Here is a 42,958-nt window from a genome sequence, read left to right as displayed (position 1 = left end):
GGGGAGCAGCTAAACGTGTCGGGCGGGGTTGTGGGACAACAACCCCCGCTTTCCCAGAACGTGCTGTGGGGGAGGGCCAGGCCCGGCTGGGGGAGCCTCCCGCCCGGCCCGGTATGTCGGTTCAGCCGGCGGGCGGGGCCGGTGAGTCCCTTCTGTCGCGCACGGTCATCAGCAGGGTTCGGGGCCGCACAGTGGCCGCGGCGACGGGCCGCACCGTCTGACCGGGAGCGAGTTCCAGCCGCACCCGCCGGGTGATCGTGGCGATGGCGGTGACGAGTTCGGTGAGGGCGAACCGGTCACCGATGCACTTGTGCTTGCCCGCGCCGAAGGGCAGGAACGCGTGCGTGGGCCGGGGCTGGTCGCTGTCCAGCCAGCGGTCGGGGTCGAACCTCAGCGGATCCGGGAAGAGTCCGGGGTCGCGGTGGAGTGCGTGCTGGCAGTAGGCGAGTTCGGTCCCGGCGGGCACGGTCCACGGGCCGAGCCGGGTCTCGGCGACGGTGCGGCGGGTGACGAGCCACCCGGTGTGGTGCAGCCGCAGGGTCTCGTCGACGACCCTCTTCAGGTACGGCAGCCTGCCCAGGTCGTCGAAGGTGACCGGCCGGTCGCCGAGCACCTCGTCGAGTTCGTCCAGCACCCGCGCCTCCACACCGGGATTCCGGGCGAGTTCGTACAGCACCCAGGACAGCACCGAGGCGGTGGTCTCGGTGCCGGCCACGGCCAGGGTGAGGATCTCGGAGGAGATCTGGTGGCCGGTCAGCGGCCGGCCGGTCTCCTCGTCGGTGGTGCGCAGGAGCAGGGAGAGCATGTCGCCGGTGTCGTGGCCGGAGGCCTGGAGGTCGGTGACGGCCCGGTCGATGGTGGCCCGTACGGCGTCGCGTGCCGCGGTGAAGCGGCGGTTGACGGGCAGCGGCAGGCGCTCGATCCAGTCGGGCAGCATGACCCGGGCGCCGACGCCGTTCATCACCACCGAGAGGTCCGCGCGCAGCCGGCGGAAGGTGGTGTCGTCGAGGCTGCCGGAGAACACGGTCTTGGCCAGCATGTTCAGGCTGAGCCCGACCATGGCCTCGCGCACGTCGAGTCTGCGGCCGGGGGCCCAGCCGTCGACGGCGGCCTCGGTCTCGCCGCGCATGGTGTCGACGTAGCGGGCGATCCGGTCGCGGGCGAAGGCGGGTTGGAGCTGGCGTCGTCTGCGGACGTGGACCTGGCCGGCCGCGGTGACGACGGAGTCGCCCAGCAACTGGCCCATCTTCTCGAAGAACCGTCCCTTGTCGAGGCTCGGTCCGAGGTCGGTCAGCATGGCGCGGATGAGGTCGGGGTCCTGGACGACCAGTGTGCGGGTGCCGGGCTGGAGGGTTATCTCGACGAGCGGACCGTAGGAGGTGCGCAGTGAGGCGATGAAGCCGAGGTTGTCGCGCAGGAGCTGTATCGCGTGACCCAGAAGCGGCAGCGAACCCGCTGCCCTGGGTATGGGGGGAGGCGCTACGAGCGTCACGAGGGTGCGTCCCTTCGATTCGATCTTGGGCGCCTCCATGGCTTCCCTGGTCACCGCCCGGAACAATCCGCGCGAGGGCGTGGTGTTCGCCACGGCCCCGCGGGCGCGGTCAGGGTGTGGGCGGGCGGGTGGTGGGGCACATTCCACCTCCGGCCGCCTTTCAACCCACGGACCCGAGAAGGGCCGCGGGCCCCTGCCGGGTCAGCGGAGCAGCAGCTGCACGAGGGCGACGGTGCCGACCGACACGACCAGTATCCGCAGGACGAGCGGGCTGAAGCGGCGACCCACCTTGGCTCCGAGGTAACCGCCGAGGGCCGAGCCGACCGCGATGAGCGCGACGGCGGTCCAGTCGAAGTCCGCGGCGAAGAGGAAGAAGAGCGCGGCGACGGTGTTGACGATGGCGGCCAGGACGTTCTTGGCGGCGTTCAGGCGTTGCAGGGGCTCGTCGAGGAGCATGCCCATCAGGGACAGGTAGATGATCCCCTGGGCGGCGGTGAAGTAGCCGCCGTAGACGCTGGCGAGCGTCAGACCGGTGAACAGGAGCGGGCCGCCGTCACGGCGTGGGGAGGCGCCGGTGCGGGCGCGGCGGCGCTGCACCAGCCTGCCGATCTGGGGCTGGAGGGCCACCAGCACCAGGGCCAGACCCACCAGGACCGGCACGATCGTCTCGAACGCGTCGGCCGGCAGGGCCAGCAGCAGTGTGGCGCCCGCGAGGCCGCCGATCAGGGCCCCGACGCCCAGTTTCAGGATGCGCCGACGCTGGCCGGCCAGCTCCTTGCGGTAGCCGATCGCCCCGCTGACGGAGCCGGGGATGAGGCCGAGCGCGTTGGAGACCGTGGCGGTGACGGGGGACAGCCCCGTGGCCAGCAGCACGGGAAAGGTGATCAGCGTTCCGGAGCCGACGACGCTGTTGATGGCGCCGGCTCCGACGCCCGCGGCGAACACCGCGGCCATGGCCTCCGGCGTCACGCAGTGCCGTCCCGCGCCGGGCCCGGGGTCGACCGGAAGGTGTCTTGTGCATCTTTCACGGGGCCGACTGTACCCACCGCCGAAGTCGAGGTATGTGCCGGTCCCAACCAGTCCTGCTTGGACAGTTCTTGACGGAAATTCACCTGATCACGCGGTGATACGATCACCGCGTTTGCGGAGCGGGCGGATGGGTGAAAGACGGCATCCCCGACTTCAGGGACAGCCCGGGCGGCAACCCCGGTGCGGGCAGTCCACCGGGCCGCCCGCGTAGACGGGAATGCAGCAATCCGGCCGTCAGTCGCCTGAAGAGAGTCTTATGACGGAATACATAGGGAACCCATTGCTCTGGGTCCTTCTCGTCGCCCTCGTCGCCGCCGTCGCGCTCATCAGCCGCCAGCGCAGGGCGGCGCGAGTTCTGCGGCAGCAGGTTCAGGGGCTCAGGGATCATTACACGGAGCTGGAGAACGATTACGGGAAGTCCGTGCGGGCGGCTCAGGAGCGGGCCGAGGACGAGACGAAGACCGTCCTGAAATCGGCCATGCGGACCCTGCAGGGCCTCGCCGCCGAACAGCAGCTGGTGCTCTCCCGGCTGCAGACCAAGTACGGGGACTCGGCCCTGCTCCAGGACCTGCTGGAGATCGACCACACCAACTCGCAGTTCGGCCGGCGCGCCCAGTCCATCGCGGTGCTGTGCGACGGCTGGCTCGGCGGCCGGCGTGACACCGCCTCGGTGTACGACGTGGTGCGCAGCGCCCAGGGCCGGATCCGGCACTTCCGCCGGGTGGAGATCCTCTCCCAGGTCGACTTCGGCATCACCAGCCGGGCCGTCGAACCCGTCGCCCTGGCCCTCGCCGAGCTGTTCGACAACGCCACCAGCTACTCCAGCCCGGACACCGTCGTCGAGATCAACATCCGGACCGTGCCCAAGGGCATCTGCGTCGTCGTCGACGACGCCGGTGTCGGCATGAGCGACGAGGAACGCGCCCGCGCCGACAAACTGCTCGCGACCGAGCGAGCCTCGGGCGTGGCGGGGCTCGGCAATCCACCCCAGTTCGGCTTCGCGGTCATCGGCCTGCTGTGCGAGCGTTTCGGCTTCGAGGTGTCGGTGGACTCCTCCTCCCCCTACGGAGGTGTACGCGCGGTGGTCCTGTTGCCGCACGAACTGCTCACCGCCATGCCGGAGAAGAAGGCACCCGCCCCAGCCGCCCGTGGCGCGTCCCGGCCCGGCCCCGACGGCGGACCGGAGACCGCGCTCACCACGTCCCAGACCGATGACGGTCTGCCCCGGCGGCGCCGCAAGCGCCCGATGGCCATCGTGCCCGGCAGCTCCTCCGCCCCGCGCCAAGCGGGCCGCTCCGACTCCGAGCAGGCACAGATCATGGGTGCCTTCCAGCGGGGCACGCAGACCGGCCGCGTCACCCGGCCGGAGGACACGGACCGGACGAGCAGAACACCTGGTGCAAGCAGAGAAGGACATGAGGACTCGTGAACGACGATCTGTCATGGATGCTCGACAGCGCCCTGGAGATTCCCGGGGCCCTGCACGCGGTCCTGATCTCCGCCGACGGCCTGCTGATGGCCCGGACACAGGACTTCGACAAGGACGACGCGGACCGGGTCGCCGCCGCGATGAGCGGTGTGCAGTCGCTCAGCCGCACCCTCGCCTTCTTCTGTGAGGACCCGCACCAGGCGTGGCGGCAGACCCTGGTCGAGTTCGACGGCGGCTGGGTGTTCCTGATCTCCGCCGGCGAGGGCGCCTACCTCGGCGTCTCCGCCTCCCCTGAGGTCGACATGGCGGACATCACCTTCCGGATGCAGCAGCTCGTCGCCCAGCTCGGCAAGCGGCTGACGACACCGCCGCGCGAGAACCTCGGCACCCGCTCATGACCGGCCGCGACGGCTGGGAGCCGGAGGCCGCCGAATTAGTACGGCCGTACGTCATCACCAAGGGCCGCGGCCTGCCCGACGAGGAGCACCTCTCCCTCATCACCCTGGTCACCGCCTCCGCCGAGGACGCGCGGCGGCCGACCCGGCTGTCCCCCGAGGAGCAGAGCCTGCTGGAACTCTGCTCGGCCGGCTACCTCTCGGTCGCCGAGATCGCCGGACACACCCATTTCCCGCTGGGCGTGGTGCGGATCCTGCTGGCCTCCCTCATGGAAGGCGGCTACGTCATGACCCGCCCGCCGGTGGCCCCCGCGCGCCTGGCCGACAGGGAGATCCTTCAGGAGGTGCTCAATGGGCTCCGCGCCAAGTTTGGATGAGCGGGACTACGTACGCGGCGGGGCGACCCAGACCGCGGTGAAGATCCTCGTCGTCGGGCACTTCGCGGTGGGCAAGACCACCCTCATCGGCTCCATCTCCGAGATCGAGCCGCTGTCCACCGAGGAGACGATGACGCAGGCCGCCGAGGCGGTCGACGACCTCAAGGGGGTCCAGGGCAAGACCACCACCACGGTCGCCATGGACTTCGGCCGCCTCACCATCAGCGACCGCGTCGTGCTCTACCTGTTCGGCACGCCCGGCCAGCAGCGCTTCGTCCAGATGTGGGAGGACATGGCCCGCGGCGCGCTGGGCGCCCTGGTGCTGGTCGACCCCGAGCGGCTGGCCGACTCGTTCCCCGTGATCGACCTCATCGAGCACTACGGACTCGACTACGCCATCGCCGTCAACCACTTCGACGGCGTACCGCTGCGCGACGAGCGGGCGCTGCGCGAGGCACTGGACCTGCTCGACGACACCCCCGTCGTCACCTGCGACGCCCGCGACGAGAAGTCCTCGGCCGCCGCACTGACCACCCTCGTCCGCTACTTGCTGGACCGCACCCGCTAGGAGCTGGGAGCAGACATGAACGCCCACGACACCGCCCCGGTGCCGCCGCCCGGGTGCCCGGCCCACGGCTCAGGCGCCCGGGTGCCGCTGCACGGGCCGGAGTTCGCCGCCGACCCGCAGGCGTACTACGAGTACCTGCGCCACTACGGGGCCGCCGCGCCCGTCGAACTGGCCCCGGGGGTCGAGGCGACGCTGGTCACGGACTACGCGGCGGCACTCCAGCTGTTGCAGGACTCCGGTTCCTTCCGCAAGGACGCGCGTCGCTGGCGGGACTTCAACGAGGGCAAGGTGGGCCCGGACAGCCCCGTCGCGCCGCTGCTCGCCTACCGGCCCAACTGCATGTTCGCCGACGGCGCCGACCATCTGCGCCTGCGCCAGGCGGTCACCGACAGCATGGCGAAGGTGGACACCCGCCGGCTGAGCCGGAGCACCGAGCAGATCTCCGGCTACCTCATCTCCCAGTTCGGCGGCCGCGGCTCGGCCGACCTGCTCGGCGACTACGCCAAGCAGCTGCCGCTGTTCGTGTTCAACGAACTCTTCGGCTGCCCCGCCGACATCGGCGACCGGGTGCTGTTCGGCATCTCCGGCATGTTCGACGGCGTCAACGCCGACAAGGCCACCGCGGTGCTGTTCCAGGCGGTGGGGGAGCTGGTCGCGCTCAAGCGGAGCAAGCCCGGTGACGACGTCACCTCCTGGCTGATGCGGCACGAGGCACGGCTGACCGACGAGGAGATGGTCCACCAGCTCGCCCTGCTGCTGGGCGCGGGCGCCGAGCCGCTGCGCAACCTCATCGGCAACACCCTGCACCGGCTCCTCACCCACGAGCGGTACGCCCGGGAAGGCGGCCTCATCGACGAGGCCCTCGACGACACGCTGTGGGAGAACCCTCCCATGTCGAACTACGCGCCGCACTACCCGGCCGCCGACACGGAACTCGCCGGACAGCGACTTCAGGCGGGCGACCTGGTCCTGGTCAGCTTCGCCGCGGCCAACACCGGCCCGACCCTGAAGGCCTCGCGCCAGGCCGGGAGCAACCGCGCGCACCTGGCCTGGAGCGCGGGCCCGCACGCCTGCCCGTCCAAGGAACCGGCCCGGCACATCACGGTCACCGCAATCGAGCATCTGTTCAACGAACTGCCCGACGTCGAACTCGCCGTCCCCGAGGACAGCCTGACGTGGCGTCCGGGTCCCTTCAACCGGGCCCTGGCCACCCTCCCGGCCCGCTTCACCCCGGTGCGGTCCGGGCGGCGCGGTGACCCGCAGCCGGGCGCCGGGGCGGACCAGGAGAAGGCGGCGAGCCAAACCCGTCCGGCCGAACGCAACGGCATGTGGAGCCAGTTCCTCAACTGGCTCACACGGTGACATGCGCAACACCCTCCCAACCTGCCCCTCCCGCATGAAGGTTCAACGGCACGGGTAGTGAGCAACGCGGCATTCAAGTTGCTTACGAGTAAAAGGAGGTGTCGTGGACCACATATCCACGAACGCCGCTTTCCCGCCGCCGAATCCCCGGATACCCGCCTCCCCAGGCGGGTATCTCGCTGTGCGGCCCCGGCCGGGGACGGGCCGGTGACCGCCGCACCGACGGACACGGGCCTGCGGGGCACACAGACGCTCGGCGCCTTCACCGGCGGCCAGTTGCGAAGACTCGGCGCGGTCGCCGGCCTGTCCGAGGCCGACGTCGAGACGTACGCCCGTGTCCTGACCGACTCGCTGGGCCCGGTGGCCGAGCGGCCGCTGAACCTGCCGCCACCCAGCCGCACCTTCCTGTCCGACGACCACACCCCCGTGGAGTTCTCGCTCTCCTTCCAGCCCGACGCGGCCCCCGCCCTGCGGGTGCTCCTGGACCCGGGCTGCGGCGCAGACAGCCTGGCCCGGGGCGGCCGCGTCGGACTCGAGGCGCTCCGGGCGATGGCCCGGCGCTGGAACTTCACCACCGGACCGCTCGACGACCTCGCGGACCTCTTCCTCCCGCCCTCACCGCAGGGTGCCCTGGCCCTGTGGTGCGCCCTGGAACTGAGACCGGGCGGTGTGCCCAAGGTCAAGGTCTATCTGAACCCGGCCGCGAACGGGGCGGAACGTTCCGCCGGGACGGTGCGCGAGGCTCTGCACCGGCTGGGCCACCGGCAGGCCTTCGACAACCTGCCCCAGGGGAGCGGGTACCCCTTCCTCGCCCTGGACCTGGGGGACTGGGAGCAGCCCCGGGCGAAGGTCTACGTGCGCCACGACGACCTCACGGCCGGCCAGGCCGGGCGGCTGTCCCGCATGTCCCCCGGACCCGGCCCCGCGGCGATCGAGGGATTCTTCCGGACGGCCGCGGGCCTCGGCCCCGACGTGACCGGGCTCAGCGGGCGGCCCGGTCTGTCCTGCCACTCCTTCACCGACACCGCCACCGCCCGGCCGAGCGGTTTCACCCTGCACATCCCGGTCAGGGACTACGCCGGGAACGACGGGGAGGCCCTGGCACGGGCGGCAAGCGTGCTGCGCCACCACGGCATGGACGCCTCGGCGCTGGTCCGTGCCCTGGCCGCGGTCACCGACCGGCGGCCCGAGGACGGCGTGGGGCTGATCGCCTACCTGGCACTGGCCCACCAGCAGGACCGCCCGCCGCGGGTGACGGCCTACCTCTCCTCGGAGGCGTACGCGGTCAGGCCACCGGTCGTGGAGGCCGTCCGCCACCCGGTGGCGGTGCACTAGCGGACCCTCCGGACACCACAGGGCTCCCGGTGAAACACACCGGGAGCCCTGGTCATGGACTGGACGGCCGGGCGCCGGCGCCCGTCGGTACGGCTACACGGGCAGCGACTCCTGGAACTCCGCCAGATAGGGGCCCACGTCGACCTGGATCGAGGCGCCCCGGGTCCGGCCGTAGCGCTGGACGATGCCGGCGAGGTACGTGCCGATCTCCTCGCGCATCTCCTCCGCCGCGGGCAGCTCGGTCTCGCCGTCGATGATCCGCGCCACCCACCGCGCCTGGGCCTCCACCAACCGGGTGATCGCTCCCACGGGACGGACGAGTCCGACGAAGTACAGGCCCGGCCGGCCGGCCGGGACCACCCGTCTGTACAGCTCGACCGAGCCGTCCGCCGCCACCGGGCAACCGGCGGGCAGGAAGGGGAAGGTCATGTGGAAGCCGGTGCAGTACACGACCGCGTCCGCCGCCACCCGGGTGCCGTCGGTGAAGACGACCCGGTCGCCGTCGAAGGAGGCGATCGCGGGCTTCGGAGTCACGGCGCCGTGCCGGATCCGGCTGAGGATCTCGTCCGAGAGGGTCGTGGCGGAGGAGAAGAGCGGATGGTCGGGCTCGGGCAGGCCGTAGTCCGCCAGCCTGCCGCGCGCGACGAGGAGGGCCTCCTCGGCCCACTTGCGCCGCTCAGCGAAGGACATGTCGTTCCACCACGGTGCTTCGGCGATCTCGTCGAGCGACTTCCCGTACAGCTGCTTGGGCACGATGTGCAGCCCCCGGCGCACCGAGAGCACGGTCTCGGCGGCATGCCGGGAGAGGTCCGCCGCGATGTCCACCGCCGAGGCGCCGAGCCCCACCACGACGACGCGCCGGCCTGCGAAGTCGCCGCCGTCGCGGTAGTCGAGGGAGTGCAGAATCGTTCCGGTGAAGAATTCGGAACCCGCCGGGAGCGGGTTCGGCAGAGCGGGGTCCGTGTGGTGGCCCGACGCGACGACCACCTGCTCGAACCGCCTCGACGCCATCGCGCCGTGCGCGTCCCGGCTGACCACCGTCCACATGCCGTCCGCGTCCTGGTCCACGGACACCACCTCGGTCCGCGGTTCGACGTGGTCGCGCAGGCCGGCCCGGTCGGCGAAGTCGCGCAGATAGGCGGCGACCTGGCTGTGCCGGGGGTAGAGCGGATACGAGTCCGGCATCGGGAAGCCGGCGTAACCGGTCAGCTGCTTGGCGGTGTTGAGGTGCAGCGACAGGTACCCGGGGCCCCGCTCATCCGCCTCCGGCTGACGCCAGATCCCGCCGACGTCGGCAGCCCTCTCCAGGCAGACGAACCCGATGCCACGCTCCTTGAGGGCGTGGGCCACCGCCAACCCCGACAGACCTGCACCGATCACACACACACGCACGGGCTTTCCCCCCAGGACGAACTCAACCTCCCCCGATCATGCAGTGACTGCCCATCCGTACCCCTCCGCACACCAGCACGAGAGGTGAACAGACGTGTCGGTGCTCACGTTTCGTCCCTCTGCCGGCCGACGGTCACGCCTGGCGCAGATCCCTCACCCTGCGGAGCTTGCCCAGTGAGCGCTCCAGGGTCTCCGGGTCGACGATCTCCACCTCCACGGTGACGCCCACGCCGTCCTTGACGCCCTGTCGGATCGCCCCGGCGGCGGCCGCGCGCCGCTCGGGACCGGCGTCGGGGCGCGCCTCGACCCGCACGGTCATGTGGTCCATGCGGCCGCGCTCGGTGAGCTGGATCTGGAAGTGCGGCGCGACGCCCGGCGTACGCAGCACGATCTCCTCGATCTGGGTGGGGAAGACGTTCACCCCGCGCAGGATGATCATGTCGTCGCAGCGCCCGGTGACCTTCTGCATCCGGCGGAACGCGGGCCGGGCGGTGCCCGGCAGCAGCCGCGACAGGTCGCGCGTGCGGTACCGGATGACCGGGAGCGCCTCCTTGGTGAGTGAGGTGAAGACGATCTCCCCCTCCTCGCCCTCGGCCAGCACGGCGTCGGTGAGCGGGTCCACCACCTCGGGGTAGAAGTGGTCCTCCCACACGTGCAGCCCGTCCTTGGTCTCGACGCACTCCTGCGCCACACCAGGGCCGATCACCTCGGACAGCCCGTATATGTCGACGGCGTGGATGTCCATGCGCTCCTCGATCTCGCGGCGCATCTCCTCGGTCCACGGCTCGGCACCGAAGATGCCGACCTCCAGGGAGGTGGTGCGCGGATCGACACCCTGGCGCTCGAACTCGTCGAGCAGGGTGAGCATGTAGGACGGGGTGACCATGATGATCTCGGGCCGGAAGTCCTGGATGATCTGCACCTGCCGTGCCGTCATGCCGCCGGAGGCCGGAATCACCGTGCACCCGGCGCGCTCGGCACCGTAGTGCGCGCCGAGGCCTCCGGTGAACAGCCCGTAGCCGTAGGAGATGTGCACCTTGTGGCCGGGACGGCCGCCCGCGGCCCGGATCGAACGGGCGATGACGTCCGCCCACATGGACAGGTCGCCCTCCGTGTAACCGACGACGGTGGCGCGGCCGGTGGTGCCGCTGGAGGCGTGCACGCGCCGCACGTCGGCCATCGGGACGGCGAACATGCCGAAGGGATAGGTGTCCCGCAGGTCGGCCTTGGTGGTGAAGGGGAACCTGGACAGGTCCGCGAGGCTCCGGCAGTCGTCGGGCTGCACACCAGCGGCGTCGAACTTCTTCCGGTACAGCTCCACGTTCTCGTAGGCGTGCCGCAGCGTCGTGCGCAGCCGGTCGAGCTGCAGCTCCCTCAGCTGCTCACGGGACAGCCGCTCGGCGTCGTCCAGCAGGTCGTGGGGGAGGGGATCGCCCCGTCGGGGTGCCGGGGACGCCCCGGTCGTCGGCTCGCTGCTCATCGCGACTCCTTCGTCGTCGTGCCCGGCGTCTCGCGCGCCGTAGTGTCCCGCACGCTGCGGCTGCGTCCGCGGAACTCCGCGATCACTTCTCCGGCGCGCCGCACGGTCACGTCGTAGACGCCGCTGCGGCCGAACCGGGCGCGTTCCTCGGCGCTCGCCACGAGCACGTCGCCCTCGCGGGCCGGCGCGACGAACACGATGTCGGCACCCGCCGCCACGGTCACCGGGCCGTGACTGTTGCACGCGCAGGCGAAGGCGGTGTCGGCGAGCAGGAACAGGTAGCCGCCGTGGGCGATCCCGTGTCCGTTCACCATCGCCGGGGTCACGGTCATACGGAGTACGGCGGTTCCCTCAGCCTGCTCGACCAGCTCGATGCCCAGCCGCCGGGACGCCTCGTCCGCGGAGAACATCACCTCCGTAGGCGTCGGCTCAGCGGCCCGCGACACCTTTCCCACCACGTGGTCCCACCACCTTGTCTCCCGACCGACCATTCGGTTAGCGCATGGCAGGGCCCAGTAATCCAGCCGTGCGGTTGCCCTGTCAAGAGTGTGGTCGGCGAGGGCTCGGGTCTTGCCCGGCACCGGGAAACGCGGCACACTGATACCGAACGAATGGTCGGTTGGGAAGCTGGTGACGATGACCACGACACACGCCGCCGAGGCGCCGCCCCCGGACGGGCTGCGGGAGCACTTCGACGCGACGATCGCGCACGACCAGCGCATCGAACCGCGCGACTGGATGCCGGACGGCTACCGCAAGACGCTGGTCCGGCAGATCGCCCAGCACGCCCACTCGGAGATCATCGGCATGCAGCCGGAGGGCGAGTGGATCACCCGCGCGCCGTCGCTGCGCCGCAAGGCGATCCTGTTCGCCAAGGTCCAGGACGAGGCCGGCCACGGGCTGTACCTGTACTCGGCCGCCGAGACGCTCGGCGCGGACCGCGACGACCTCACCGAGCGGCTGATCGAGGGGCGCCAGAAGTACTCGTCGATCTTCAACTACCCGACCCCGAGCTTCGCCGACGTCGGCGTGATCGGCTGGTTCGTGGACGGCGCCGCGATCTGCAACCAGGTACCGCTGTGCCGCAGCTCTTACGGGCCGTACGCGCGCGCGATGGTGCGCATCTGCAAGGAGGAGTCCTTCCACCAGCGGCAGGGCTACGAACTGCTGATGACCATGATGCGCGGCACCGACGCCCAGCGGGAGATGGTCCAGGACGCGGTGGACCGCTGGTGGTGGCCGTCCCTGATGATGTTCGGCCCGCCCGACGACGCTTCACCCAACTCGGCCCAGTCGATGGCCTGGAAGATCAAGCGGCACAGCAACGACGAACTGCGCCGCCGCTTCGTCGACATGACCGTCCCGCAGGCCGAGAAGCTCGGCGTCACCCTGCCCGACCCTCGGCTGCGCTGGAACGAGGAGACGGGGCACCACGACTTCGGCACCCCCGACTGGGACGAGCTGATGCGCGTCATCAAGGGCGACGGCCCGTGCAACGAGCAGCGGATCCAGCGGCGGAAGACCGCCCACGAGGAGGGCGCCTGGGTGCGCGAGGCGGCCACCGCCCACGCGGCCAAGCATGCGGCCCGCACGGAGAAGGGAGCGGCGGCATGAGCGCCGACAAGCAGGGCTGGCCGCTGTACGAGGTGTTCGTGCGCGGCAAGCGCGGCCTCAACCACGTCCACGTCGGCTCGCTGCACGCCGCCGACGACACCATGGCCCTCACCCACGCCCGCGACCTCTACACCCGGCGGAACGAGGGCGTGAGCATCTGGGTCGTGCGCTCCGAGCACATCGCCGCCTCCACCCGCGACGAGAAGGACCCCTTCTTCGCACCCAGCGCCGACAAGGTCTACCGTCACCCGACCTTCTACGACATCCCCGACGACGTCCCCCACATCTAGGAGCAGGGCATGAGTGACGACCACGTCTACCTGACCCTGGCCGAGGGACACGAGGACGACACCCGCTGGGCCTACGGCACCGGCTTCGAGGACCCGCTGCACGGCGTCGACACCACCGTGCCCGAGGGCGTCGACGCCGGTGAACTGGCCGCGGACTGCGTGGCGCTCGCCGACGACGCCCTGGTCTCGGCGCAGCGGCTCGCCGAGTGGGTCACGCGTGCGCCGGAGCTGGAGGAGGAGGTGGCGCTGGCCAACATCGGCCTCGACCTCCTCGGCCAGGCCCGTCTGCTCTACTCGCGCGCGGGTCAGGTCGACGGCACCGGCCGCGACGAGGACGCCTACGCCTACTTCCGGGATGCCGGCGACTTCCGCAACGTGACGCTGGCCGAACTGCCCGGCGGCGACTTCGCGTTCGCCATCGTGCGGCTCCTGGTCCTCTCCAGCTGGCGCCTGGCCCACTTCCAGCGGCTGGAGGCCCACCCCGACCCGGTCCTCGCGGCGGTCGCGGCGAAGGGCGTCAAGGAGTTGACGTACCACCGGCAGTACGCCGCCGAGTGGGTCGTACGCCTGGGCGACGGCACGGAAGAGTCGCACCGCCGGACGCGCGCGGCGCTGGAGCAGATCGCCCCGTACCTCGGCGAACTGCACACCGCGTACGACGTCCGGGACGCGGTCGCCGACGACCTGCGCCAGGTCACCGAGGCGGCCGGACTGACCCTGCCGGTGTACCGCCCGCTGCCCGGCTCCGGACGAGCCGGCGAGCACACCGAACATCTGGCGCCGCTCCTCGCGGAGTTGCAGGGCGTCGCCCGCGCACACCCGGACGCAACATGGTGAACAGTGGCCTCGCCCCTCTGGACGCCCACCGCGCCCGGCACGTCGCCGAGCAGGTGCCCGACCCCGAGCTGCCCATGCTGACCCTCGCCGACCTCGGCGTGCTGCGCGGCGTCGAGGTGACCGGGGACGGCACGGTGGTCGCGAGCCTCACGCCCACCTACTCGGGATGCCCGGCCATGGCCGAGATGCGGGCGGACGTCGCCACGCGGCTGCGGGACGCCGGGTACGCGCACGTGGAGATCCGCACGGTGTTGAACCCGCCCTGGACCACCGACTGGATCACCGAGGCCGGCCGCCGCAAGCTCGCCGAGCACGGCATCGCCCCGCCCGGCGCCGCGCCCCGCGGCCCGGTCTCCCTCGTCCTGTCGCCCACCCGGCCCGCGGTGCCCTGCCCCCGGTGCGGCTCGGCGGACACCGAGGAGACCTCCCGCTTCGCCGCCACGTCCTGCAAGGCGCTGTGGCGCTGCCGGGCCTGCCGCGAGCCGTTCGAGTACGTCAAGGAGATCTGATGGCCCCGACCGCCCCCGCCTCGGCGACCGCGTCCGCCTCGGCACCACCGGCGCGCACCCGCCGCCGTCCCGCCTTCCACCGCCTGCGCGTCGCCGCCGTCGAGCGGCTGTGCGCGGACGCGGCGGCCGTGAGCTTCGAGATCCCGGACGAACTGGCCGAGGAGTTCGCCTTCGCGCCGGGGCAGTCGCTCACGCTGCGGCGCGAGATCGACGGCCGGGACGAGCGCCGCTCGTACTCGATCTGCGCACCGGCCGGTACGGTGCCGCGCATCGGGGTCCGGGTGGTGCCGGGCGGCGTGTTCTCGTCGTGGCTGGTGAGCGAGGTGCGTCCGGGTGACACCGTCGAGGTGATGGCCCCCACCGGCTTCTTCACGCCCGACCTCACCATGCACGGCCACCACGTGCTGATCGCCGCCGGCTCGGGCATCACGCCCATGGTGTCCATCGCCGAGTCGGTGCTGGCCGCCGACGACCGCTCGACCGTCACCCTGTTCTACGGCAACCGCCGCACCGACACGGTGATGTTCGCCGACGAACTGGCCGACCTGAAGGACCTCCACCCGACCCGCTTCCACCTGGCCCACGTGCTCTCCCGCGAACCCCGCGAGGCGGAGGTGCTCTCCGGCCGCCTGGACGCGGAGCGGCTCTCGGCGCTCGTCGATGCCCTGGTGGACGTGGAGAGCGCGGACCACTGGTGGCTGTGCGGCCCGCAGGGCATGGTCGCCGACGCCCAGCAGGTGCTGACCGGCCTCGGCGTCCCGGCGGACCGCGTCCACCGGGAGCTGTTCTTCGCCGACGACGAGCCCGTGCGGGAGGTCCGCCACGAGGAGGCCGGCCCCGAGGGACCCGTCAGCGAGGTCACCATCACCCTGGACGGCCGCTCCACGACCTCGTCCCTCTCCCGGGAGCGGAGCATCCTCGACGGCGCCCAGCAGACCCGGCCCGATCTGCCCTTCGCCTGCAAGGGCGGCGTCTGCGGCACCTGCCGCGCCCAGGTCACCGACGGCCGGGCCGACATGCGCCGCAACTACGCGCTCGAAGCGGCCGAGGTCGACGCCGGCTACGTCCTGACCTGCCAGTCGTACCCGGTCACGGAGAAGCTGACCGTGGACTACGACAGCTGAGCCGGCCGCACCCTCCGGTGCGCGGGCGAACACTATGAACGCAATGATCGAAGGGGTGGCCCCGGCCTCGGCGGATTCCTAGCATCCGGGCTCGCAGCGCAACTTCGCGCCGAGCACGTACAGGAGCCGCTTCGTGACCACACCTGACGCGTCTACCCGTGTCCCCTGGGCCTCCCACCGCCGACGCCGTCCGGCGGTGGTGGCCGCCGTCCTCACCGCCGTCTTCCTCGGCACGCTCGGCAACGTACCGGCCGCTCACGCGGGGCCCGCCTCGCCCGCGCAGACCGCCTGCCCGCCCGACCTGGCAGGCAAGGCGCGGTGCTACACCGGCCAGGACGCCAACGGCGCCCACTACACGATGGCCGTGCCCGTGGACTGGAACGGGTCCCTCGTCGTGCACGCCCACGGCGGCCCCGACCTCGGTGACGCCTCGGACCCGTCCCGGAGCACCGACGACCTGGCGCGCTGGGCGGTGATGGTCGACGAAGGGTACGCGTGGGCGGGCTCCGCCTACCGCCGCGGTGGCTACGGAGCCCGGATGGCGGCCGCCGACACGGAGAACGTCCGCCGCCTGTTCACCGAGCGGTTCGGCCGGCCGGAGCGGACCTACCTCCACGGCCAGTCCTGGGGCGGCAACGTCGCCGCCAAGGTCGCGGAGACCTACGGCAGGCGGCCCGGCGCCTACGACGGAGTGCTGCTGACCAACGGCGTTCTCGGCGGCGGTTCGCGCGGCTACGACTACCGCGTGGACCTGCGGACCGTCTACCAGTACTACTGCCACAACCACCCACGCCCGACCGAGCCGCAGTACCCGCTGTGGCAGGGGCTGCGCCCGGACTCCACCATGACGACGGCCGGGCTCCGCGCCCGTCTCCAGGAGTGCACCGGGTACGCCTCCGAACCCGGGGACCGGACCGCGCTCCAGCAGCGCAACCTCGACGACATCCTCGCCGTCACCCGCATCCCGGAGCGCACCCTGGAGTCGCATCTCAAATTCGCGACCTTCACGTTCCGGGACATCGTGACGAACCGGCTCGGCGGCCGGAACCCGTGGAGCAACCGGGGTGTGCGGTACTCGGGTTCCCACGACGACAAGGCGCTCAACGCGGGCGTCGAGCGCTTCTCGGCCGACCCCTCCGCACGCCGTGACCTCTCCTACGACAGCGACCTCACCGGCAGGGTGTCCCTCCCCGTCCTCACCTTGCACGCGATCGACGACCCGACGGCCTTCGTGGAGCACGAGGCGGCCTACCGTGCCACACTCCGGGGCGCCGGCCGGGGCGGCAATCTCGTCCAGACGTTCACGAAGGAGGCCGAGCACAGTTCGCTGAGCGACTCCGAGTACGCCAACTCCATCTCCGCGCTGGACACCTGGGCGCGCTCCGGCCGCAAGCCGACCCCGAGTTCGGTCGCGGCCTCCTGCGGCGCCTTCGACGCGATGTACGGCGACGGTTGCTTCTACGACCCCGGATTCCGGCCCGCGCCGTACGCCTCGCGGGTGCGGCCCCGGCCGGGCGGACTCGGCTGGCCCGCCATGACCGCCGCGCAGGAGCGGGCGTGGAGCCGGATCGACGGTGTGGGCATCGCTCCCTAGCTCGCGGGAGGTGGGGCGGCCGACCCGCTCAGCCCTTCTCCGCCAGCACCGCCCGGATGACGTGGCGGGCGTTACCGGCCATCGCCGGGTTGGTCTCGCGGTAGTACGGCAGCGCGATCAGCGCCTGGGAGAGCGTCCGTCCGCGGCCGCGCCTCCAGGCCGCGTCGTCCACGCCGAGCGCCTCGCGGAAGACCTCCCTGGCGCCGGCTGGCAGCAGATTCCAGGCCGGGAAGAGATCGCAGGCCGGGTCGCCCACTCCCATGCACCCGAAGTCGATCACCGAGGACAGCCTGCCGCCGTTCACCAGCAGGTTGCCCGGCATCAGATCGGCGTGCAGCCAGACCGGCGGTCCGTCCCAGGCCGGGGCCCGCAGGGCGTCCTCCCACACGGCGGCCAGGGCATCGCAGTCGACACCTTCCTCGGGGAGGCCGCGCAGCTCCTCGAGCGCGGACCGGGTCGTCTCGTCGAGCGTGGCGAGCGGGCCGCCGCGATGGGCCTGCGGCGCGTCCGGCAGGGTGATGCTCCGCATCGCCGCCACGAACCCGGCCAGATCCCGGGCCAGCAGCGCGGGTTCGCTCAGCGCTCCGGCCTCGGGAAGCTCTCCGGGCAGCCACCGGTACACCGACCAAGGCCACGGATACCCCTCGCCGGGCCCGCCGTCCCCGAGCACCTCGGGGACGGCGGTGGGCAGCAGGGGCGACAGGCGGGGCAGCCACTCCCGCTCCGCCAGCACGTCCCCGACCCCGCCCTCGATCAACGGCAGCCGTACGACCAGGTCGTCCCCGAGCCGGTACATCGCGTTGACCGTGCCACCGGACGGGAAGCGCTCGACCGGCAGTCCCGCCCACTGCGGGAACTGCCCGGCGACCAGGCGCCGTACGAGATGGTCGTCGAGGGGGTGAAGGCCCTGCCGCGTCTGCCTTGCTGAGCTCATGGGGCTCATCCGATCCCCCGACGCCGACGGCCGTCAAACGCTTTCCCGTCCGCCGGACGGCGAGGTCGGTCAGACGCCGAACTCCGAGGGCGCCACGCCGAGGGCGGTGCAGGCCTCACGGATCGCGTACTGCTCGGACGGCTCGAAGACCCCGTCGGCTCCGGCGATGACCATGCCGGTCTGGATGACCGCTCGAGCCTCCGCGGGCTTCTTGGCGGCCTTGGCGATCACCTGGAGGGCCTCGCTCTTGCCCATCTCGAAGTTGGCGACGAGCTTGTCCACGTGCTGGTTGAAACGCTGGCGGAGCTGGTCGGCCGGGAAGTTCTGCAGGACCTCGTTGGAGACGATCAGCTCCTCCACGCGCTGCCGCTCCGCCGGCTCCACCTGTCCGTCGGCCGCGGCGACCAGGGCGCACATGGCCATGCTGGCGTCCCGGTAGGCGCCGCTCTTGAGTTCGGTCTTGACCGAAGCGAGCTGGGTCTTGAACATCCCGATCAGCTGGGCCTTGGAGCCGCCGGAGGAGGAGCCGGGTCGGCCGGATCCCTGGTGCCCCTGCGGTCCCTGCGGTCCCTGCGGTCCCTGTCCGGGGCCGCTCGCTCCTCGAGTGCCCTGGGACTGCTGGAAGGTCTTGGCCTGGTCCTTGATCTTGTCCCACATCGCCACTCGTGCCACCTCGGCTTCTGTTGCTGCTGCGTGTCCGTCTTGGTCCTTGGTCGCGATTTCTCGCGGCTATCAGGATGAACGCACCCGGGGGCCGCTCGGTTCCCGAAAGGCAAAGGCCAGGCAAAGTGTCTCACGATGGCGTAGTAGGCTGCGCGACCAGGAGTTGACGGTCGGTCGGCATGGGTGGAGGCGTGACGTGTGGCTCGGCTGAACGCGTCACCGGTCACTCCCGAGCCCCGCGAGCCGCTCCCTACTCCCGCCACGCGGCGCACGGTGTGGTCGCGGGAGGTCGGCTGGTTCGTCGCGATCGGCGTCGTGTCGACCGTCGGGCAGGCGCTGCTGTACTGGGTGCTGCGCCTGTGGTGGCCACCGGCCGCCGCCAACCTGGTCTCCCTGCTGGTGCTGACCGTGCTGAACACCGAGGCGAACCGGCGGCTGACGTTCCGGCACACCGCCGCGGGGGCGGCCCGCGCCCACTTGGGAGCCGGTGGCCTCTTCCTGCTCGGCTACCTGGTCACGTCCGGTGCCGTGCTGTGGTTCAGGCATGCCGAGCCCGGCGCCTCGCCCGCGGCCGAGACCGCAGTACTCGCCGCCACGTCCGTCGCCGTCACCGTCGTGCGCTTCGTCGTGCTGCGGCTGGCCGTCTTCCGCGGTCCCGCTCGCCGACGGCGCTGAACCGGTCGGCGCCCGTCAGGCTCCGAAGCCGCGACGGGAAGCCTCGATGTGGCCCAGGTACCGGTGCGTCCAGTCGCACATGTGGTGCGTCGTCTTCAGCAGCCCCCGCCCCGGCTCCGTGAGGGTGTACTCGACCCGCGGCGGCACTGTGGGGTGCACGCACCGCTCCACCAGCCCGTTGCGCTCCAGCATGCGCAGGTTCTGCGTGAGCATCTTGTGGCTGATGCCCTCGACCTCGTCCCGCAACTCACCGAAACGCAGGGTGCGGTCGCCCAGCGCCTCGATGAGCAGAAGCGCCCACTTGTTGGCGATGTCCGAGAAGATCTCCCGTGCCAGGGAGTCCGCGCGCGTCAGGTCCGCGTCGTCGGGCGAGCCCGTGAACTGCTTGGTAACCATCGGGTTCCCCAGTCACTGAAAAGTGCGTTCTTCCATGTCAGCGGCCACTCTCCTACGGTTCCCGAGTAACCACAAGAGAGTGAACGGCAAGGAGAGACACGTCATGGCCATCACCCTGGTGAACCCCGAGGGACTGCCGGAGATCGACGTCTACCGGCAGGTGTCGATCGCGTCCGGATCGAAGCTGGTCTTCGTCGCCGGACAGGTCGCGTGGGACGCCGACGGCGCCACGGTCGGCGCGGACGACCTCGCCGCCCAGGCCGAGCAGTGCTACCTCAACGTCGCCACCGCGCTGGCCGCGGCCGGTGCCTCCTTCGACGACGTGGCGAAACTGAACGTGCACATCGTCGACTGGACCCCCGACAAGATGCCCCTGCTGCTGGAGGGCATCGCCCGGGCGACCGCGAAGCTGGGGGTCACCGCGGCACCGCCGGCCACCCTGCTGGGCGTCGCGGCGCTGGACGTGCCCGAGCACCTGATCGAGGTCGAGGCCACCGCGGTCGTCGACTGAACCCGACGGAGCTGTTTGAGGCTCTGAGCTCCGGACACGCGATTGCCGGGCGCCGCCGGCCGGCGGCGCCGACCGCGTACGGGCGGTCTGACGGACACCCGCTGAACGCGGGCCGTCGCGTCCGTCGGTCAGCCGTGTACCGCCCGGTCGAGGAGGCTCTGCAGGTACAGGCCGCGCTGTGCGTCGACCGGGGTCGGCGTGCCGGTGCGGACGGCCGTCGCGAAGTCGTGGAGCAGGACGGGCCAGCACTCCTCGTGGTCGATGTCGGCCGTGTCGTAGACCAGCGGCTGCGCGGGGCCGAAGAGCTCGACGCGGGTGAGGGTGCGCGGGACGGCCACCGAGCCGGACAGGGAGGCCTGGCTCACGGCTCCGTTCTCGTGCTCGCAGGTCAGTTCCACCCAGCGGCGCGGGTCGCCGGAGGCGCGGAGGCCGGTGATGGGGGCGATCGCGGCATCCAGCAGGTCGAGCAGGTGGGGGCCGAGGTCGAGCAGGGCACCGTGTTCGAGGCGCCAGCCGGTGGCGAACTCGCCTTGCAGGAAGGCACCGTGGAGGTAGCAGGAGCGGGCCCCGGCCACGTCGACGGCGCGCGCGGCCTCCAGGAAGGCCCGGGTGGCCGGGTGGTAGCGCTTGGTCAGTACGAGCTGGGAGACCACACCGGCTTCCGCGACCGCGTCGGCCACCCGGCGGGCCGAGGCCAGATCGGGCCCGAGCGGCTTCTCCAGCAACAGGGCCTTACCCCGCTTCGCCGCCAGCGGTGCCAGCTCGGCCTGGACGGCGGGCGGCACGGCGAAGGCCACGGCCTCGCAGCGGTCCAGCAACTCGTCGAAGTCCGCGGCGACATGGGCGGCGTAGGGCTCGGCGGTCTCGCGGGCGGCCTCCGTACGACGGGCCCAGACGGCGGCGAGCCGGGTCTCGGGTCCGGCGGCCAGTACCCGGGCGTGCATGGTGCGGGCCCAGGGGCCGGCGCCCACGAGTCCGACCTCGACGGGCCGGCCGGTCCAGGGGGTTGGGGCAGCGGTCACGGTGTTCCTGTCTTCCTGAGGCTTTCGGTGGGCGTGCAGGGAGGGGGCGGCGGTGCGCTCACGGCGCGAGGCGGTCGAGCCGGGCGTCGGCCTCGGCGGGGGAGTAGAGGTGCTCCACGACCATGGCGGCGGCTCCGACGAGTCCCGCGTGGTCGCCGAGGCGCGAGGTGACGACCTGGAGGTTGGCCGTGGCGCGGGGCATCGCGCGCTGGTAGACCAACTCGCGCACCCCGGTCAGGAAGGGCACCCCGGACAGCTCACCCGCGATCATGAGCACACCGGGATTGAGTAGCGTCACGACGGTGACCAGGACCTCGCCCACCCGCCGCCCGGCCTCCCGGGCCAGCCGTACGGCGTCCGGATGGCCCTCGTTGAGCAGGCGCCGCACGTCCCGTCCGGACGCGGTGTCCAGGCCGAGGGCGGCCAGCTCCTTGGCGATCGCACGCCCACTGGCGACGGCCGCGAGGCAGCCGTGGGAGCCGCACATGCACAGCGCGTCGGACCGGTCGTGCAGGCGGATGTGCCCGATGTCGCCGGCGCCGCCGTCGATGCCGCGGTAGAGGCTGTCGCCGATGACGACACCCGCGCCGATGCCGGTGGAGACCTTCAGCAGCAGGAAGGACGAGCAGTCGCGGTGATTGGCCTGGTGCTCGGCCAGCGCCATGAGGTTGGCGTCGTTGTCCACCAGCACCGGGACGGGGTCGGCCTCCGCGTCCAGGCCCATCCGCGCCGCGTACGCCTTCTGGAGCCGCTCCCGGATGGGGTACCGGTCCCAGCCCGGCATGATGGGCGGCTCGATCACCCGCCCCGACTCCCAGTCGACCGGGCCCGGCACGGACAGCCCGATGCCCGCGACGTGAGAGGCCGGGACGCCGGCCGCCGCGATCAGGTCGGGGAACCACTCGGCCAGCCGGTCCAGGACGTGGTCGGGTCCCTCGGCCACGTCCATGGGGCCCGTGTGCTCGGCCAGGATGGTGCCCGCGAGGTCGAGGACGGCGGCGCGGGCGTGCCGGGTCTCCAGGTCGAAGGCGATGACCGAGGCGTGACTCGGGTCGAAGGCGATCCGGTGGGACGGGCGGCCACCGGTCGAGGCTCCCGTGGTGTGGCGCAGCCACCCGGCGCCGTTGAGCAGGTCGAGGCGCTGACCCACGGTGGACCGGGACAGCCCGGTGGCGCTCTGGAGGTCGGCCCGGGTGTTGGCGCGCCCGCTGCGGATCAGCTGCAGCAGCGCGCCCGCGCTGGCCTGACTCGACGTCATCATGTGTCCCCCAGGGCTCAACTCTTGTCGGCGCCGCTGGTCAGACCCTCGGTGAGCAGTCGTTCGGCGGCGAAGAACAGAAGTACCACGGGGATCGTCAGCACCACGGAACCGGCCATCAGGATCGTCTTCGGCACCTCGATGCCGTTGGAGAGCTGGGCCAGTCCCAGGGAGACCGTCCACTGGCCGGGGTCGGCGGCCAGGAACAGCAGCGCGAACAGGAACTCGTTCCACGCGATCATGAACACGTACAGCCCGGTCGCCATCAGGGAGGGCAGGGCCAGCGGCAGGATCACCTTCCGGACGGTCTGCAGCCGCGAGCATCCGTCAAGGGCCGCCGCCTCCTCGATGGAGGCCGGGATGGTGACGAGGTAGTTCTTCAGCATGTAGATCGACACCGGCACGGTCTGGGCGACGTAGACGATGGCGAGGCCGACCAGGCTGGAGGACAGGCCGATCTTCGCGAAGATGACGAAGAGCGGGACGGCCAGCAGGGTCGCCGGGAACATGTACACGGCCAGGAAGAGGGCGCTGACCTGGCGGTGGCCGAAGAACTTCAGCCGGCTGACGGCGTAGGCGCCGGGCACGGCGGCCACCAGGGTCAGCGCCACCGTGCCGAGGGAGACCAGCGCGGAGTTGACCAGGAACTTGAGGAAGCCCTGGCCGCCGTCGGAGGTGGAGCGCAGTACGTCCTGGTAGGTGGAGAGGGTGAAGTCCTTCGCCGAGATCCACAGGGAGCCCGGGTCGAGCAGCAGCGCGTCGATGGGCTTCAGCGACAGCAGCACCATGTAGTAGAAGGGCAGGAGGGTGATCACGGCGAGGAACGCGATGACGATCCACCGCGCGACGCCGAAGAACCGCTCCTCGAACCGGGCCCGGCTCAGCGCCGCCTTCTGGGGCACGTTCTGCGTCACGCTTCCTCCTGGACCTTGTTGCCGAAGAACTTGAAGTAGAGGCCCAGCAGGATCATCAGCACGAGGGCCAGGACGAGCGCCTGGGCGGCCGCGGCCCCCACGTCGTAGCGGGCGGTGAGGAAGTCGTAGACGCGCACGGCGGCCACGTCGGTGCCGGCGCCGCCTCCGGTGAGCAGGTAGACGTCGTCGAACTTGTTGAACGTCATGATGAAGCGCAGCACGCACAGCAGCGCGATGACCGGCATCAGCTGGGGCAGCAGGACGTGCCGGAAGCGCTGGGTGATGGTGGCGCCGTCGACCAGCGCGGCCTCCTCCAGGGTGTCCGGCACCGCCTGCAGCCGGGCCAGGATGAACAGGAAGGCGAAGGGGAAGTAGCGCCAGACCTCGAAGACGATGACGGTCAGCAGCGCCAGCGGGATGTCGAAGTGCAGACCGAGGAGGTTCACCTCGTACTCGCGGGTCGACAGGAACGCGATCGGGTCGTCCCAGCCGAACAGCCGCCTCCCCCAGTCGTTGACCACGCCGTACTGCGGGCTGAGCGCGACCTCCCAGACGAAGGCCACGGCGACGACGGGCGCGACGTACGGGAGCAGCATCGCCGCGCGCAGCAGCCCGCGCCCCTTGAACGGCTTGCGCAGCGCGAGCGCGGCGACCAGGCCGAGGACGACGGAGCCGAGGGTGGAGCCCGCCGTGTAGAGCAGGGTGGTCCACAGGCTGGACCAGAAGCCGGCCGAGTCGAAGACCTGCGCGAAGTTGTCCAGGGACCAGTTGCCGAACAGGCCCATGCCCTGGATGTCGACGAGCTTGGCCTTCTGGAAGGCCAGCAGCACGGTCCACGCGATGGGCAGCACGACCACCACGAGGACGACGAGGAAGGTGGGGGAGACGAACGCGAGGCCCGCGCGGTTGGCGCGCCGACTGGCGGTCATCGGACGGCGGCCCGGTGTGTCGGGCCGGTCCGTGGACCGGGGGCTGGTGTCCCGGCGCTGCGGCGCGCCGGCTGGGGCTGTTGTCATGAGGGACCTTCGTGACGTGCAGGCGGGCGGCTACTGCAGGGACTTCTTCAGGGCGGCGACCTCTTCGTCGGCGTCGCGTGCCGCCTCGGAGGGCGAGCTCTGGCCGCTGGTCATGGCGCCGATGGCCTTCGGTACGGGCAGTTCGCCGTTGGTGGCGCCGACGAGGGCTCCCTCGCCCTGGGTGATGCCCCAGCGGCGCAGGTTGCCGACGCCGTCGGCGAGCTGGTCGAGCAGGCTCTCGGGGAAGACCTCGTCGAGGGGCTTGCGGGTGTCGACGCCGATGTCGCTGTGGCGCCAGGCGTCGAGGTAGCGCTCGGGGTCGGCGGCCGTCCCCTTGCGGACCGGGATCTTGCCCTCGGGCGCCATGCCGAACCAGGACTCGTAGCCGGTGCCCATCATGTACTCGATGAACTCGCGGGACGCCGCGGTCTCGGCCGTCTTGGTGGTCACCCAGGACGTGATCTCGCCGAACTGGGCCGCCTCCTGGGCGTCTGGCCCCTTCATCGCGGTGACGATGCCGCTGTTGTCCGACAGGTACCGCGGGTCCTTCGCGCACTGGGGGCAGCTGGGCAGGGCGTCCCCCCGCAGGCCGGCGAGTTCGTCGAGCAGGAACGACGACCAGATGACCATGGAGGACCGGCCCGCGAAGTACGTCGCGCGGGTGGAGTCCACGGTCTGGGTGCCCGGCGCGCCGTAGGCGCGGGCGAGCTGGTCGTAGGTGCGGAAGGCGACCTCGCACTGCGGGGAGTCGAGGGCGACCTCGTGCCGGTCGTCGACCAGTTGGCAGTCGTTGGCCAGGGCGATGCTCTCGAAGCTCTGGGACGTGAAGGCGTCGCTGGGATCGGTGGCCGCGGAGATGCCGTCGTGGCCCTCGGTGGTCAGCGCCTTGGCGGCGGCCAGTGCCTTCGCGTACGTGTCGGGAGCGGGCAGGCCCTTCTGCCCGAACTGGTCCTTGCGGTACACCAGCAGCTGGAGCCAGGCGTCGGAGGGCACGCCGAGGCTGGTGGCGCCGTCGGAGGTCAGCTCCAGCGCGTTGGGGTTGAACGTGTCCCGGCCGAGTTCGCCGACGATCCGCTTCGGGATGTCGGTGTTCAGCAGGCCGTTGGTGTACATCTGCCAGACCTGGCCCATGGGGGCGGCGCCGATCACGTCGGGCAGCGTGCCCGACGCCGCCGCCGACATGATGAGCTGCGGCATTTGCTTCTCGTCGACCCCGACGAGTTTCACCTTGACGCCGCTCTTCTTCTCGAACCCGTCGATGACCTTCTGCGTCGCGGCGACGCGGTCGGGGAGGTTCTCCTGGGACCACACCGTGATCTCACGGTCCGGTTTGCCGGGCCCGGTGCTGCCCGCGCAGCCCGAGAGCAGCCCGATTCCCATGGCTGCCGTGACGCCGACCGCGGTCGTCCTCGACCGCAGGGTCCTGATGCGCATTGAGTGTCCTCGTTCCGGCTTACGTCTGCTCGTCACGCATCACAGCATTACTTTTGCTGGTTGACAAGACATAAGTTGCGGATATTGTCGACGCAGCCACTCAGTGGCCGCAGCACCGACCGCCTCAGCAACCCTTTCGGAGCCCTCCGTGTCATCCGTGTCGCCCGTGTCGCCCGTGGAGCGCGTCGTCCAGTTCACCGGCCCCCGCCAAGTGGAGGTCGCCGAGCACGTCAGGGCCGAACTGCCGCCCGGTCATCTGCGGGTCCGCACCCGCTACTCGGGCATCTCGGCCGGCACCGAACTGACCGCCTACCGCGGCACCAACCCGTATCTGACCCGGACCTGGGACCCGGAGGCGCGGCTCTTCCGCGACGGCGCACCCGGCATCGAGTACCCGGTGGCCGGCTGGGGCTACTCCGAGGTCGGCGAGGTCGTCGAGGTCTCCCCGGAACTCGCCGGCACCCCGGGCCTGCCGGTCCCCGGCGACCTGGTCTGGGGCATCTGGGGCCACCGCAGCGAGGGCATCGTCCCCGCCGAGCGCATGATCGGCCACACCCTGCCGACCGGGCTCGAACCGCTGGCCGGGGCCTTCGCCCGGGTCGGCGCCATCGCCTACAACGCCGTCCTGGCCGGCGACATCCACCTCGGCGAGGACGTCGCCGTGTTCGGCCAGGGCGTCATCGGCCTGCTCACCACCCGCCTCGCCCGGCTCAGCGGCGCCCGCGTCACCGCCGTCGACGCCCTCGACGGCCGCCTGGAGACCGCGAAGCGGTACGGCGCGCAGTACGCCCTCAACGCCCGCACCGACGCCGTCGCCGAACGCGTCCGCGAGGCCACCGGCGGCCTCGGCGCCGACCTCGCCATCGAGATCAGCGGCGCCTACCCGGCCCTGCACGAGGCGCTGCGCTCGGTCGCCGCCGGCGGCCGGGTGGTGGCCTCCGGCTTCTACCAGGGCGACGGCATCGGCCTGCGCCTCGGCGACGAGTTCCACCACAACCGGGTCCAGCTGATCTGCTCCCAGATCGGCGGCGTCCCGCCCCAGCTGTCGAACCGCTGGACCGTCGAACGCCTCCAGCAGACCTTCCTGCGCCTGGTCGCCGAGGGCCAGGTGGACGTCGACACCCTGGTGAGCCACGTCGTCCCCGTGGCCGACGCCGCCGACGCCTACGTACTGCTGGACGAGCGGCCCGCCGAGGCGCTGCAGGTCGTCCTGGAATTCTGAGACCCGGCTCCTCTGCGACCGGATTTTCCCGAAAGGCCCCCCATGCTCAAGACCGCCGTCCAGGAACAGCTGCTGCCCGGGGACACCCTCCAGGCCAAGTGGGACTTCGCCCGGCAGGCCGGCTACGACGCGATCGAACTGCGCGGCAAGGGCGACCTCCACTTCGCCGCCCGCCGCGACGAACTCCAGCAGGCCCGCGAGGACGGCGTCGTCATGCCGACCGTCTGCGTCGACATGCTGCACTTCCTCGGCGCCTTCGACGAGGACCTGCGCCGCGACGCCATCACCCAGATGAAGTCACAGCTCACCGTCATCGCCGAGATCGGCGGCACCGGCGCCCAGACCCCCGCCTCGTACGGCATGTTCTCCCGCCGCCTGCCCCCCTTCGAGCCGCCGCGCACCGAGGAGGAGGACCGCGAGGTGCTCCTCGCCGGACTCACCGAACTCGGCGAGCACGCCCGCCGCGAGGGCGTCACGCTCTTCCTGGAGCCGCTCAACCGCTACGAGGACCACATGGTCAACCGGCTCGAACAGGCCGCCGACCTGATCCGCGCCGTCGGCCTGGACTCGGTCCGGATCGGCATCGACAGCTACCACATGAACATCGAGGAGACCGACCCCGCCGCCGCGATCCTCGCCCACGCCGACGTCATCGGCCACGCCCAGGTCTCCGACTCCAACCGCTTCCAGCCCGGCGCCGGACACCTCGACTGGCCCGCCTGGCTCGGCGCCCTGCACACCATCGGCTACGACGGCCACCTCGCCCTCGAATGCCGGCTGACCGGCGACCCCGTCGAGGCCGTGCGCTCCGTCCCCGCGTTCCTCGCGAGGTCCGGCGCGTGAAGTCCTCCCTGGAGCTCCTGGACCGGCCCGCGCCCACCGCGCCCGCGGACCTGACCCTGCGGCGCGGTGCGGCGCGGGTCCTCATCGACAACTGGACCGGCACCTCCACCGTCCCCTCCCGCACCCTCTACCCCCACCAGTGGAGCTGGGACTCCGCCTTCGTCGCCATCGGACTGCGCCATCTCTCGGTGCGCCGCGCGCAGCGGGAACTGGAGTCCCTGCTGGCCGCGCAGTGGGCCGACGGGCGCGTGCCGCACATCGTCTTCAACCCCGCCCTGCCCCACGACGCCTACTTCCCGAGCCCCGACTTCTGGCAGTCCTCCCGGGCCGGCCGCGCCGCGGGCGCACCGCCCACCGCCGAGACCTCCGGCATCGTCCAGCCGCCGGTGCACGCCCTGGCGGCCTGGCTCGTGCACCGGGCCGACCCGGCGGAGTCACGGCGCCGCGGCTTCCTCGCGCGCGTCCACCCCCGGCTCACCGCCTGGCACGACTACCTCCGCACCCGCCGCGACCTCGGCGGCGGGGGCCTCGCGGCCGTCGTCCACCCCTGGGAACCCGGCATGGACAACAGCCCCTGCTGGGACCGGGCCCTCCAGCGCGTCGAACCCAGCCCGCCCGATTCCTTCCGGCGCGCCGACCTCGACCACGGCCACCCCGCCGACCGGCCCACCGACCTCGACTACGGCCGGTACGTCCGGCTGGCCACCGAGTACCGGGAAGCCGGCTACGACGACCGCGTCGTGCGGCACCGGTTCGCCGTGGAGGACCCGTGCTTCAACGCGCTGCTGGCCGTGAGCGAACTCGCCCTGGCCGCCATGGCGCGCGAACTGGGCCTGCCGGGGCAGCGGCACACCGAGCGGGCCGCCGAGCTGACCCGGGCGCTGGTGGACCGGCTCTGGGACGAGGAGGCCGGCCTGTTCCGCGCGCGCGACCTGCGCACCGACACGCCGGTCGACGAGGGGAGCGTCAGCGGACTGATCCCGCTCCTCGTGCCGCACCTGCCGCGGGACGTCGTACGGCGCCTGCACGCCACGCTCACCGGTCCGTGCTTCGCCGCCCCGGCCACGAGCCTGGTCCCGAGCTACGACCTGACCGGCCACGCCTTCGACCCCACCCGGTACTGGCGCGGACCGGCCTGGTTCAACACGGCCTGGCTGATCGAGCGAGGGCTGCGCACCCACGGCCTCCAGCAGGACGCCGAACGCCTGCGCGCCGACTTCCTCGCCCGGGCCGGACGCTCCGGATTCGCCGAGTACGTCGACCCGTCCACCGGGGAGGCCCGCGGCACCCGGCACTTCTCCTGGACCGCCGCCCTCACCCTCGACCTGCTGAGCGCCGACCCGAAGGAGCCCACGCCGTGACCGCGGCCGACCCCCGCGTCCAGCTGGTGCGCGACGCCACCTTCGTCCGGCTCGGCACCGACGGGGAGATCAGCGGCACCCGCGGGTCGACGCCCGACGGGCTGTTCTTCCAGGACGCCCGACACCTCAGCCGGTGGCGACTCACCGTCGACGGCGGCGCGCCCGCCGCCCTGGTGCCCGCCACGGCGGACAGCGACGACACGGCCGCCTGCGTACTGACCCCCGAAGGCACCCGGGACGACCCGCCCGCGTACACCGTCTTCCGGCGGCAGAGCGTCACCGCGGGCACGTTCACCGAACACCTGAGTCTGATCAGCAACCGCCCCGGCCCCGTGACCGCCCGCCTCGTCCTCGCCGTCGACGCCGACTTCGCCGACCTCTTCGAACTCCGCGCCGACGACCGTCACTACGCCAAGCCCGGCGCGGAGCACGGGACCCGCGAGACCGCGGACGGGCTGCTCCTCACCTACCGGCGAGCCGACTGGCACGCCCGGACCGAGATCGTCTGCCGTCCCGCCCCGGACTCGGTCGACGCCCCGGAGGCCGAACCGGGTTCCACCACGCGGACGTTCACCTGGCATCTGCCGCTCGACGCGCACGGCCGGGCCGACCTGCGCCTGACCGTCCGCGCCCACCCGCACGGACGCACCGTGCCCGCCGTTGCCGTTGCCGCTGCCGCTGCCGCTGTGGCCGGCGCTGCCGAACAGCGTCCGAACCGGCAGGAACCGACGACGGACGCGTCGGGCGCGACGGACTCGACGGACGCGACGGACGACCTGACGCTCACCGTCGAGCGCGGTCTCGCCGACATCGACCTGCTGACCATCCCGGTCCCCGGCGTCGACGGCGAGGACGTGCGCGTCCCGGCCGCCGGCATCCCGTGGTTCCTCACCCTGTTCGGCCGCGACTCACTGCTGACGTCGTACTTCCTCCTGCCGTACCGGCCCGCGACGGCGGCCGCCGTCCTGAGCGCGCTCGCCGCCACCCAGGGGCAGCGCCACGACGCCTTCAGCGGCGAGCAGCCCGGACGCATCGTCCACGAGACCCGGCACGGCGAACTCGCCCACTTCCGGCAGGTCCCGTACGGCCGGTACTACGGCGCCGTGGACGCCACGCCGCTCTTCCTCGTCCTGCTCCACGCCCACCACGAGGCGACCGGCGACCGCTCCCTGGCCCAACGTCTGGAGCGGCACGCCCGGAAGGCGGTCGACTGGATGCTCACCGACGGCGGCCTGGAGAAGCACGGCTACCTCGTGTACACCCCCGACCCGGGCGGGCTGGTCAACCAGAACTGGAAGGACTCCGCGGGCGCCATCTGCTTTCGCGACGGCACCCAGGCCCAGGGGCCCATCGCGGTGTCGGAAGCGCAGGGTTACGCCTATGACGCGCTCCTGCGCACGGCCGGGCTCGCCGAGGACATCTGGCGGGACGAGCCCTACGCGCGTCGGCTCCGCGAGACCGCCGCCCGGCTGCGGGACCGCTTCACGGCGGACTTCTGGATGCCGGAGGCGGACTTCCCGGCCCTCGCCCTGGACGGCGCCGGCCGCCAGGTCGACGCGCTGGCCTCGGACGCCGGGCACCTGTTGTGGTCGGGCATCCTCGACCCGGAGCGCTCCCGCCGGGTGGGACGACGGCTGCTGGAGCCGGACTTCTTCTCCGGCTGGGCGATCCGGACCCTCGCCGCGGGACAGCGGCCGTACCACCCGCTGTCGTACCACCGGGGCAGCGCCTGGCCGCACGACAACGCGGTCATCGCCCTGGGCCTGGCCCGCCAGAGGCTCACGGCCGAGGTGCGCACCGTCGCCGAGGGCCTCGTCGCGGCGGCGGCCCACCACGGCCACCGGCTGCCCGAGGTCCTCGCCGGCTACGACCGCTCGGCGACCGCCGGACCGGTCCCGTATCCCCACTCCTGCTCACCCCAGGCCTGGGCGGCCGCCACCCCGTTGGCCCTGCGGACGGCACTGGAGCAGGAATGGCGGTAGCAGCCCGGCCGACCGGCACGGTGTCGTCGGCGTGGGCGATCCCCGCGAGCGGGGACGTACTACTGCGGGGTCGTGCGGGCCCGGTCGTGTTCCGACGTGCCGACGTGATGGCGGCAGCCCGCGTCGTGCCGTGTGCCCAGAGAGGTCCACCACCGCTCGCAGCAGTCGTCGCGGAGAGGGGCGCGGGCGGCAGCGGGGCGGGTGCACTCCGGGCCGTGCACGGCCCCGTCGGAGTGCTGCCAGAACACGCAGCAGGGTTTCAGCGCTGCGGCGAGCGGCTGCTGCCGGCTGGGGCGGGTCAGCCGCTCGGCGCGCTGCGCCCGCGCGACCCGCAGCCGGTGCTCCGTCCGGGCGCGGGCGGCACACCAGGCGAACACGGCGGCGGCGTACAGGCCGGGCAGGGCGAGCCAGGGGTGGTGGGTGGCCGCGTATCCGGCCGCCGCGAGAAGGAGGGCGGCGGCGGCACGGCACGCGCGGGCGGTGCGCAGGCTCGGCGTCACAGGGAACTCCCGTTGGTCGGCGAAGGAGAGGGCCTCGGGACATCCGTATGCCCGCTGTTCGCCGCCGAAAGCCGCGCTAAGGCTGTCCGTTCTCCTGCTCCCGTTCCCGCGCGTGGTGGCCCAGGGCCGCGCTGCGGCTCGTCGCCAGGTGATGCAGGACGAGCGCCTGTACGCGCTCGACGTCGCGCTCCGCGATGGCCTGGTAGAGAGCCTCGTGTTCCATCGCCACGGCCAGCAGGTCGTCGTGCTGGCCCATGAGCCACCGCAGCCGGCTGCGCAGGACGCGCTCGAGTTCGTTGAGAAGCTCGTTGGCGGCCAGGGAGATGACCGTCTGGTGGAAGTCGGCCGCTGCCCGGCGGGCCCGCACCGCGTCGTCCGCGCGGGCCGCCTCCAGCTCGGCGTCCACCGTCGCGCGGAGGTTCTCCAGCCCGGAACGCGTGTGCCGCTGGGCCGCGAGCCGGAACGCCAGGGTCTCCAGGCCCGAGCGGACCTCGTCGAGATCGGCGATGTCGCTCGTGGTGAACTCCCGCACCACCGCCCAGGACCGCGGTCGAGGCGTCACCAGGCCCTCGGACACCAGCGTCTTGAGGGCCTCCCGGACGGGCAGCCGGCTCACGCCGAGCGCCTCGGCCAGCTCCCGTTCCACCAGGCGGCTGCCCGGCCGCCGCGCACCGTCGACGATCTCGTCGCGCAACTGCCGCGTGACCCGCTCGGACTCGGGCGTGAAGCCCTCTGACGCAGCCATCGCCGTCCTTCGTCTGTCTTCCCGTTCCGAGGCGCGCCGACCGCGCCGGTGCGGGGCGTCGGTCGGGCGGCCCGTCAGAATACCCCGCGGCCGGTGAGGCCGGTGTGGCCGGTGTGCGGCCGCCCACCGGGGCGCGGGGCAGGGGGAGAGGGACGGGGCTCGCGGTTTCAGCCCGCCCTCGGGGGCCAGTTGACGATCTGCTTGGGGCGCGGTCGCGCGTAGGTGCGCACCTTGGACGTGGACAGGCCGAGCCGGACCAGTGACTCGGCGATCGTCACCGCGGCGGCGACCCCGTCGACCACGGGGACACCGGTACGTTCCACCACGCGTTCGGCGAGGCCGGCCATGCCTCCGCAGCCGAGGCAGATCACCTCCGCCCGGTCCTCCTCGACCGCGCGGGCGGCCTGCTCGGTGATGGCGTCCACGGCGGCCTGTTCGTCCCGTTCCAGTTCCAGTACGGGGAGTCCGCTGGCGCGCACGGAGGCGCACCTGGCGCTCAGTCCTGCCACCTCCAGCCGCTCCTCGATCAGGGGGACCGTGCGGTCGAGGGTGGTGACGACGGAGTAGCGGCGGCCCAGGAACTGGGCGGTGCTCGCCGCGGCCTCGGTGATGTCGACGACGGGGACGTCGAGCAGTTCCTGAAGACCCTCCCGGCCGTGTTCGCCGTACCCGGCCTGGATCACCGCGTCGAACGGCTCCGGGTGGGCGCGGACGGTCTCCATGACGGCGATCGCGGCGAGGTAACTCTCGTAGTTCCCCTCCACGGACTCCGCGCCGAATGCGGGCGTCAGGGGAACGATCTCGGTGCCGGGGGAGGCCGCGCCGGCCGCCTGCTTGCCGATCGCGTCGGTGATGGACTGCGTGGTGTTGACGTTGACCACGAGGATGCGCATGGGCGGGCCTTCTGCTCGGGTGGGGTGTGGCGCGGCGACGGCGAGCTATTCCGCGGCGACGGCGATGGTCTCGCCGTCCACGTCGCGGATCGGCGAGGCACGGTCGGCGATGAGCGCGTACAGCGCGGCGGCGATGATCGCGCCGACGAACCAGGAGAACCCGGCCGCGGCGTGGAACCAGGGCACCAGGGCGACGACGACGGCGATGGCGGCGCTCGGCACGAAGGCGGCGACGGCCCGCGGGTTGTAGCCGCGGCGGTAGTGGTACTCGGCGCCCGCTTCCTCGGTGTAGAGGGCCGGGACGTTCACACGGGACTTCCGCAGCAGCCAGTAGTCGGCCATGATCACGCCGAAGAGGGGGCCGAGCAGGGCGCCCAGCCCGCCGAGGAAGTAGTTGACGACGACCGGGCTGTTGTAGAGGTTCCAGGGTGTGATCACCAGGCCCAGGATCGCGCTCACGAGGCCGGCCCGGCGGAAGTCGAGCCGGTGCGGGAAGAGGTCGACCAGGGCGTAGATCGGTGCCACGAAGTTGGCCAGCAGGTTCACCGCCACGGTCAGGGCGATGAGGGCGAGCGAGGCGACGGCCAGCAGGAACATGTTGGGGACGGTCCTGACGATGTCCGTCGGGCTGGTGATGACATGCCCGTCGAGAGAGAACTGGGCTCCGCTGAGGACCGCCACGATGACGGCGAAGAAGAGCATGTTCACGGGAATGCCGATCACGTTCCCGCGGACGATGGAGCCGCGGCTCCTCGCGGACCGGGTGAAGTCGCAGAAGTTCAGGACGAACGTCCCGTAGATCACGACCCACAGGGCGGCGGCCTCCAGCACCTGGAGCCACATCGCGCCGCCGGTGAGCGGCGCGCCGTTGGAGAGGCTGACCGAGCCGTCCGCCCGGACGAACATCCACACCGCGAGGGCACACATGGTGAGCAGCGTGGTGGGCGCCGCGAAGGCCATGTACCGGCGGATCATCTGCATCCCGTAGCTCACGATGACCACTTGCAGGGCCCACAGGACCAGGAAGGTGATCCAGCCGAGCGTCGACTGGCCGAGCAGGGAGTTCGTGTCCAGGCGGGCGAGGCCGGGGAACATCGCCACCAGCAGGGTGCTCAGCACCGCGGAGGCGAGATAAGTCTGGATACCAAACCAGGCGATGGCGACGGCGCCTCGAACGGCGGCCGGGAGCTTCGCTCCTTTGATGCCGAACGCGATGCGGCTCATCACGGGGAACGGGACGCCCGTCTTGTGTCCCATGAACCCGGACAGCGTCAGCAGCAGGAAGAGCAGGGCCGACGCGAGCGCGAAGGCGGCGAGGATGCCCCACACGTTCAGTCCGAGGGCGAACAGTCCGATGGCGAACGCGTAATTGCCAAGGCTGTGCACGTCGTTGGCCCACAGCGTGAAGACGTTGTAGGCGCCCCAGCGGCGCCCTTCCCGCTTCGTCGGGGCCAGGTCGTACGTGTAGAGATCCGAGCTGGGGGCGGTGTCGCCGGCCTCCGCGGGCGAGCGGCGGTCTTCCAGGGCAGTCATACGGGACTCCTGGTATCAGGTGCGGGGAGTTGGAGAGTTCCACAAAGCGGAAGCGGCGTTCCGATGAACAGAACGTAGTTTTCGCCAAACGACACCGTCAAGAGGTGTGCGGCAAATGGAATACCATTTTTGGGCTGTTGACAGAGGGTCGAGTCGTCCCTAGCCTGACGCCCCGCCATTACATCGATGTAAAGAGCTGCGGAAAGGACCCCCCGTGCCTCCCAGCCCCAACCCCTCACAACACCGCCGCGCCCGACTGGGCCTCCTCGTCACGGCCCTCCTCGGGCTCGTCGTGGGCCTGTTGCCCGCGCTCACCGCACCGGCGACCGCGGCGTCGCCCTCGCCTTCACCCGCACCGCGCGCCGCCACCGCGGCGGCCGGCACGTTCCGCAACCCGCTCAACAGCGGGCCGGACCCGTACATGACGCACTGGAAAGGGAACTACTACCTCACCACCACCCAGGGCGACAGCATCAAGATGTGGCGCTCCCCGTCCCTGGGCACCCTGGCGACCGCCGACCCGGTCACCGTGTGGACGGACTCCGACCCGTCCCGCAACCGCAACATCTGGGCCCCGGAGTTCTACCGCTTCGGCGACCGCTGGTACCTGTACTACACGGCCGACGACGGCGTGGACGACCACCACCGGCTGTACGTCCTGGAGTCGGAGCGCGACGACCCGGCCGGCCCGTACCACTTCAAGGCGAAGCTCGCCCCGCCCAACCACGGAGACGACTTCGCCATCGACGCGGGCATCCTCCAGCTGGGCGGCCGGCTCTACCTCGCGTACAGCGGCATCAACCAGTACCAGCACAACGGCATCAACATCGCCCCGATGTCCGACCCGTACACCGTCTCGGGCGACGCCGTCGCCATCGACGCGGCCGGTGGATGCCCCGAGGTGCGGGAAGGCCCGGAGTTCCTCTACCGGGGCGGCCGGGTCTGGATGACGTACTCCACCTGCGACACGGGCAAGCCGGACTACCAGGTCTGGATGATGTCGATGCCGCTCGACGCCGACCCGCTCGTGCCGGGCAACTGGCGACAGCACCAGGGCCCGGTGTTCTCGCGGGCCGACGACCGGGGCGTGTTCGGGCCCGGCCACCACGCCTTCTTCAAGTCCCCGGACGGCACGGAGGACTGGATCGTCTACCACGCCAAGACCACGTCCGTGAACACCTACAGCAACCGCACGACCCGGGCCCAGAAGTTCACCTGGCGGGCCGACGGCAGCCCCGACTTCGGCCGCCCGCTCGCGATGGGGGCCACCCAGGACCTGCCCTCCGGCGACCCCGGGTCCGGCAACTACTGGATCAACGACGACGGCCGCTCCAGCGGCCCCGGCGGTGTCACCTACGGCGGTGCCTGGAACTCCGGCACGGGCTGCGCCACGCAGTGCTTCTGGAGCGACGACCACTGGAGCGACCGCGCCGGCGCCACGGCCACCTTCTCCTTCACCGGCACCCGCATCGCCCTGCTCTCCGTGAAGGACACGGGCAACGGCTACGCGGCCGTCAGCGTCGACGGCGGCCCCGAGCAGCGGGTGGACTTCCACAACCCGATCCGCGTCGGCGAGGCGGTGCAGTACGTCAGTCCGCGGCTCGCGTACGGCGAGCACACCCTGCGCGTCAGGGTGACGGGAGAGCACAACTCCCAGTCCGGGGCGTCCTTCGTGAGCGTCGACCGCGCCGAGGTCTACGTGAACTGACGCCCCCGGCCGACCGCCCCCTCAGCGCCGCTCGTGGCCCTCCGTGCTCTCCCTCAGGACGAGCCGGTGGGCCACGATGCGGTCCTGGGGCGACAGCACACCGGGGTCGGCGCCGTCACGCACGCCGCCCGGTGCCGTCGCCTCCTCGATGCGGCGCTGGAGCAGTTGCACGGCGACCTTGGCCACCGCCGCCTTGTCGGGGGCCACCGTGCTCAGCGTCGGTACGCTGTAACGCCCGCCCTCCACGTCGTCGAAGCCGATGACGGCGACGTCCTCGGGCACCTTGACGCCGTGCTCGTGCAGGGCACGCAACGCGCCCAGCGCCAGCTGGTCGTTGAGACAGAGCAGTGCGTCGGGCCGCGCGCCGTCCCGCAGCGCCCGCGCCACGGCCTCGGCGCCGTCCGGCATCCGGAAGGAGTCGACCGGCAGCAGGGCGGCCGGATCGTAGGCGATGCCCGCTTCCGACAGGGCGGCACGGTAGCCGCGGGTGCGGGCCTCGGCCGTCCCCAGGCCCGAGTCGTCGCGCCCGCCGACGGCGAGGACGCGGCGCCGCCCCAGACCGATCAGGTGGTTCGTCGCCTCGCGCGCGGCACTCTCGTTGTCGATGGCCACGTGGTCGGCGCCCTCCTCCAGCAGCTCCCCGAGCAGCACGGTGGGCGGGGCGCCCGCACGATCGCGCAGGTCGTCCGCGGTCAGGGCGAGCGGGCTCAGGATGATCCCGTCCACGAAGGCGGAGCCGAAACCGGCCAGCGCCGCCAGCTCATGGTCGCGATCCGCCCCGGACTGATGGATCAGCACGGTCAGGGAGCACTGCTCGGCCTCGCGGATCACATGCCGGGCCAGCTCGGCGAAGTACGGGATGTCCAGTTCGGGAACGACGAGGGCGATGATGCCGGTGCGGCCCCTGCGCAGGTGACGCCCGGCCAGGTTCACCCGGTAGCCGAGCTGTTCGATGGCCTCGCGCACCACCTGCCTGGTCCGGTCGGAGACGTGGGCGTAGTCGTTGATGACATTGGACACCGTCTTCTCCGACACGCCGGCACGACGTGCGACGTCCTTGATCCTGGGCCGTGCCACCGAGACCTCCCTGCCTCTCACGCGAGAGCCGAGTCTATGTCCGGCACCGCACGGGCCCGAGCGCAGGTCGGAGTGGCGCCCCGGCGTGACTCCCCTCGCACCGTCGCCACTGCCCATCTCCGGGTCTCAGCTCTTTACAGCCAATGTACATCGATGTAAAAACTAGCCACCGCATCAGCGTCCGGCCGTCGAAAGGTCCGCGATGAGTTCCCGTTTGCCTGCCCAGGGGGTGCCGGCCGCGTCCGACCCGGTACGCCGCCTCAGCCGCCGTCGGCTCCTGCGTCACACCATGGCCGGAGCGGGAGCCCTGCTCGCCGCGGGCCCGCTGTCCGGCTGCGCCTCACCGGCCTCCGCCTCGGGCGCGTCCGCGCTGAGCGTCTGGGACCTGTTCCAGGGCGGCGACGGCATGCTGATGGACGAGATGATCGAGGCCGTGTCCAAGGGGGCCGCGGGCGCGGAGGGCTTCGAGGTCGACCGCACGATCCTGGACTGGGGCCCGTCCTACTACACCAAACTCGCCATGTCGGCCGCCGGCGGCCGGGCCTCCGACGTGGCCGCCATGCATCTGTCCCGGCTGGCGGGCTACGCGCCCGGCGGCCTGGTGGACGCCTTCGACCTGGACCTGCTGGCCGAGTTCGGCGTCACGCGGAAGGACTTCACGCCGGCCGTCTGGTCGCGGACGCAGCACGAGGGAACGGTCTACGCGATCCCGCTCGACGTCCACCCGTTCATCGTCTTCTACGACAAGGAGGCCGCGGACACCGCCGGTCTCCTGGACTCCTCGGGGGAGCTGGCTCCGATGGGCTCGCCCGAGGCGCTGCTGGACGCGGGCAAGGCCCTCGCCGAGGCGACCGGGGAGTCGGGCATCCTCTTCGGCCACGTCACCGACACGGCACAGAACTGGCGCCTGTTCGCCGGCCTCTACGCGCAGACCGGTGCCGAGTTCACCCTGCCGGACGGGGGACCTCCACAGATCGACACCGACGCCGCCGTACGCGTCGTGACGTTGATGAAGCAGCTCTTCGACGGCCGGACCAACCCCAACAACCTGGACTACAACGGCGCGCTGGCCGCCTTCACGGGCGGCCGCGGCGGCATGGCCATGCTCGGGGAGTGGGAGCTGCCGACGCTGAAGCAGTCCGGCATCCCCCTGGGAGCCGCCCCCTTCCCCCAGGTCTTCGACAAGCCGGCCGTCTACACCGACAGCCACAGCTTCGTCCTCCCGCACCAGGAGGACCCCGACCCGGCGCGGCGACGCGAGGCCCACCGGTATGTCGCGGAGATCCTCAAACAGAGCCTCACCTGGGCGAGCGCCGGCCACATCCCCGCCTATCAGCCCGTGCTCGCGGAACCGGAGTACGCGGCCCTCGACCCGCAGTCCTCCTACGCGGACGCCGCGAAGGTGGCGGTGCTCGACCCGCCCAACTGGTTCGTCGGCGCCGGTTCGAACTTCCAGAACCGGATGTGTCAGCCGCTCCAGTCGGCGCTGCTGGGCAACACGTCCGCCGAGAAGGCGGTACGTCAGATGGTCCGCGAGGCGGACGCGCTGCTGCGGCAGCCCAACCCGGTGGCCTGACCAGCAGAAGGAGTGACCGACGTGACCACCACCGCACCTCCCGGCGCCGAGGCGCAGACCGACCCGCCCGCCGTGCGCACCGGCGGCCGTGGCCGAGCCGTCCTGCGCCGCATACGCACCACCCCCAGTACCGGGTTCGTCTTCGTCCTGCCGTTCCTGCTCGTCTTCGGCCTCTTCATGGTGTGGCCCATCGTGCAAGGGCTGTGGATGAGCTTCACCGACACCTCGCTCGCCCTGCGCGACACGAGCTTCGTCGGCTTCGACAACTACGCCGAGGCGTTCGGCGACCCGGACGTCTGGAGCAGCCTCGGCAACACGGTCTTCTTCACCGTCATCTCCAGCGTGCCGCTGGTGCTGGTCGCGCTGGCGATGGCGCTGCTGGTGCACAGCGGGCTCGCCGGGCAGTGGGCGTGGCGACTGGCGTTCTTCGCCCCCTACCTGCTGCCCGTGACCGTGGTGACCCTCATCTGGACCTGGCTCTACCAGCCCGAACTGGGCCTCGGCAACCAGCTCCTCACCACGCTCGGCTTCGACTCCGTCGGCTGGCTGTCCGACGAGTCCGTCGCCATGTGGTCCGTCGCCGCCCTCACCGTCTGGTGGACGGTCGGCTTCAACTTCCTGCTCTACCTCGCCGCGCTCCAGTCCCTGCCCTCGACCTTCGACGAGGCGGCGGCACTCGACGGCGCCGGGGCGTGGCGGCGCCTGTGGTCGATCACCCTGCCGCAACTGCGCAGGACCACCGGGCTGGTGGCCATGCTCCAGGTCCTCGCGTCGCTCAAGGTGTTCGACCAGATCTACATCCTCACCAAGGGCGGCCCCAACGGCTCGACCCGCCCCGTCCTCGAGTACGTCTACGACGTGGGCTTCACCGGCTACCGGCTCGGCTACGCCTCCGCCATCTCCTACCTCTTCTTCGCGCTCGTCATCGTCGTCTCGCTCGTGCAGCTCCGCCTCTTCCGCCAGGAGGACTGACCGTGTCCGCAACCGCCACCACCGTCCGCACACGGCGCCGTCCACCTCGTGAAGCGGCCGGCTCCCCTCTGCTCCTCGGCCACGGCCGGCTGCCCCGCGTCCTGGCCGGGACGGCGCTGGCCGTCCTGGCGGTCGTCTGGCTGGTGCCGTTCCTGTGGGCGATCGTCACCTCGGCGCAGAGCGAGAAGGACGTCGCCGCGCCCGGCCTCTCGCCGTTCAAGGGCGCCTTCACCCTGGACGCCTACCAGCAGATCCTGGAACGCGGGAACGTCACCGTCTGGGCCTTCAACAGCTTTCTGATCGCCGCACTGGTCACACTGATCACGGTCGTGGTCTCCACGCTCGCGGCGTACGGCTTCTCGCGCGGCACGTTCCGCGGCCGCCGGGCGCTGCTCGCCGTCACCGTCGCCGCCATCATGATCCCGCCGCAGCTGCTCGTCGTGCCGCTGTTCGAGCAGATGCTCCTCTTCAACCTCGTCGACACCTACGCGGCGGTCATCCTGCCCCAGGTCGTCGCGCCGATGATGGTGTTCATCCTCAAGCGGTTCTTCGACGGCATCCCCAAGGAGCTGGAGGAGGCGGCCCGGATCGACGGTGCCTCCGAGTTCCGGGTCTTCCGGTCGATCGTGCTGCCGCTCTCGCGGCCGATCGTGGCCGCGGTGGCGATCTTCGTCTTCATCGGCGCGTGGAACAACTTCATGTGGCCGTTCATCGTCACCAACGACCCGGACCTGATGACCCTCCCGGTGGGCCTGGCCACCGTGAAGGACGCCTACGGCATCCAGTACGCGCAGTCCATGGCCTCCGCCCTGCTGGCTGCGCTGCCGCTGATCGTGGTCTTCCTCCTCTTCCAGCGCCGCATCGTCAACTCCGTCGCCACCACCGGCCTCGGCGGTTCCTGAACCACACCCCCACAGCTGTACACACGGGCCCGGCATCACCGCGCCGGCCCACCGATCGACTGGAGCATGTGTGCCCACTCACTCCGCACCGCGCCCGGAGTACCCGCGACCGCAGTTCGTGCGCCGCGACTGGCTCAACCTGAACGGCGCCTGGCGGTTCGAGACCGACCGAGGCGACAGCGGACTCGAACGCGGCCTCCTCGACCGCGAGCTGCGCGACGAGATCCTCGTCCCCTTCCCGCCCGAGTCCGAGCTGTCCGGCATCGGGGACACCGACTTCCTGGAGGCCGTCTGGTACCGGCGCGTCCTCACCCTGCCGGCGGCCTGGGCCGGACGCCGCGTACTGCTGCACTTCGGCGCCGTCGACTACGACACCACCGTGTGGGCGGACGGCAAGGAGGTCGCCCGGCACCGCGGCGGCTTCACCCCCTTCACCGCCGACCTCGGCGACATCGCCGGGGCGGGGGAGGAGGTCGTCGTCACCGTCCGGGCCCGCGACCCCAGGTCCGGTCCGCAGGCGCGCGGCAAGCAGGCCGTGCGGTACGCCAACCACGACTGCAACTACACCCGGGTGACCGGCATCTGGCAGACCGTCTGGCTGGAGCCCGTCCCCGAACTCCACCTGCGCCGCCCCCGGATCACCCCGGACCTGGCCGGCTCGGCCTTCCACCTCGAACTGCCCCTGTCCGGCAACCGGCCCGGCCACCGGGTACGCGCCGTCCTCGGCGACGCCGACGGCGAGGTGAGCCGCGCCGAGGCCCGCGCCGACCTGGACCTCGCCCCGCGCCTCCACCTGCCGGTGCCGGACGACCGGCGACGGGAGTGGAGCCCCGACGACCCGCACCTGTACGACCTGCGCCTCGAACTCCTCGACGCCACCGGACAGGTCGTCGACAGCGCGGAGAGCTACGCCGGGCTGCGCGCCGTGGGCCTGCGCGGCAAGGCCGTCACCCTCAACGGACGCCCGCTCTTCCAGCGCCTCGTCCTCGACCAGGGCTGGTACCCGGACGGGCTGATGACCGCCCCGACCGACGAGGCACTGGTCCGGGACATCGAGCTGGCCATGGAGGCCGGCTTCAACGGAGCCCGGCTGCACCAGAAGGTCTTCGAGGAGCGCTTCCTGTACCACGCCGACCGCCTCGGCTACCTGGTCTGGGGCGAGTTCGGCGACTGGGGCTGCGAGACGGGCGGCTCCTCGGGCGACAACCAGCAGCCCGACGCCTCCTACGTCGGCCAGTGGCTGGAGGCCCTCGAACGCGACTACTCGCACCCCTCGATCATCGGCTGGTGCCCGCTCAACGAGACCTACCAGAAGCTGCACGACCGCATCACCCAGCTCGACGCCGTCACCCGGGCGATGTTCCTGGCCACCAAGGCCATGGACACCACCCGGCCGGTCATCGACGCCTCCGGCTACGCCCACCGGGTCGCCGAGACCGACATCTACGACTCCCACAACTACGAGCAGGACCCGGCGGCCTTCCGCCGGCTGATGTCGGGCCTCGCGAAGGACGCCCCCTTCGTCAACGCCTACGACAACGGCGCCCCCTACTCGCAGCCCTACCGCGGCCAGCCGTACTTCGTCAGCGAGTTCGGCGGCATCTGGTGGGACCCGGAGGCGGCCGCCGACCGCTCCGGCGAGGACCGCACCGAGTCCTGGGGCTACGGGGAACGGGTCCGTAACGAGGACGAGTTCCACGAACGGTTCAGCGGCCTGACCGAGGTGCTGCTGGGCGACCCTGACATGTTCGGCTACTGCTATACCCAGTTGACCGACGTCTTCCAGGAGCAGAACGGCATCTACCGGTTCGACCGCGGGCTGAAACTCGACGTCGGACGCATCCGTGCCGCGCAGCTGCGCCCGGCCGCGATCGAGGAGCAGGACCCGGCATAGCGGGACCCGGGGGCAGAAGAGAACGGACCCCACACCCCCGACCCCCCTGCCCGGGTGGGCGAGGGGGAAGTGTTCCCTATTGCCAACGCTTTCCGCCACC

Annotated in this window: 41 protein-coding genes; 23 read left to right on the top strand and 18 right to left on the bottom strand. The window is 71.5% G+C overall.

The window, feature by feature from the left end:
- Positions 1 to 121: 121 nt before the first annotated feature.
- Together ACFCZF_RS23210 and ACFCZF_RS23205 are read right to left on the bottom strand one after the other, a co-directional pair.
- Positions 122 to 1,546: a cytochrome P450 gene (locus tag ACFCZF_RS23210; protein ID WP_376673270.1), complete on the bottom strand. Its 1,425-nt coding sequence runs from the start codon at positions 1,544 to 1,546 to the stop codon at positions 122 to 124.
- 147 nt (positions 1,547 to 1,693) lie between these two features.
- On the bottom strand, positions 1,694 to 2,446 hold the full coding sequence (locus ACFCZF_RS23205; RefSeq protein WP_375916767.1) for a sulfite exporter TauE/SafE family protein: 753 nt from the start codon (positions 2,444 to 2,446) through the stop codon (positions 1,694 to 1,696).
- Between the two features lie 331 nt (positions 2,447 to 2,777).
- Between ACFCZF_RS23205 and ACFCZF_RS23200 the strand changes: the two genes are divergently transcribed.
- From ACFCZF_RS23200 to ACFCZF_RS23175, 6 genes are all read left to right on the top strand, one after another.
- A complete protein-coding gene (locus ACFCZF_RS23200) occupies positions 2,778 to 3,950 on the top strand; it encodes an ATP-binding protein (RefSeq protein ID WP_376673269.1) in 1,173 nt (390 codons plus the stop codon).
- The gene (locus ACFCZF_RS23195; RefSeq protein WP_053126708.1) at positions 3,947 to 4,348 is read left to right on the top strand and encodes a roadblock/LC7 domain-containing protein; all 402 of its coding nucleotides are present in this window, start codon (positions 3,947 to 3,949) and stop codon (positions 4,346 to 4,348) included. Before ACFCZF_RS23200 ends, ACFCZF_RS23195 begins: the two co-directional genes overlap by 4 nt.
- On the top strand, positions 4,345 to 4,722 hold the full coding sequence (locus tag ACFCZF_RS23190) for a DUF742 domain-containing protein (RefSeq protein WP_376673268.1): 378 nt from the start codon (positions 4,345 to 4,347) through the stop codon (positions 4,720 to 4,722). The genes ACFCZF_RS23195 and ACFCZF_RS23190 overlap by 4 nt, the downstream gene beginning before the upstream one ends.
- Positions 4,697 to 5,290, top strand: coding sequence for an ATP/GTP-binding protein (locus tag ACFCZF_RS23185; RefSeq protein ID WP_375916705.1), 594 nt, complete (start codon positions 4,697 to 4,699; stop codon positions 5,288 to 5,290). Before ACFCZF_RS23190 ends, ACFCZF_RS23185 begins: the two co-directional genes overlap by 26 nt.
- A 15-nt stretch (positions 5,291 to 5,305) precedes the next feature.
- A complete protein-coding gene (locus tag ACFCZF_RS23180; RefSeq protein ID WP_376673267.1) occupies positions 5,306 to 6,652 on the top strand; it encodes a cytochrome P450 in 1,347 nt (448 codons plus the stop codon).
- 207 nt (positions 6,653 to 6,859) lie between these two features.
- On the top strand, positions 6,860 to 7,987 hold the full coding sequence (locus ACFCZF_RS23175; RefSeq protein WP_376673266.1) for a tryptophan dimethylallyltransferase family protein: 1,128 nt from the start codon (positions 6,860 to 6,862) through the stop codon (positions 7,985 to 7,987).
- Positions 7,988 to 8,080: 93 nt separating this feature from the next.
- Here the strand turns inward: ACFCZF_RS23175 and ACFCZF_RS23170 are convergent, their stop codons facing one another.
- From ACFCZF_RS23170 to paaI, 3 genes are all read right to left on the bottom strand, one after another.
- Entirely contained in the window at positions 8,081 to 9,379 is a 1,299-nt protein-coding gene (locus ACFCZF_RS23170; protein ID WP_376673265.1) for a flavin-containing monooxygenase, read from the bottom strand.
- Between the two features lie 133 nt (positions 9,380 to 9,512).
- The gene (gene paaK / locus ACFCZF_RS23165; RefSeq protein WP_376673264.1) at positions 9,513 to 10,859 is read right to left on the bottom strand and encodes a phenylacetate--CoA ligase PaaK; all 1,347 of its coding nucleotides are present in this window, start codon (positions 10,857 to 10,859) and stop codon (positions 9,513 to 9,515) included.
- A complete protein-coding gene (gene paaI / locus ACFCZF_RS23160) occupies positions 10,856 to 11,269 on the bottom strand; it encodes a hydroxyphenylacetyl-CoA thioesterase PaaI (protein ID WP_375916764.1) in 414 nt (137 codons plus the stop codon). The genes paaK and paaI overlap by 4 nt, the downstream gene beginning before the upstream one ends.
- 226 nt (positions 11,270 to 11,495) lie before the next feature.
- Between paaI and paaA the strand changes: the two genes are divergently transcribed.
- The 6 genes from paaA (at position 11,496) to ACFCZF_RS23130 (ending at position 16,827) form a co-directional block, all read left to right on the top strand.
- Positions 11,496 to 12,473, top strand: coding sequence for a 1,2-phenylacetyl-CoA epoxidase subunit PaaA (gene paaA, locus ACFCZF_RS23155; protein WP_376673263.1), 978 nt, complete (start codon positions 11,496 to 11,498; stop codon positions 12,471 to 12,473).
- Positions 12,470 to 12,763, top strand: coding sequence for a 1,2-phenylacetyl-CoA epoxidase subunit PaaB (gene paaB, locus ACFCZF_RS23150; protein WP_376673262.1), 294 nt, complete (start codon positions 12,470 to 12,472; stop codon positions 12,761 to 12,763). Before paaA ends, paaB begins: the two co-directional genes overlap by 4 nt.
- 9 nt (positions 12,764 to 12,772) lie before the next feature.
- The gene (gene paaC, locus ACFCZF_RS23145; RefSeq protein WP_376673261.1) at positions 12,773 to 13,600 is read left to right on the top strand and encodes a 1,2-phenylacetyl-CoA epoxidase subunit PaaC; all 828 of its coding nucleotides are present in this window, start codon (positions 12,773 to 12,775) and stop codon (positions 13,598 to 13,600) included.
- Positions 13,594 to 14,109 (top strand): 1,2-phenylacetyl-CoA epoxidase subunit PaaD, encoded by a 516-nt coding sequence (gene paaD, locus ACFCZF_RS23140; protein WP_376673260.1) that lies wholly within the window; start codon positions 13,594 to 13,596, stop codon positions 14,107 to 14,109. Before paaC ends, paaD begins: the two co-directional genes overlap by 7 nt.
- Complete coding sequence (gene paaE / locus ACFCZF_RS23135) at positions 14,109 to 15,233, top strand: 1,2-phenylacetyl-CoA epoxidase subunit PaaE (protein WP_376673259.1); 1,125 nt, start codon at positions 14,109 to 14,111, stop codon at positions 15,231 to 15,233. The genes paaD and paaE overlap by 1 nt, the downstream gene beginning before the upstream one ends.
- Positions 15,234 to 15,366: 133 nt before the next feature.
- Complete coding sequence (locus tag ACFCZF_RS23130) at positions 15,367 to 16,827, top strand: alpha/beta hydrolase family protein (protein ID WP_376673258.1); 1,461 nt, start codon at positions 15,367 to 15,369, stop codon at positions 16,825 to 16,827.
- Positions 16,828 to 16,855: 28 nt separating this feature from the next.
- On the opposite strand, the gene ACFCZF_RS23125 is transcribed toward ACFCZF_RS23130, so the two are convergent.
- On the bottom strand, positions 16,856 to 17,770 hold the full coding sequence (locus ACFCZF_RS23125) for an aminoglycoside phosphotransferase family protein (RefSeq protein ID WP_376673257.1): 915 nt from the start codon (positions 17,768 to 17,770) through the stop codon (positions 16,856 to 16,858).
- A gap of 60 nt (positions 17,771 to 17,830) precedes the next feature.
- On the bottom strand, positions 17,831 to 18,424 hold the full coding sequence (locus ACFCZF_RS23120) for a tellurite resistance TerB family protein (protein WP_376673283.1): 594 nt from the start codon (positions 18,422 to 18,424) through the stop codon (positions 17,831 to 17,833).
- Positions 18,425 to 18,622: 198 nt separating this feature from the next.
- On the opposite strand from ACFCZF_RS23120, the gene ACFCZF_RS23115 reads away from it, so the two are divergent.
- Positions 18,623 to 19,099 carry a GtrA family protein gene (locus ACFCZF_RS23115; RefSeq protein ID WP_376673256.1) on the top strand — a complete coding sequence of 159 codons (477 nt, stop codon included), beginning with the start codon at positions 18,623 to 18,625 and terminating at the stop codon, positions 19,097 to 19,099.
- 15 nt (positions 19,100 to 19,114) lie between these two features.
- Here the strand turns inward: ACFCZF_RS23115 and ACFCZF_RS23110 are convergent, their stop codons facing one another.
- A complete protein-coding gene (locus ACFCZF_RS23110) occupies positions 19,115 to 19,495 on the bottom strand; it encodes a winged helix-turn-helix transcriptional regulator (protein ID WP_376673255.1) in 381 nt (126 codons plus the stop codon).
- Between the two features lie 103 nt (positions 19,496 to 19,598).
- Between ACFCZF_RS23110 and ACFCZF_RS23105 the strand changes: the two genes are divergently transcribed.
- Positions 19,599 to 20,006, top strand: coding sequence for a RidA family protein (locus ACFCZF_RS23105; protein WP_376673254.1), 408 nt, complete (start codon positions 19,599 to 19,601; stop codon positions 20,004 to 20,006).
- Positions 20,007 to 20,134: 128 nt separating this feature from the next.
- Here ACFCZF_RS23105 and ACFCZF_RS23100 read toward each other — a convergent pair whose 3' ends face one another.
- The 5 genes from ACFCZF_RS23100 to ACFCZF_RS23080 are packed head-to-tail and all read right to left on the bottom strand — an operon-like array spanning position 20,135 to position 25,650.
- Positions 20,135 to 21,028 carry a Gfo/Idh/MocA family protein gene (locus ACFCZF_RS23100; protein ID WP_376673253.1) on the bottom strand — a complete coding sequence of 298 codons (894 nt, stop codon included), beginning with the start codon at positions 21,026 to 21,028 and terminating at the stop codon, positions 20,135 to 20,137.
- Between the two features lie 58 nt (positions 21,029 to 21,086).
- Positions 21,087 to 22,286 (bottom strand): ROK family protein, encoded by a 1,200-nt coding sequence (locus tag ACFCZF_RS23095; RefSeq protein ID WP_375916758.1) that lies wholly within the window; start codon positions 22,284 to 22,286, stop codon positions 21,087 to 21,089.
- A 17-nt stretch (positions 22,287 to 22,303) separates the two neighbouring features.
- Positions 22,304 to 23,170: a carbohydrate ABC transporter permease gene (locus ACFCZF_RS23090; RefSeq protein ID WP_376673282.1), complete on the bottom strand. Its 867-nt coding sequence runs from the start codon at positions 23,168 to 23,170 to the stop codon at positions 22,304 to 22,306.
- Positions 23,171 to 23,196: 26 nt separating this feature from the next.
- Positions 23,197 to 24,216, bottom strand: a complete 1,020-nt coding sequence (locus ACFCZF_RS23085; RefSeq protein WP_376673252.1) for a carbohydrate ABC transporter permease — start codon at positions 24,214 to 24,216, stop codon at positions 23,197 to 23,199.
- Between the two features lie 30 nt (positions 24,217 to 24,246).
- The gene (locus tag ACFCZF_RS23080) at positions 24,247 to 25,650 is read right to left on the bottom strand and encodes an ABC transporter substrate-binding protein (RefSeq protein WP_376673251.1); all 1,404 of its coding nucleotides are present in this window, start codon (positions 25,648 to 25,650) and stop codon (positions 24,247 to 24,249) included.
- 175 nt (positions 25,651 to 25,825) lie between these two features.
- Here ACFCZF_RS23080 and ACFCZF_RS23075 point away from each other — a divergent pair, with 175 nt between their 5' ends.
- From ACFCZF_RS23075 to ACFCZF_RS23060, 4 genes are read left to right on the top strand one after another with little or no spacing between them, the layout of a single operon-like run.
- The gene (locus tag ACFCZF_RS23075; protein WP_376673281.1) at positions 25,826 to 26,872 is read left to right on the top strand and encodes a zinc-binding alcohol dehydrogenase; all 1,047 of its coding nucleotides are present in this window, start codon (positions 25,826 to 25,828) and stop codon (positions 26,870 to 26,872) included.
- Positions 26,873 to 26,914: 42 nt separating this feature from the next.
- Complete coding sequence (locus ACFCZF_RS23070; protein WP_376673250.1) at positions 26,915 to 27,715, top strand: sugar phosphate isomerase/epimerase family protein; 801 nt, start codon at positions 26,915 to 26,917, stop codon at positions 27,713 to 27,715.
- Positions 27,712 to 29,076, top strand: a complete 1,365-nt coding sequence (locus tag ACFCZF_RS23065; RefSeq protein WP_376673249.1) for a trehalase family glycosidase — start codon at positions 27,712 to 27,714, stop codon at positions 29,074 to 29,076. Before ACFCZF_RS23070 ends, ACFCZF_RS23065 begins: the two co-directional genes overlap by 4 nt.
- Positions 29,073 to 31,058 (top strand): glycogen debranching N-terminal domain-containing protein, encoded by a 1,986-nt coding sequence (locus ACFCZF_RS23060; protein WP_376673248.1) that lies wholly within the window; start codon positions 29,073 to 29,075, stop codon positions 31,056 to 31,058. Before ACFCZF_RS23065 ends, ACFCZF_RS23060 begins: the two co-directional genes overlap by 4 nt.
- A gap of 59 nt (positions 31,059 to 31,117) precedes the next feature.
- Here ACFCZF_RS23060 and ACFCZF_RS23055 read toward each other — a convergent pair whose 3' ends face one another.
- The 4 genes from ACFCZF_RS23055 to ACFCZF_RS23040 all read right to left on the bottom strand — a co-directional run bounded on the left by ACFCZF_RS23055 (position 31,118) and on the right by ACFCZF_RS23040 (position 34,729).
- Positions 31,118 to 31,558 carry a hypothetical protein gene (locus tag ACFCZF_RS23055; RefSeq protein WP_376673247.1) on the bottom strand — a complete coding sequence of 147 codons (441 nt, stop codon included), beginning with the start codon at positions 31,556 to 31,558 and terminating at the stop codon, positions 31,118 to 31,120.
- Between the two features lie 76 nt (positions 31,559 to 31,634).
- Positions 31,635 to 32,303: a GntR family transcriptional regulator gene (locus tag ACFCZF_RS23050; RefSeq protein ID WP_376673246.1), complete on the bottom strand. Its 669-nt coding sequence runs from the start codon at positions 32,301 to 32,303 to the stop codon at positions 31,635 to 31,637.
- Positions 32,304 to 32,470: 167 nt separating this feature from the next.
- Positions 32,471 to 33,196: an aspartate/glutamate racemase family protein gene (locus ACFCZF_RS23045; RefSeq protein ID WP_376673245.1), complete on the bottom strand. Its 726-nt coding sequence runs from the start codon at positions 33,194 to 33,196 to the stop codon at positions 32,471 to 32,473.
- Positions 33,197 to 33,241: 45 nt separating this feature from the next.
- Positions 33,242 to 34,729 (bottom strand): NCS1 family nucleobase:cation symporter-1, encoded by a 1,488-nt coding sequence (locus tag ACFCZF_RS23040; RefSeq protein ID WP_376673244.1) that lies wholly within the window; start codon positions 34,727 to 34,729, stop codon positions 33,242 to 33,244.
- A gap of 214 nt (positions 34,730 to 34,943) precedes the next feature.
- Between ACFCZF_RS23040 and ACFCZF_RS23035 the strand changes: the two genes are divergently transcribed.
- Positions 34,944 to 36,437 carry a family 43 glycosylhydrolase gene (locus tag ACFCZF_RS23035; protein ID WP_376673243.1) on the top strand — a complete coding sequence of 498 codons (1,494 nt, stop codon included), beginning with the start codon at positions 34,944 to 34,946 and terminating at the stop codon, positions 36,435 to 36,437.
- A 21-nt stretch (positions 36,438 to 36,458) separates the two neighbouring features.
- Here the strand turns inward: ACFCZF_RS23035 and ACFCZF_RS23030 are convergent, their stop codons facing one another.
- Positions 36,459 to 37,514 carry a LacI family DNA-binding transcriptional regulator gene (locus ACFCZF_RS23030; RefSeq protein ID WP_376673242.1) on the bottom strand — a complete coding sequence of 352 codons (1,056 nt, stop codon included), beginning with the start codon at positions 37,512 to 37,514 and terminating at the stop codon, positions 36,459 to 36,461.
- A gap of 202 nt (positions 37,515 to 37,716) precedes the next feature.
- Here ACFCZF_RS23030 and ACFCZF_RS23025 point away from each other — a divergent pair, with 202 nt between their 5' ends.
- The 4 genes from ACFCZF_RS23025 (at position 37,717) to ACFCZF_RS23010 (ending at position 42,858) form a co-directional block, all read left to right on the top strand.
- Positions 37,717 to 39,090 carry an extracellular solute-binding protein gene (locus tag ACFCZF_RS23025; RefSeq protein WP_376673241.1) on the top strand — a complete coding sequence of 458 codons (1,374 nt, stop codon included), beginning with the start codon at positions 37,717 to 37,719 and terminating at the stop codon, positions 39,088 to 39,090.
- Between the two features lie 21 nt (positions 39,091 to 39,111).
- Positions 39,112 to 40,062, top strand: a complete 951-nt coding sequence (locus ACFCZF_RS23020) for a carbohydrate ABC transporter permease (protein ID WP_376673240.1) — start codon at positions 39,112 to 39,114, stop codon at positions 40,060 to 40,062.
- A 2-nt stretch (positions 40,063 to 40,064) separates the two neighbouring features.
- Entirely contained in the window at positions 40,065 to 40,964 is a 900-nt protein-coding gene (locus tag ACFCZF_RS23015; RefSeq protein WP_376673239.1) for a carbohydrate ABC transporter permease, read from the top strand.
- 70 nt (positions 40,965 to 41,034) lie between these two features.
- Positions 41,035 to 42,858 (top strand): glycoside hydrolase family 2 protein, encoded by a 1,824-nt coding sequence (locus ACFCZF_RS23010; RefSeq protein ID WP_376673238.1) that lies wholly within the window; start codon positions 41,035 to 41,037, stop codon positions 42,856 to 42,858.
- The last annotated feature ends 100 nt before the right edge of the window (positions 42,859 to 42,958 follow it).

Origin of the sequence: Streptomyces sp. NPDC056296, from assembly GCF_042268605.1 — a bacterium.
GTDB lineage: Bacteria > Actinomycetota > Actinomycetes > Streptomycetales > Streptomycetaceae > Streptomyces.
This window is presented reverse-complemented; position numbering and strand designations above follow the sequence as displayed.

What these genes read in the sequence shown, in the direction of transcription:
- paaA (WP_376673263.1), top strand. Translation starts at nt 11,496, where the DNA reads ATGACCACGACACACGCCGCCGAGGCGCCGCCCCCGGACGGGCTGCGG.
- ACFCZF_RS23105 (WP_376673254.1), top strand. Translation starts at nt 19,599, where the DNA reads ATGGCCATCACCCTGGTGAACCCCGAGGGACTGCCGGAGATCGACGTC.
- ACFCZF_RS23185 (WP_375916705.1), top strand. Translation starts at nt 4,697, where the DNA reads ATGGGCTCCGCGCCAAGTTTGGATGAGCGGGACTACGTACGCGGCGGG.
- ACFCZF_RS23180 (WP_376673267.1), top strand. Translation starts at nt 5,306, where the DNA reads ATGAACGCCCACGACACCGCCCCGGTGCCGCCGCCCGGGTGCCCGGCC.
- ACFCZF_RS23200 (WP_376673269.1), top strand. Translation starts at nt 2,778, where the DNA reads ATGACGGAATACATAGGGAACCCATTGCTCTGGGTCCTTCTCGTCGCC.
- ACFCZF_RS23085 (WP_376673252.1), bottom strand. Translation starts at nt 24,216, where the DNA reads ATGACAACAGCCCCAGCCGGCGCGCCGCAGCGCCGGGACACCAGCCCC.
- paaI (WP_375916764.1), bottom strand. Translation starts at nt 11,269, where the DNA reads ATGTTCTCCGCGGACGAGGCGTCCCGGCGGCTGGGCATCGAGCTGGTC.
- ACFCZF_RS23040 (WP_376673244.1), bottom strand. Translation starts at nt 34,729, where the DNA reads ATGACTGCCCTGGAAGACCGCCGCTCGCCCGCGGAGGCCGGCGACACC.
- ACFCZF_RS23205 (WP_375916767.1), bottom strand. Translation starts at nt 2,446, where the DNA reads ATGGCCGCGGTGTTCGCCGCGGGCGTCGGAGCCGGCGCCATCAACAGC.
- ACFCZF_RS23190 (WP_376673268.1), top strand. Translation starts at nt 4,345, where the DNA reads ATGACCGGCCGCGACGGCTGGGAGCCGGAGGCCGCCGAATTAGTACGG.
- ACFCZF_RS23045 (WP_376673245.1), bottom strand. Translation starts at nt 33,196, where the DNA reads ATGCGCATCCTCGTGGTCAACGTCAACACCACGCAGTCCATCACCGAC.
- ACFCZF_RS23110 (WP_376673255.1), bottom strand. Translation starts at nt 19,495, where the DNA reads ATGGTTACCAAGCAGTTCACGGGCTCGCCCGACGACGCGGACCTGACG.
- paaC (WP_376673261.1), top strand. Translation starts at nt 12,773, where the DNA reads ATGAGTGACGACCACGTCTACCTGACCCTGGCCGAGGGACACGAGGAC.
- ACFCZF_RS23125 (WP_376673257.1), bottom strand. Translation starts at nt 17,770, where the DNA reads ATGAGCCCCATGAGCTCAGCAAGGCAGACGCGGCAGGGCCTTCACCCC.
- paaE (WP_376673259.1), top strand. Translation starts at nt 14,109, where the DNA reads ATGGCCCCGACCGCCCCCGCCTCGGCGACCGCGTCCGCCTCGGCACCA.
- ACFCZF_RS23025 (WP_376673241.1), top strand. Translation starts at nt 37,717, where the DNA reads ATGAGTTCCCGTTTGCCTGCCCAGGGGGTGCCGGCCGCGTCCGACCCG.
- ACFCZF_RS23050 (WP_376673246.1), bottom strand. Translation starts at nt 32,303, where the DNA reads ATGGCTGCGTCAGAGGGCTTCACGCCCGAGTCCGAGCGGGTCACGCGG.
- ACFCZF_RS23070 (WP_376673250.1), top strand. Translation starts at nt 26,915, where the DNA reads ATGCTCAAGACCGCCGTCCAGGAACAGCTGCTGCCCGGGGACACCCTC.
- paaD (WP_376673260.1), top strand. Translation starts at nt 13,594, where the DNA reads ATGGTGAACAGTGGCCTCGCCCCTCTGGACGCCCACCGCGCCCGGCAC.
- ACFCZF_RS23080 (WP_376673251.1), bottom strand. Translation starts at nt 25,650, where the DNA reads ATGCGCATCAGGACCCTGCGGTCGAGGACGACCGCGGTCGGCGTCACG.
- ACFCZF_RS23095 (WP_375916758.1), bottom strand. Translation starts at nt 22,286, where the DNA reads ATGACGTCGAGTCAGGCCAGCGCGGGCGCGCTGCTGCAGCTGATCCGC.
- paaB (WP_376673262.1), top strand. Translation starts at nt 12,470, where the DNA reads ATGAGCGCCGACAAGCAGGGCTGGCCGCTGTACGAGGTGTTCGTGCGC.
- paaK (WP_376673264.1), bottom strand. Translation starts at nt 10,859, where the DNA reads ATGAGCAGCGAGCCGACGACCGGGGCGTCCCCGGCACCCCGACGGGGC.